Origin of the sequence: Desulfonatronum sp. SC1, from assembly GCF_003046795.1 — a bacterium.
GTDB lineage: Bacteria > Desulfobacterota > Desulfovibrionia > Desulfovibrionales > Desulfonatronaceae > Desulfonatronum.
On record NZ_PZKN01000028.1, the window covers coordinates 1 to 56,729 of the forward strand.

Consider the following 56,729-nt stretch of genomic DNA (forward strand, 5'->3'; position numbering starts at 1 on the left):
ACAATGCAGCAGATGCGCACACTCCATTCATGTCTTTGTTGGAATGCCGGGGCACGAAAAGCGACCCGCAAGCTTGAGGAACCAAGCGACGCCCAGGCCCAGATACTGAAGGCCATGGGCTACGGAGTGAGCAGTGGGGTCTTACAGGAATTGGCGACTTAACACACCGAAATCACTTGCGTTTTCAAAAAAAATGACGTTCAATCTGTTAAACTCCTGACATACAAAGACGGGGCTATAGCGGGGCCAAAGCCTTCTTAACGCAAAAAGGGGTTAAGCTTTGTAAGCTTAACCCCTTGATCTTGCTGGTCGGGATGAGAGGATTTGAACCTCCGACCCCCTGAACTCTGCCTATGAGACCTTCCTGTAAAAAATTGATATTATTATCTTCATTTTTTCCAGCACCACATCAAAACGACCATTTTGTCTCATTCACAGACATTCCCGTAGTGGCAACGAAAACGGGCGGGTGTCGCCTCGACCCACTGTTTTTTGTCGGCTCATTGGGCTGTTGCGAATGGAAGAGCCTGGAGGGATACAACAATTTGGCTAAGACCACCTCGACCTAGAAATTCTCTTCCCTGTTGAACGGGGCTTGAGTCAACGTGTCAGGCAATATCAAAAATTTCTGCGTATTTTGATAGAAATGCAGACTGAAACGGGAACAGAGCAACAACGGAATCAAGAGCAACAGCGTAAGATCAAAGATCTTGCACACGCTACGTTCTTCATGGCGACGGCGACGCATGGGTTGACCTAATTGCCAATAGCTGCAATAAACGCGAGAATTTTTTCAAGACTGCCGAAAATCGAAATGAGGCAGAAGAACATTTCTGACAGATAAGAAATTTCGTGCCAATTCTTTCTTCCATTTATCACCACCCGCCGCTGAGTTCAGCCCAACGCTCGTCCGGCTGGTTCAATCCCTTGCTGTGGAATCCTCTGCCGCCTTCTTGCAGACATGGTTCACCAGTTTCGCCCGCTTTTGCCGCTTATCCGGTGTCAGCGGGCTTTTTTTATCCCGGGCTCCGGCAGACCGGGCGTTGTTTGAAGTAATCCCTGGCCCTGCAACATTCTCTTGCCCGGCATGATACGACACAACAAAGCGAGGTGCGCACATGAAAAAATATCTTTTCCTTGTTACCACGGCACTGCTATTCCTTGCCCTGAGCACCGCGGCAATGGCCCAAATCACGATAGTACCGGCAGAAGGTGACCGCACCGAAGGCAGTTATCCTGAAGCTGTCCCGGACATGCCTACGTTTTCGCCACGCTCCGGACCGCCCGCGACTCTGACGGTAGGAAACGGCTGCACCTACGCGACGATTGCCAGCGCTATTGCTGCGGCCAACCCCGGTGACACGCTGATGCTTGAAGGCACACGCACATTTACTGAGAATATCACTATCCTAAAAGATCTGACACTTCAGGGCGGCTACAGCGGCTGCGTCAGCGGTTCCTCCGCCAGAACCACCATTAAAGCCGACGATGCAAAGAGTGTGGTAGATATACGCAACAGCGCGGTGACGTTACGCAACCTGCACATTACCGGCGGCAATGCCATCGGTGGCGGGGTGGATATTGATTCAGGGTCCGCGTTAAGCAGCCAGGCTACGTTGGACAATGTCCGCATCGCCGGCAACACGGGAAGCTGGGGAGCCGGGCTTTACGTCGGATCAAGATCCATCGTGACCCTGATCAACGGCACACGTATCGAGTACAACACTGCAACGTTTGGCGGCGGCGGCGCCCGGGTTTGGGGCAGGCTGGTGGTGAACAGTGTGTCCGGCGGCATCACCCATAACACTGCGCCCAACGGCGGCGGGGTCTCTGTACCGGGCGGCGTACTGGAAATGCGTCCGGGGCATGTCGGAAACAATCAGGCCACTGCTGCCGAGGGACGCGGCGGCGGAATCCACGTCCTTGATGGCGGTGAGATCATTCTGACTCATTCGTCCAATGTTTACCAGAACAGTGCCTCTCTCGGAGGCGGGATATTCGCTGAAAACAGCAAGGTGACATTGAACAACAGCCAGGTGCTTTATAACACAGCGACCTTTAACGGAGGTGGCATCAATTTGTCGGAGCCCAGCGTCCTCGATGTTCTGAACCATTCCGTCATTGCCGGTAACCACGCCCTTGGCAATGCCGGCCTTAACGGCAATGGAGGAGGAATCATGGCTTATGGAACGAACACCATCAACATCTCCGATACTAGGCTGCGTGAAAACATTGCCGGCGATTTTGGAAAAGGAGGAGCGATACACCAGAACAATGGGACCCTGACTATAGCCTATTCCTATCTGCATCATAACAGTGCCTATTACGGTGGCGCGATCTATCAGACAGGTGTCAGTGCTTCAGCCAATGTTTCTAATTGTTTAATACATCACAACACAGTGATCCATCCTTTAGGAGCAGGGATTCGCAGGCAGAATGGAGATTTTACAATATCCCACACGACCCTGGCCGACAATGTCGGCGGTGCCGGATTTTCCGGGGTTGCCACTTCAGCCACCAACAGCATCGCCTGGGGAAATGGTGGAAATCTAGGATTTGTCAGTTCACCAGTTCACGCCAGTTGCAACATTGATAATAGCGGAAATGCCGGGGCCAATTCTGATCCCCTCTTTGTATCCCCCGGTGCCGGCCAGGATTACCATCTGCAGGCAGGCTCTCCTGCGATTGACGCCTGCTCCTCTGGCCTCTCATCTGACCTGGACAATCTGCCGCGTCCAATTGGTAGCAGATATGACATGGGCCCCTATGAATTATATTATGAACATACCGTGGGAGCAGGGATTGCTCCCCCTGGGGGCGGCACAGTAACCGGGACAGGCTCTCACATGGCCGGCTCGACCGTTACATTGAATGCATCGGCAAATCCAGGATATGTCTTTGTCAACTGGACCGAAGGCAACCAAGTCGTTTCCTGTAGCGCCAGTTATTCTTTCAGGCTAATGTCAGACCGCACCCTGCGGGCCAATTTCAGTCAGGTGCAGAGTCAGTACACCATCACGGGGGCCGCCAGCCCCGCGAACTATGGAAGCGTAGCCGGCTCTGGCCCATACAACAACGGGGCATACGTAACCATGACAGCTCAGCCCAACCAGGGCTTTGCCCTGTCCAATTGGATCGAAACCTGGCCCGGGCTGACGGGGCACTGCGTGGTCTCAACGGATGAGCAGTATTCCTTCACGGCCATCAGAAACCGCAACCTTACGGCCAATGTCCGGCCCAAGACTCTGCCGGGGGTGCTGATGCTGCTTCTGGACGAGTAGCCCGGCAATTGAACGATTAAAATCGCTGCGGAATAAATTATCGTGCTTTATTTTTCGCCTTCTGAAACGACCCCAAAAAAAACTCCAAGCCTGCGACATGCCGTCGTGAAGGGCCGTAGTCATTATGCCTTCTCCGATGTCCACAGGGAGTTCACATAGGCCATCATGAGCGATGATTATCGCACCTCTTGCCCGTACGTGCGCAAACCCGGGGTAACAATCTATCGTTTCCGCCCTGCTAAGCTTGATGGGCTGGCAATAATATGGGGAACTTCAGCTCACTTGTACCCAACTTTTTAAGGAATACGCATGCTCCGTAGAATCATTCCCCCTCTTCTATCACTGATGCTCCTGCTGTGTGTCTCGGGGTATGCCGAAGAGGAACGCATTCGCGCGCTCTGGCCTTCGGCTACACCGCGGCAAATGACCGGGGACTCCCAAACGCTTGAAGCGACGGATAAGCCCTACATTATCAGGGTCGGGACGGTTGTTCTTGCCGTGAGTGTTTTTCTACCCCCGGCGGAAGTGAGTGGGAAACAGGCTGCTGCGGCCGCGTCCTTCCGGGATGTCGCGCTGTCCGTGGCGTTTTTTTCGGACAAGGAATACACGGTTGGCATTGATTCCGATACCCGTCACGGACCTGACGCCATGACCCTGGGCGGTCGTACGGAAGACCTGGATCTGTCCACGTTCACGATGACCGTGACCAGGGACAGTTACCTGATTACGTTCCAGGACCTGGACACGGCGACGCTGTACCGGGTGGTGGGCAATACCGGAACAGGTTTGGGCGCGGTCACGGAAATCGACCTGACCAAAACGCCGCCAATTGAATATCTGCCTCCGCTCATCCCGACTCCGTAGGGCATTTCCTCCATTCTTATGGATAGCACGACCACGGAAGAACACCGCAAGCCAGGCAGACATTGGGATCTGACCTTGCTAGAGACGAGTCTCCGTTTTGACATCAGGAGAAGGACGTCAATGAATCAACCAGTTCTTAATCATCCCGAACGAAGGCGTCGTTTCCAGAAAAAAATGAACCAGATAGAAGGAGATCTGGTTAAATTCAGTCGATATCACCCGTTAAGAGCCGGACTGGCAGGCCTGTTCCTGCTGTTCGTATTGCTCACACTTATCCCAAGCCTGGCTCGGGCCACGATCATCGACATCCTGCTGGTCTACGACACTTCAGCAACGACCTGGGTGTCCGCCAACGGCGGCATGGAGGCTTTTTCTCTTGATGCGGTCAGCCGGATGAACCAAGCCATGCAGAACAGCGATGTGGATGCGACTTTTCGCTTGGTCCATGCCATGTCCGCGAGCTATACGACGACTTCCTCCCTGTCCACTGACCTGAGCAACCTTCAACAGGGCAGTGGCAATCTGGCAGCTGTGCATACGGCCCGAAACGAGTACGGAGCGGACCTCGTGGCCATGCTTGTGGATACCGGCTCCGCTTACGGGTCTGTAGGTATCGGCTATCTGTTGACCGCCTGGTCAGGTCAGCCCAGCTCTGCCTTCACGGTCAACGCCATTCGCTCCGTGGCCCAGAGTCACACCCTGACTCACGAAGTGGGCCACAACATGGGAGCTCACCACTCCAAGCACCAGACGGCCAGTCCGGGACCAAACCAGTGGCTTGACAATCAATACTCTGCCGGTTGGTACTTCACCGGGACGAACAGTGTGAAATACCATACGATCATGGCTTATAATTTTGATGGCCACGGGAACTTTTACCAGTCGGCTCCCTTGTTTTCCACGCCATTGAAGACTTGGCAGGGCACGGTTGCCGGGCATGCTGCGGACGGGGATAATGCCCGTATCTTGCGAGAAACAAAGGACGTTATTGCTAACTACCGTCCTTCCGTGCCAACAACTACAAGTCTTTCCGTAAACTCTTCCGGCGCAACCTCTGTTTCGATTACCAGCAACCCACCCAGCTACGGCGGCACGACCAGCTACACTAAAACGAATATCACCAGCGGCACGTCTATCACCTTGACCGCGCCAGCAACCAGCGAGAGTATGAGCTTTTCATCCTGGACAGGATGCGATTCCACGAACCAGTCCGCCCGGACCTGCACGGTCAACATGACGGGCAACAAGACGGTGACGGCGAATTATAGTACTGATAATACCAGAATCATCCGCCTTACCGGCGACATGACTTTTGGCAACGTGACCGTTAATCAGAGCACCACGCGAACCCTAACAATTCACAACGACGGCAATTCATCTCTCACTGTCAATTCCATCAGTTACCCCATTGGCTTCAGCGGGGCCTGGAGCGGGTCCATTCCGGCTGGCGGCTCCAGCAACGTGACCGTGACCTTCAGTCCTGCCACGGCCCAGGTCTATTCCGGAACGATCACCGTCAATTCCGACAGGACCAGCGGAACACACACCACGGCCTGTTCTGGGACGGGAGTGCAACCGCCTGCCAACTTGGGCACATGCCTTGACAACACAAGCCTGATCTGGACAACCGGCGGCAACGCCAACTGGAGCTGTCAGTCTTCCGTAGCCCATCATGGCGGCAGCGCCGCCCAAAGCGGGTCTATTAGCCACAACCAGCAAACCTGGTTAGAAACCACTGTCACCGGGCCTGGAACACTTCGATTCCACTGGCGTGTATCTTCGGAAGCCAACTACGACTGGTTGAGTTTTTATCTTGGCAGTACACGGCAAGACCGAATCAGCGGCACGGTGAATTGGCAAGAGAAGTCCTACGATATCCCTTCGGGAACCCATACTTTGAAATGGGAGTATTCCAAGGACGGGAGCTTGGATAGTGGGACAGACGCAGGTTGGGTTGATTACGTTAGCTACAGCACATTACAGTATATTGTTTCAGCAACGACTGGGTCTGGCGGAACCGTCTCTCCAACTTCACGAAATGTAGGTAACGGCTCCACAACCACCTTCACCGTAACCCCGCAAACCGGCTATTCCCACGGCACGGTGGGCGGCACCTGCCCGGTTGGCTCCTTCAGCGGTAATACCTACACCACTGGGACGATCACTTCTAACTGCTCCGTCAGCTTCAGCTTTACGCAGTCAGAAGGCAGGCCAATAGTTTTGCCAGGAGTGCTGATGCTGTTGCTTGATGATGAGTAGATTGCATTGATGATTTGCTGAAAAAAAGAAACAGCCTGTTCGGGGCAATCCGGGAGGGCTACTATTTTGCTAGAATCATTCTCAAAAAGGAAAGTTTTTGAGAATGATAAATAGAAAAAACGTGATTGACGGTGAACAGTGGCTTGAAAGCTTCTCAAAAACCATTATCGAAACTAATTCGTCGAACCCGGCTTTAAGTCGGCTTGGCAAAGCGTCTGCCGGGAATTGGGTTTGACCAACTTCCACTTCCACGACAACCGGCACACCTTCTGCTCGAATATCCTTATGGCGGGTGGTACGCTCAAGCACGCTAAAGAGATGATCGGTCACAAGACGCTTCGCATGACGGACCGTTACTCCCATCTGGAAGCAGGCGGCGAAAACCCCATGCAAGCCGCCCTGGCGGAACACTACGGGAAGACTTCTTAAACCCTTTCAGGAAAGACTTGCCTTTTTCGGAATAGCGGACACATTGCTGACACAAACCTAAAAAAAGCTTTTTCAAACAAAAAAAGGGTTTCGGCAATCTACCGAAACCCTTTGAAATTCTGGTCGGGATGAGAGGATTTGAACCTCCGACCCCCTGAACCCCATTCAGGTGCGCTCCCAGTCTGCGCTACATCCCGTCAAAAAAGAATTCTTTACGCCATTCATCCTCCGGCTGTCAATCAGCCCTGGCGCAAAAATGCGGTTCTCTCGAAACCGAGTCGTCAGCCTTTGAGGCAGGCCAGGGGCGCGAGGCGGGCGACTTTGGCGGTCAGGCCGGCCTGGGCCGTGGCTTCGACCACCTGGTGGATGTCCTTGTAGGCCGCGGGTGCTTCCTCGGCCAGGCCCTTGAGGTGGTTGGACTGGATCAGGATGCCCTGGGAGGCCAGAGCATCCAGAACGTCCCGGCCTTTGGCCAGCTTCAGGGCCTGGGAGCGGCTCAGGGCCCGGCCCGCGCCGTGACAGGTGGAGGCGAAGGTAGCCCGGCTGGTTTCCTGGCCGACCAGGATATAGGATGCCGTGCCCATGCTCCCGCCCACCAGCACGGGTTGGCCGATGGTCCGAAACGTAGGCGGGACTTGGGGATCGCCGGGGCCAAAGGCTCGGGTGGCGCCCTTACGGTGCACGAACAAGGTTTTCGTGGCCGTCTGGACCGGATGGCGCTCCTTGCGGCAGGTGTTGTGGTTGATCTCGAACAGCGTGCGCAAGGCGGCCTGGGGAAGAATCCGGGCAAAGGCATCCCGGATCTGATGGACGATCACCTGGCGGTTGGCCATGGCGTAGTTGGCGCCGCAGGCCATGGCCGAGAAATATCGCTCGCCCTCCGGGGAGCGGATCGGGGCGGAGACCAGCTCTTTCTCCGGCACGGGGATGCCGTATTTGCGGGCCGCCTGACCCAGGACATGGATGAAGTCCGTGCCGATCTGGTGCCCCAGCCCCCGGGAGCCGCAATGCACGGAGAGCAAAACGTCGCCCGAGGCCACGCCCAGGACCCGGGCCGCATTCGGCTCCAACACCTCCTCCACGACCTGGATTTCCAGGTAGTGATTGCCGGACCCCAGGGTGCCGAGCTGACGCTTTTCGCGTTGACGGGCTACGGCGGAGACCTGGTCCGGGTCCGCGCCGGGCATGGTCCCGCCGTCTTCCAGTCGCTCCAACTCCCCCTGTTCTCCGTATCCCCGGCTCACCGCCCACCGGACCCCTTGAGTCAACACCCGGTCCACCTCGCGGGCCGTGAGGGACATATTGCCCCCCTTGCCCACCCCCGCGGGAACCAGAAGCTGCAGCGCATGCAGCAACGCCTCCAGGTGCGGCAGGATCTCTTCCCGGTGCATGCCCGTGTGCAGAACCCGGACCCCGCAAGCGATGTCGTAGCCCACTCCCCCCATGCAGATAACCCCGTCCCGGTCCGGGTCGAAAGCCGCCACTCCGCCGATGGGAAAGCCGAACCCGCTGTGGGCGTCCGGCATGGCCAGGGCCGCCTCGACGATGCCGGGCAGGGCGGCCACATTGGTCAGTTGCCGGGCCACGGCCTCGTCCATGTCCGCGACCAGGGCGCGATCTCCGACAATCCGGGCCGGAACGCGCATCGCCCCGCTTCGCGGCAGCTCCCACACCCAGGGGGAAATCCGGGTCAATGACTTGAGGTCCATCGGGTTACCTGAGTCTTGAGGAAGTACATTGCCGACAGTCTGTTCAAAAACCTGGGCCTGTCACCCCTTGCGCTTGAACAGCTTCTCCAGCTCATTAACCCCCAGACGGACGGTAATAGGGCGTCCATGAGGGCAAAAAGCGCGGTCCATGCAGTTCAGCCAGGCGTCCAGCAGGTGCAACGCTTCGGAGCGATCCAACTCCTGACCGGCGGTAATGGCGCTTTTGCAGGCCATCAGGGACCAGATCGGGTCCAGCTTGCGGGAGAGGGACCGGGCCGGGTCCGTCTCCGGATCCGATTTTTGTGCTTGGTCCGGGTCGTGGCCCAAATCAAGGTCAGCGGGTTGCTCGTTGAGCAGATCCAGAAGAAATTCCTTGGCCGCGCCGGTGGCCAAATGTTCGGGTAGACCGCGAACAAGCAATAGGCCGGGCCGGGGATTCTCCAGGCGGAACCCGATTTCCGGCAAGGTCGTCCAGAGCTGTTCCAGGGCTTCCTGCTGAGCCGGGTGCAGGGACAGTTCCAAGGGGATCAGCAGATCACGGGGCAGCGGACGGGCGGAATGGCGCAAACGCTGAAACAGAATCCGTTCGTGGGCCGCGTGCTGGTCCACCAGAAGCAATCCTTCGGCGGTGGCCAGGACCAGATAGGTGTTCAGCACCTGCCCCAGGTACTGAACGCCGGCTGAATCAGGACCGGACGGCCCAAGTGGTTGCGGGGAGTGGCCGACGGAGGAGGGCCGGATCATCGGCTCGATCGCTTCCGCGCGGTCCCGGGGCGCTTCCACCGTCCCGACCGGGCCTGAAAGAGGCAGCGAGTCCGTAGGGAAAAGCCGTTGGTATTCGCGGAGGGTGGAAAATTTGGGGCGGCTCTGCGCACTCGGGTCTTCCGAGTAGACGACATTGCTGGTCGGAGAGCCTCCTGAGGAGAAAGCGGCTCCTGGGTTACTTGGGAGACCGTTTGGGGATTGGCCGAAGGCCCGATCCACGGGGCGATCCGCGGAGACCTCGTCTTCAGGCGGTTCGGTGGCGGCAGGGGCCACGGAGAACGTCTTGGGTTCGGCACGCTCCAGGGCCTGGGCCACCGCGGCGCGGACCAGGGAGAAGATGGCCTTCTGGTCGCGGAACCGGACCTCGGACTTGGCCGGATGGACGTTGACGTCCACCTCCTCCGGCGGAATTTCCAGGAACAAGGCCGTCTGGGGGTACTCCCGGGACAGCAGCCGCCCCTGGTAGGCGTCCCGGACCGCGCGCAGCAGGAGCTTGTCCTGCACCGGACGCAGGTTGACGTACAGCAGCATCCGGTCCGCCTGACCCTGGGCCGTACCCGGCGAGCCGACCATACCGCGCAGGCGCTGTCCGTCGCGGACCAGGTCCACTTCCAGCAGCGCGTCCGTGACAGCGGGCGGCCAGATCGCGGCCAGGCGTCGCCGCAGGTCCCCGGTGGGCGGCAGGTTCAAGGCCGTTCGACCGCCCACCGTGTATTCGAAATGCACGCCGAGATGGGCCAGGGCCAGTCTGCAGAAAACGTCCTGGCAGCGCTTGCCCTCGGTGGTGGTGGTCTTGAGGAATTTCAGTCTGGCCGGGACATTGACGAACAGATCCCGGACCTCCACCCGGGTGCCCGCGGGTAAGGCGGCGGGACCGTTTCCGACGACGCGCCCGGCGTCCACATCGATGAACGTAGCCGTTTCCGCCCCTCGAGCCAGGGAGGCCAGACGCAAGCGCGAGACCGAGGCGATGCTGGGCAGGGCCTCGCCCCGAAATCCGAAGCTGTTTAGAGAGAACAGGTCTTCGCTGCTGAGAATCTTGCTGGTGGCATGCCGGGTCACGGCCAGTTCCAGTTGGTCCGGTGCGATGCCGAACCCGTCGTCCTGGACCTGGATCAGTCCCTGGCCGCCGCGGTCCACCATGACCTGAATCCGCGTCGCGCCGGCATCCAGACTGTTTTCCAGAAGTTCCTTGAGCACGCTGGCAGGACGCTCCACCACTTCGCCGGCGGCGATCTGGTTTTGCAGTTCCGGGGGCAGGATGCGGATGGAGGGGTTGTGATCAGGCATATGTCGGCGTGGCGCGTGGCTGGTCCGCGTTGTTCTTGTGGTTCATCGGATTCAAACAGAACATTCCAGGTCGCGCAGAAATTCGCGGGCCGCCCGGGCTCCGGCTTCGGCACAAGCCGGACCCTTAAAAAAATCCAGCAACCGAAAGTCACGCAACTCCGGCTGAATCAGAAAGTCGGGCGGTTCCTTTTCCAGGCGCATCAGGTTCACGGTTCGCTGCATAATGTACATGCTGTGGATCAGCACGGAAATCAGGCCGGGCTTGCGGCCCGCGGCGATGAGATCGGCCGAGCACCCTCCGGTTTCGAGAACATGGGCGTTGAGGTCCACGGCCACCACCACATCGGCCCCCATCCCGCGGCAAAGGTTGACCGGCAGAGGGTTGATCAGTCCCCCGTCCAACAGAAGCCGGTCTCCGATCTTGCCCGGAGTGAACATGCCCGGCAAGGCGATGCTGGCCCGCACCGCCGGGATGATCGGGCCGGAGGTGACGACCACTTCCTCACCGGTGACTGCGTCCGTAGCGTTGACGGCCAGTGGCGGGTCGCATTCCTCCAGATTCTCGACGCGCAGGAAGCCGGCCAGAAACTCCAGGATTTTGTCCCCGTCCATCAGCCCGCACTTCATCAAAACGGGATCGACCATGCGCAGCAGGTCCAGCCGTTGCAGCGTCAGGGCCCGGTCCACGAAGCGCGGCCAATCCCCTCCGGCATAGACCGCGCCGATAAACGCGCCGATGCTTGAGCCGGCAAGACAAGCCGGACGCAACCCGGCCCGGCTCAACTCCTGAAGAAATCCGATGTGGGCGAATCCTCGGGCCGCTCCTCCGCCCAAGACGAGCCCCAGGCCCGCGGAACGCAATTCGTCCAAGGCACGAGGGACACGAGGGACGCGTGAGTTGCGCGGGCAGGTGGAAGTGGTGTCTCCGGTCATGAAACGTTGCCTGTCGAGACGATGATAAATATTGTGCGGGATGAAGAATTTTTGTCAACGAACCCGAGAACCCAGGCCCGGTTTCCACGTTTGCTGGCTTTGGAAAGCGAAACTCTACTGATCTCGTTTTTCAACGATAGTTGGCGAAAGGCTTGTCGCCCTCCTCAGCTTTCCATTTCCACCACGTCCCCCACTCGGACGATCCCTCCAGTCAGAATCCGGATAAAAATACCTTCTTTTGGCATCACGCAATCTCCGGCCTGGTGAAAAATAGCGCATCGGGTGTGACATTCCTTGCCGATCTGGGTGACCACGCCCACGGCTTGTGAACCGATGCGCAGCTTCGTGCCCAGAGGCAGGCTGGGGAGGTCGATACCTTCAGTGGTCAGATTCTCGGCGAAGTCTCCGGGACCGACCTTGAGTCCGGCGGCCTGCATCTTTTGAATGCTTTCCATGGCCAACAGGCTGACCTGGCGATGCCACGGCCCGGCGTGGGCGTCGCCTTGCAAGCCATGTTCGGCCACGAGTTCGCCGTGATCAATGTTCTTCTTTCGTTGGCCCTTTTTGGCGCTGGTACAGACCGCGATGATTTTCCCCATGACTTGATTTCCTCCGGTGTCGTTATCGGGATTCGAAGCTCAGGCGGAAGTCGGATGGCTCTCCGTCGAGATGGAGGCCTTGTGTTCCGTCCTGTGTAATACCTGACCGTCATAGTCCAATAAAATCAATTCCACGTCCACCGATGCTCGCCCCCAGAGACTCCCCCCGAGACTCCCTTTGGGACGGCTCCAGACACGGCAGTGACCAAGAGCCCTGACCAGAACTTCCCACGTCGCGACGGCGAAACGATCCGTCCCGCGCAAAATGTCCAGGGCTTCCCTGGCCGTATTGGCTCGGACGATTTTCTCGATTGCGTCCCGTTCTACGCCCGAGTCCGCCGCCAGATCAGCCAGGCCAGGCAGATTCACGGCAAAGAGCCGGGCATGGGTTTGCGGTCGGCCTTGGGCCATTTTGACCAGCTTGCCCCAGAAGCCCCCCCAGATCACCTTGCGCATCCCGCGTCGAGCCGCCTGGCGCATGGCAAAGCCGGGATGGTCCCCGGCCTGGATGAACGCGGCCCTGGGAAGGCGCGGCAAGACGGTTTCCAGAAAGCGTTGCCCTCTCCCTCCGGTACTCAGAGCCACGGTATCCAAGCCCTCTGCCCGGGCCACGTCCAGGCATTGGATGATCGTCTCTTTCCACGCCGCATGGCTGAAGGCCTTCACCGTTCCTCGGGTTCCGAGAATGGAAATCCCGCCGACTATGCCCAGCCTGGGGTTCAGGGTCCTGGTCGCCAGTTCCTCTCCCCGAGGGACTTCCACCAGCACGTGAACCCTGACGACGCATCCAAGCTGCTCCAGGGTTTCCAGCAAAGCCCGCCGGATCTGTCGCAGCGGCCCCGGATTGATGGCCGCGCGGCCCACGGGCACGGGCAATCCAGGTCTGGTGACCGTTCCCACCCCTTTTCCTCCCCGGACCACGACCTCGGGCCGTGGCCACGGCTCCAGATGCACCCGCGCCGAAATGGCCGCGTCATGGGTGGCGTCCGGGTCGTCTCCGGCCTGCTTGCGCACCGTGACCCGGACCATACGCTCATCGGCCGGCGATGCTTCCACTTCCAGACTTTCCAGCCGGACCACCAGCCGAACATGCCCCTCTGGACAGGGAATATCGACGCGCTTCGGCCTTACGCCGCGCACCAGAAACAACACTCCGGCCTTGGCCGCGGCCGTGGCTGAAGACCCGGTGGTGAAACCGATTCGCACCTTGCCGCGTCGACTCATAGCGCGGTGCAATGTAATGGGAGATAGTTATTCTGGACGGCTGCAACCATTGCGGTCCTCAATCCGACACCCCTCGGTCACGCTCTTGGTCTCGGTTTTGGCTAAGGCCATCCCGGCCAGAGCATTCAGGGCCGCGGCGGCCAAGGCCGAACCGCCTTTGCGGCCGCGAATCAGGATGAAGGGAGCCCTTTCGAATTCCAGCAAAGCCTGTTTGGACTCCACGGCCTGGACGAACCCCACCGGCATGCCGATGACCAGGGCCGGAGTCACGGCTTCACCTTGCATCAGCTCCAGAAGGCGGAGCAGGGCCGTGGGCGCATTGCCCACCACCCAGATGGCCTCTTGGAACCGCGCTGCCGCCACGTCCACCGCGGCGGCGGCGCGGGTGGAGCCGACAAGCCGGGATCGCTCCAGGGTTTCAGGTTCGCTGATCAGGCAATGAACCTCGCACCCGAGGGGAGCGTACAGCCTTGGAGACAGACCGGCCTGAGCCATGCGGGTGTCCGTGATCACCGGGTGACCTCGAAGCAATGCTTCCAGCCCGCCCGCCACGGCCCGGGGATGAAACCGGACCAGATCCAGGAGTTCGAAATCCGCGCTGGCGTGGATCATCCGCCGGACCACCGGCCACTGGGCGTCATCAAAGGGCCTCGGAGGCGGAACCTCGGCGTCGATGATCCGCATGGACTCGTTCTCGATATCCAGCCCGGCGGCATTCAGGGGGATCGGCTCCAACTCGGTCATGATCAGATCCTTTGGTTGCGGTTGGCCGCATAGCGCTCGCAGGCCCTCGTGAACGCGGCGGCGGCCGGTGGATGGGAGCCGAAATGCAGGTGGACGTATGAGGCCGTCACATTGCCGCGTCGAAAACCGGCCAGGCTCTCACGACCCCGACGATCCGCGACCCGAAAGGCCGGTTCGCGGGCGCTTTCCGAAATCTCCTCCAGGCCGGAATAATGAAACTCATGGCCGCGCAGCACGGTCCCGGCTGGTCCGAGCACGCCCTCGTCCAGCAGTTCCACCTTTCTGTAGCCCAAGGCCTGGAACCGGGAATACATCCTGGCCCGGCCCGGAAAAAAGCCGACCATGGGGAAACGCTCCCCGTCCACACCCTCAAGTTCGGATAGCAGGTACATCATGCCCCCGCATTCGGCATAAACGGGCATCCCGTCCTGGGCGGCCGCCCAAATCGCCTCGCGCAAGGCCCGGTTAGCGGCCAGCCCGGCCGAATAGAGTTCTGGATAGCCGCCTCCCAGGTACAATCCGGCCACGCCTTCCGGCAGCCGTTCGTCCCCGAGAGGAGAAAAAAAGGCGAGCCGCGCCCCGGCCCGCTCCAGCAAACGGAAATTTTCCTGATAATAGAAGCAAAAGGCCGGATCCCTGGCCACTCCGATGGTTATCCCAGGGGCCACTCCGGAGTGGCCCCTGGATGACGACACCGACTCCGTCGCCCGGCCTGCTGAAGCGAGGCTCGCAAGGACCGGCTGCGCGCTGATTTGCCGGATCCGCTCCAAATCCAACCCTTGTTCGGCCCATGCGGCCAGGGCTCCCCTGCGTTGAGCGTCCCAGAACGAGCCCTGCTCCTGATCTTCGTTGTCAGGGGGCGATGTTCTTTCCGACATGTTCGCGGAGAATAATTCGGGCGACTTTTCCGCCGGGCACCGGCCCAAATCCCCGGCCAAATACAGCCCAAGATGTCGGGATGGCAGAATCAGATCCGATCTCCGGGGCAAAAAACCCAGGCAGGGCAGGTCGGGCACATAAGCGGCCATGGCTTCGCGGAGCAAGGCTTCATGGCTTGGCCCGCCCACCTGGGTGAAGATCACTCCGGCCAATCGCAGTTCCGGATCAAAGTCCCTAAAACCGCGCACCAGAGCCGCGGCGGAGCGGCCCTGGGACCGGGCGTCCACCACAAGAATCACGGGCAAGCCCAGCCACTTGGCCATCTGGGCCGTGGAACCGCTCTCCTCTGAACCGGATGCCCCGTCGAACAGGCCCATCACCCCTTCCATCAGGCAGATGTCCGCGTCCAGCGCGTACCGATGAAACAGCTCCAGAGCCATGTCCCGGCTCAGTATCCAGCCATCCAGATTATGAACGAAACGGCCGCTGACCGCGGCCAGATGCGTGGGATCAATGAAGTCCGGCCCGACCTTGAATCCCTGGACCCGCAGGCCTCGGTCTCGGAAAGCAGCCGCCAGCCCCAGGGTGGCCAGGGTTTTGCCGCAGCCGCTTCGGGTTCCGGCCACCACCAGCCCGAATATCCGACCATCCGACATGATGCCTCTGTCAGCCTGGCGAACGCTTCGAGTATGTTTCATGAGGCCATGATCCGTGACCGTTGGAGGTTGAAGAAATCCAGGCTGAAACCGGGACTCCCATCTTCAACTTACGATTTTCAACCTTTTCCAGCCCCTTTGTCCAGCAAGGCGAACAGCCCGGCAAAGCTGTCGTCCAGAGTTTGACGTTCGTCCACATGCTGGCGCAGATAACTCTGGATCGGTCCGATGCGCTGCAGGGCCATGTCAATTTCCTGACTGCTGCCCTTGGCATAGGCTCCGATGTTCACCATGTCCTCCACTTTCTTGAACGTGGCCAGGTGGCGGATCACCTCCCGCCCAGCCCGGAGGATTTCCGGTGGGGTGACTTCAGCGCGCAGCCGACTGACGCTCTTGAGCACGTCGATGGCCGGGTAATGGCCCTGATCGGCCAGCTCCCGGGTGAGCACGATGTGGCCGTCCAGGATGGAACGGACCGCGTCGGCCACGGGTTCGGAAAAATCGTCGCCCTCCACCAGCACGGTGTAGATCCCGGTGATGCTGCCCTGTTCGCTGTTGCCGGCCCGCTCCAGAAGCCGGGGCAGCATGGCGAACACAGTGGGTGTGTAGCCCCTGGTGGTGGGCGGCTCTCCGGCGGCCAGCCCCACTTCCCGGGCGGCCATGGCGAACCGAGTTACGGAATCCATCATCAGGATCACGTCCTGGCCCTTGTCCCGGAAATACTCGGCCACGGCCGTGGCCGCGAAGGCGGCCCGCATGCGGACCAGTGGTCCCTGTTCCGAGGTGGCCACGATCAGCACAGAGCGGGCCAAGCCCTCCGGACCTAAATCTTTTTCCATAAAGTCGAGAACTTCCCGGCCCCTCTCGCCCACCAGAGCGATCACGTTCACGTCCGCCTGGGTATACCTTGCGATCATGCCCATCATGGTGCTTTTGCCCACCCCGGAGCCGGCCATGATCCCCACCCGCTGTCCCTTGCCCAGGGTCAACAGACCGTTGATGGCCCGGACGCCGGTGTCCAGCGGGGCGTGAATCCGAGGACGCTTCAGGGGATTGAGCGGTTCGGCGTGCAAGGGGTAATACTGGGACGGTTTCAGCACGGGGCCCGAATCCAAGGGCTGACCGAAGGCGTCCAGGACCCGACCCAGCATCCGCTTGCCCACGGGGAACAAAGGGGGGGTGTTGGAATTCTGAATCAGGTTGCCGGGCCGGATGCCCCGCATTTCTCCGTAGGGCATGAACAGCACGGAACCGTTGCGAAAACCGACCACCTCGGCGGGAATGCCTTCAGGGTCGTCATCGGAAAGCAAGCGGCAGTAGGATCCCAGGGAAGCCTTCATGCCCCGGCCTTCCACCAGCAGTCCGACGACTTTGGAAACCTTGCCGAAGGTCCGGGCTGGGTCCGTCTCCCGCAGCACGTTGACGCAACTTTGCGGACACAGCCCCATCAGCCGTTTTCCTCCAGTGTCAGTTGGTCCACGATTTCCCGCAAACCGGCTTTGCGCGAGGCGATGGTGTTGTCCACCATCCCGTGGTCGCACTCCAGAATCAGCCCTCCTGGTTCGATTTGCGGATCGTCCTTGACTTTCCAGCCCGTCAGACGGCCGTCCTCCGTTCTCCCCAAGGCCAGCAGGTCTTCGATCAACCCTCGATCCCGTGGATGGACGGCAATGACCACCTTGCGCTTGGCGTCGATCATGTCCACGGCCTGATCCAGCAGGTTGGCCAGGCTTTCCCGGCGATGAACGTCCAACTCCACGGCGATGGCCTTTTCCACCATGACCTGCAAGAGCATCACCAAGTCGCTGCGGTAGGTCCGCCAGACTTCCTGGCCTTGTTCCTCTATGGAACGCACCACCGCGGCGCATTGCTCGGCCGCCTGCTCCAGAACTAGGTTCATCTTGGCTTCGCCCTGGGCTTGGCCCTCGCGGAAGCCTTCGTCGCGGGCCTTGGCTTTGATCCCTTCCGCCTCGGTCATGGCCTGGGTCAAAATCTCCTTAGCCATGCCTTGGGCCTTGCCCCGAACCCGGGTCAGATACTCTTCTTCGGCCTCCATGTTCCAGGCGGCCTGTTGACCGCCGCCCAGGGTCAACTCGGACAGCCCCACGGACCGGCGGGGGCCGAGAACAATTTTCCCTCCAGATCGAATGCCGTCAGGACTAGAGGAGGACATCGCCGCCTCCCTTGCTCGTGATGATGATCCGGCCTTCGACCTCCAGCCGGCGAACCACCTTGACCACGTTCATCTGGGCCGTCTCCACCTCGGAAAGCTTGACCGGCCCCATGATTTCCAGATCTTCCTTGATCATGGTGGCCGCACGTTCGGACAGGTTGGAGTAGAATTTTGCCTGCAGTTCCTCGCTGGCCCCCTTCAGGGCCAGGGTCAGTTCGTCGTTGCTGACCTCCTTGAGCAACTCCCGAATGCCACGGTCGTCCAGGGTTTTGATGTCCTCAAACACGAACATGAGCTGTCGGATTTCCTCGGCCAACTGGGTGGATTCCTCCTCGATGTCCGCCAGCACTTCCTCTTCCGTGGCCCGCTCCACGGCGTTGAGGATCTCGGCCACCGACGGCACTCCGCCGACCTTCCGACCTTCCCGCCCTCCCATGGCGATCAATTGTCGATCCAGCACCTTGCCCACGTCCTCCAACATGTCCGCGGGCACGGCTTCCAGGCGGGCCAAGCGAATCAGCACTTCGGCCCGGGCCCCGGCGGGCATGTTCTGGAGCAGACCGGCGGCCTGCTCCGAATCCAGATGGCCCAGAATCAAAGCCAGGGTCTGAGGATGTTCGTTGCGCAGAATCTGGGCCAATAACTTCGGGCTGATGCTTTCCAGGGCCTTGAACGGCCCCGGACCGGCGTCCAGGTCCAAGGAGTCCAGCACGTACTTGGCCGTTTCGCTGTCCAAGCCCTGGAGCATCTTGCGCACCCGGTCCGGGCTGCCGACCAGCATGTTTTCACCCAGAGCCAAAAGCTGGTTGAATTCCTCAAGCACCTCCTCGACCATCTCCTTGGGTACCGAGTCCATCTCCACCATGGCTTTACTCACACGGATGATTTCCCGGCGATCCAAGTGCTTGAACACGTCCACGGCGTACTTGTCGCCCATGGCCAACAGCAAAATGGCCGTCTTCTGGGTACCGGATATTTTATCTGCCACTTCAGGCGTTCTCCTCTTTCAGCCAGATCTTCAGAACATGAATGCTCTGTTCCATGTTCTTTCGGAATAACTCCGCGGTGGCCTGTTTCAACTCCTCCAGGCGGCGCTGGGCCAACATGGCTTCGGACTCCTGTTTGTCCGGGGATTCCAGGGCCATGGCCCCTTCTCCTTCCAGTTCGTCCATCGCTCCTTCGTCCTGTTCGGCCACGCGTGGCCTGATCATGGCCATCACCACCGGGCGGACCACCAGAAGCAGGAAGAGCAGGATCAACAGGAAATTCAGAATCGGTTTGCCGAACTGTCGACCGTAGTCCAGGATAACGTCGGCCAAGCTCGGCGTCGGAATCAGCTCCGGACCGCCAAAGGATATACTGGAAACCTCCACGCTGTCTCCCCGTGCCCCGTCGAAACCGATGGCATTGCGGACCAACTGTTCGATCCGTTGCAGTTCCTCGGCGCTGCGCGGCACGAAAACATGCCCTTGGTCGTCGCCCCCCGGCTGATACGTTCCATCGACGATAACCGCCACGCTCAATCGCTGCAACTCGCCCAGAGGCATGATGATCTGCTGTTCTTCGCGATTGATTTCAAAATTGGTCGTGGACTGGGAACGGGCGCTTTCCTGGTAGGTGCCCTGCCCGGCGAAGCCGTCCCCCTGGAACTGCGGCTCGGGAACTCCGGCTTCCAGGTTGGATTGTCCAGTGCTGGTTTCGTCGCTTTTTTGTTCGCTGCGGACCACGGCGCTGTCAGGGTCGAACATCTCCCTGACGATGGTCCGCCGACTGAAATCCAATTCCGTGTTCACCTTGGCGATGACCTGGCCATGGCCGAATAGCGGGATCAACATTTGGCTGATGCGCCGCTCCAGACTTTGCTCCAGTTGCAGCTTGTACTCCAATTGCGTGCTCGTCATCCCTTCCATGGTGTCCGAGGGCTTGGGCTGATACAGTATTTGCCCGCTTGTATCGGATACCGTGATGTAATCCGGAGTCAACCCTTCCACCGAGGATGTGACCAAATTGACAATGCTCTGGACCTGGCGGCCATCCAGCCTGGCGCCTTGCCTCATGGCCAGAATCACGGCCGCGGACGGCGGGCTCTGCTCCTCGATGAACAAACTCCGGTGTGGGATGACCAAGTGAATCCGGGCGCTTTCCACCTCCGGAAATTCAGAAATAGTCCTGGACAGTTCGCCCTGCAGGGCCCGCTGGTAGTTGATGCGCTGGATGAAGTCGGTCTGACCGAGCTTGACGTCGTCGAACAGCTCAAAACCCAACCCCGGTCCGCGTAGCGCGCCTTCCCCGGCGACACGCAGCCGCAGTTCATGAACCCGATCCACCGGGACCAGAATGGTCTGGCCGTTATCCGCCAGCCTGTACGGCTCCTTGCCGGCCTGCAAAATGTTGCTTACCCGGCTGGCGTCCTCCGGAGTCAGGCGGTCGTACAGCACGGCGTAATCCGGTCGCCCGATCCAGTACATGAGCAGGAAGAAAATCAAAACCATGGTCGCCGCCAATCCGCCGACCATAATACGTTGAGAAACGCTGGAATCGTTCCAGATCTGAAGGACCTTGGCTTTCAAATTATCCAGAAAAGGAGGCATGGCTGGCTCCGGTTTTTTTCGGGTTCAGGGGTTAAGGGGTTCAGGGGTTCAGGGTTCAGAAGTTCAGTGGTTTAAAGGTTCAGTGCCTTATACAACCATGAACCATTGAACCTCTAGAATGGCATCCGCAACACTTCTTTATAAGCTTCCATGATCTTGTTGCGCACGGCGGAGGTCATGCTCATGGACAAGCTGGCTTTCTGCATGGAAATCATCAACTCGTGCACGTTCTGATTCTCTCCGGAGGCAAAGGACTGGATCAGTCCGATGGACTCCTGACGCAGGCTGTTTACCTCGACCAGCGAGCCCTTCAATGTGTCGGTGAAAGACCGAATCTCTTCATGTGGCTTGATGGTCTCGGGCCGCGCCATTTGCGCGGCTTGATTGTAAGCCTTCATGGCGATGGGGGAAATTGACATGGCGCTCTCCGTGGATACGTATTAGCGAAATGAAGGTTATCGGCCCAGTTCCAGGGCCTTGTTGAACATGGCCTTGGCCGATGAGATCGTGGCCGCATTGGCTTCGTAGGTCCGCAAGGCGGTCATCATATTGGCCATCTCCTCGACCACGTTGATATCCGGTAAGCTGACGTAGCCCTGCCCGTCCGCGTCCGGGTGCCCGGGATCGTAGACCCGTCTCAGGGGTCGCTGGTCCGTGACCACGCCGGAAACCTTCACGCCTTTGACTTCCCGCTCCAGTTCGGAACGCATGGCCTTGGTAAAGGGGGAGTCCAGGGGCGTGGCCTGAAAGACGACGCTTTTGCGACGATACGGTCCGCCTTCCGGGGTCCGTGTCGTATTCACGTTGGCCAGATTCATGGAAATGATATTCAGGTGCGTCCGTTCGGCGCTCAGGCCCGACGCTCCGATCTCCAAGGCGGTCATGAAGTCCATTATCTGCCTCCCTCGGTAATGACGGTTTTCAGTCCCTCGAAATTCTTCTGCAGCGTGGTGATAAGGGTGTTGTAGAGCAACGTGTTTTTGGCCATGGTGGTCATTTCCTTGTCCAGGTCCACGGCGTCCTCGCCCTGCACCACCCGTGGTTTGAGGTCCTTGATGAAGTCCGCGGAAAACTTTCGGGCGTCGAACTCCGCCGGTAAATGGTCGGGGCTGGTCCGGGTCATCTTGCCCCGGGCGTCCAATCCCAAAGCCCGTTGAAGATCATCCTCGAACTCCAGGCTCCGGGCCTTGTATCCGGGGGTCTTGATGTTCGCCAGGTTCCCCGCGACGACATTTTGACGTTCCAGACGCATGTCCAGAACCTTTCCCTGAAGATGAATATGAGACCCAAACAGACTTTTCATGATTCGATTCCTCCTGTCATCTCAGGCTGTTCGCGCAATGCACAGCCTGAAAGCAAACGCCATGGACACGATTGGTTGTCATTGGGATTAGCAACTCCCGTTCCAACAGTGCACAATCCAAATCATGCCGGAGCGGCAAGGATTGCAGCAAATGGTTGGCATGAAGGATGCAACGCCTTTGAAACAAGGACGGACGTCGGAAGTTGACGTCGACACGGATCAAAACAACTCAGAGGAGAGACCATCATGACCAGCCATCTCGACTACGAAATCAACAAGGAACTCGGGGAATGCTATCTGTTCATGGGCGAACTGGACAAGGCCGAACAATATTATGAGAAGGCCGCCAACTCCAACGGAACTCATCCGGATCCTTACTTGGGTCTGGCCACTGTAGCGGTGCAGCGCGGGGACCTGGACAATGCTCTCAGCCTGTACCGTCGGGCCTCGGAAATTGAAGCCAGCGACAAGTCCCTGGCCGGCATGGCCCTGGTGGAAATGGAAACCGGCGCAACGGACAGCGCCTTTGCGCACTTCTCTCAGGCCCTGGAACACAACCCGGAAAACCTGGTGGCCCTCTACGGCCTCGTTCAGGCCGGCCATGGACTGGATCGCCTGGACGCGATCATCGCTCCCCTGGAAAACTTTCTGGAACTCAACCCGGACAAGGCCGAAATCCGGTTCACCCTGGCCGGCATCCTGGTCAAGCTGGGCCAGGTGGGCCACGCCCGAGAACAATTGGAACGAGCCCTGGAAAGCGACCCCACATATGATCCGGCCAAGGAACTCCTGATGGAACTGGCCCAGTAGACTGCCCCGCATCCCGTGGTTTCTCCTCCGTCTTGACCGCGGTCGTCCGGGCCGGGAACGGTTCCCGGTCCGGACGACTCGGCCAGAGGTATGGAAGACGTCACTGCTCCAAAAGGTCGGGCATAACCTGAAAGCTCCAGAGTCTAGGTTCCCGCCCGCGCGGGAATGACTTGAAGCGGCATGCTGTTTCAAGCTCGTCATGCCCGCGAAGGCGGGCATCCAGGTCATGCTTGCCACATTTTTTGAGCAAGTACAGGAAGACCGGCTTGAAGACGTCCACATGCAGGAACCAAGAGAGCCGTCTTGCCAAGATTTCGGGCTTGTGGCATGTCCGAAAGCAGGGAGGACGGTATGCAATTATTGCCCATCAGACAGGCTCTGCTCAGCGTCACGGACAAAACCGGCTTGGTGGAGTTCGCGACGTTTTTGCAGCGGGGCGGGGTCCAGCTCATTTCCACAGGAGGCACGCGCAAGACGCTTCTTGACGCCGGACTTCCGGTTCGTGCCGTCAGCGAGGTCACCGGGTTCCCGGAAATCCTCGACGGGCGCGTGAAAACGCTGCACCCGCACATTCACGGACCGTTGCTGGCTGACAAGGACAATCCCGAACACCTCCGAACCCTGACCCAGCGCAGCCTGTTGCCTCTGGACTTGATCTGCGTCAATCTGTACGATTTTGGACAGGCCTTGGAACAGAATCTGAACCTGAGGGACTGCGTCGAGCAGATCGACATCGGCGGCCCGACCATGCTCCGCGCGGCGGCGAAAAATTTCCACAGCGTTCTGGTGGTTCCCAGTCCGGACGACTATCCCAGGGTCATGGCCGAACTGGGTTCCCAGCACTATCACGTTAGCCTGGCTCTGCGCCGCGAAATCTCAGCCAAGGCCTTCCGTCTGACCTCCGCCTATGACGCGATGATCGCGGGCTATCTGGAAAAAGACTTCGGAGAGGTCGCGACATAGCCGCCCAGGTTCACGGCAACACCTCCGGGCTCAAGCCGAGCCAGGTCAAGGCCCTGTCCCGCCTGTACCAAAGGCGCTACCCCGCGCTGGGCGGCTACACCCTGGAACAGGCGCGGGAACTGGCTATGCTCAGCACGGACCTGGGCCGCCAAGTCGGACTGCTCATCGACCGTCAGGGTCGTCCGAAAATTATCATCGTGGGCGACGCCCACGGCATCCTCATCCCCGAACTCCCTCCCGGCCGCCACGGCCCGGGCCGACTGCGCGGTCTGCGCCTGCTGCACACCCACCTGAATCAAGACCCCCTGAACGAGGAAGATCTGATGGACCTGATCTTTCTCCGCCTGGACTCCATCGCCGCTCTGGGCTTGGACCCCACGGGCCTGCCCAGCGTGCTGTCCTGGGCCCACCTTCTGCCCGGCGAGTCGGACCAAGGGCCGTACCGCGTTTCAAAGCTCGTCGCCTGGGACCAAGTCCACGTCAATTTTTTGGAACAAACCGAAGCCATCGAAGAGGAACTGAGCAGAACCATCGCCGCTCAAAATGCCGCGCCGAACGCCGGACGAATTGGGGACCGGGCTCTGTTGGTCAGCGTGGATACGCTTCCCCGGGCCGAGCAGGAACGCAACCTCCAGGAACTGACGGAACTGGCCCGAACGGCCGGGATCACCGTGGTCGGCCTGGTGATCCAGCGAGTAACGCGCCATAATCCCAAGCACATTCTGGGCAAGGGCAAACTGGCCGAACTGGAGGTCCAGGCGCTGCGGACCAATGCCGGACTGCTGTTGTTCGACCAGGATTTAAGCCCCACCCAGATCCGCAACCTGAGCCAGCTCAGCGAACGCAAGGTTCTGGACCGGACCCAGTTGATCCTGGACATCTTCGCCCAGCACGCCAAAACCAGGGCCGGGAAGCTGCAAGTGGAGATGGCCCAGCTCCGCTACGCCATGCCCCGGCTGGTTCGCCAGGACAGGGCCATGAGCCGCTTGGCCGGGGGGATCGGAGGACGAGGACCGGGGGAAACGAAGCTGGAGCTGGATCGGCGCAAAATTCGGCAGCGGATCGCCAAAATCAAGCAGGAATTGGACACACTGCGCCGTCAAAGAGAGGCCACGCGGGTCAGGCGGCAAAAGGTGGGTCTGCCCGTTGTGGCCATGGTCGGCTACACCAACACGGGCAAGTCCAGCCTGCTGAACGTGCTGACGTCCAGCGAGGTGCTGGCTGAAAACAAGCTCTTCGCCACGCTGGATCCAACAAGTCGCCGGGTCCGTTTCCCGGAACACCGGGAAGTGATCCTCACGGACACCGTGGGCTTCATCCGCCGCCTGCCTCCGGAACTCAAGGAAGCCTTCCGGGCCACGTTGGAGGAACTGGACGAAGCGGACCTGTTTCTGCACGTGGCCGACGCGGCCCACCTGGAATTGGAACGCCAGGTCAGAGACGTACGTGCCATTTTGACGGACATGGGGCTGCACGAAATTCCGACCCTGCTGGTGCTGAACAAACTCGACCTTCTCGCCGCTGAGGATCGGCTTGAACTCGGTCGACTTCTTCCGGAAGGCGTCGGGATCTCCGTCGCGTCCGGCGAGGGGCTGGAGCACTTGGTCCAACGGATCATGGCCGCCCTGCCGGCGTCGGTCGCGTAGCTGAGTGAATTATGCCGATCTCGCCGGCGGACACAACTCGACCCTGTTTCTGCCGTTGTTCTTGGCCTGATACAGGGCCTTGTCCGCGGCGTCGATCAGGGTAGAAATGCCCGGCCCCAGACCGCATCCGACATGCAGTTCCGAGACCCCGGCACTGACGGTGATCTTGATCCCGGCCGAAAGAACTTTGCCGTCGACGTCGCGAACCAGAAAATTGTAGTTCTCGATTTTCTTGCGGATGATTTCGGCCATGTCCACAGCATCCTCGCCGGAAACGCCGGGCAGGATCAGGACGAACTCCTCCCCGCCGAACCGGGCCGGGAACAGTTCCTGGTCGCTGAGTTTGGCTTGGTGCTCCACGAACGACTTGAGCAGACCGGCCACCGTGACCAGGGCCTGGTCACCAACAAGATGGCCGTAGTCGTCGTTGAATTTCTTGAAGTGGTCGATGTCCATGAAGATCATGGATAAGGGCTTCCCGGAAGCCACGGCCGTGGTAATCGCCCGGTTCAGAAACGCGTCCAGGGCCCGACGGTTGTTCAGCTGCGTCAGCTCGTCTGTCAGTCCGATGGAGACTATGGTCTCCAGATCCTGCTGCAACAGCTCCTCGATCTTCTGAAACCCGCTTTGGATCTCCAGCACCATCTCGTCTAGGGGCTGCTCTCGCTGGATCGTCTCCAGGGTCATCACGCCCAAGTCCTGAACGTCGCTTTTCCTGTGCATCAGCATATCCTGAAATTGCTTGATCAGGAGCGCGGTATCCTGCAAGGTCTCGGTCAGTTTTTCCCGCCACTGGTCATTGATGATCCCCTCGTTGTCCCGGAGCAGCTTGCGGAAGGCTTCCTCGGAAAAATCCTTCTTGCGTAGCACCTCCATGACCAATTCCTGCGTCCGCTCCCGTTGATCCGGAGTCAGGAATTCGTAGTCCCTGATGCTGCGCATGTACATGATCAAGCCGCGCCATTTGGACTCCCGGGGGACTCCCAGCTGCTCCATGGTTTCGCAGAGATCTTCGAAACATTCTTTCATCCGGCCACCTTCCGTCCATACGATTCCAAGGGTGTTCCCAAAGACCGGCTACCTAGTTTGCTTGGCTTTACCGATCACATCCGGCAGTGGTCGTATCGCAAAGCAGGCGCATCACGCAAGAAGCACCTGGCGCACCAACGACAAAAGGCCGGACAGTGTCCGGCCTTTTGCGGTGTATCAGCTTGTACGGGCAGGGCCTAGTACATTCCGCCCATGCCACCCATTCCACCCATCCCGCCGCCGGGCATGGGCATATCCTTCTTGGGCTCGGGCTTCTCGGCCACGGCGCATTCGGTGGTCAGCAGCAGACCGGCCACGGAAGCGGCGTTCTGCAGTGCGATGCGGGTCACCTTCTTGGGATCGATGACGCCGGCGGCGATCAGGTCTTCGTATACGCCGGTGGCGGCGTTGAAGCCGAAGCCGTCCTTGCCGTCCTTGACCTTCTCCACCACGATGGAGCCTTCGAAGCCGGCATTGGCGGAGATCATCCGCAACGGCTCCTCGATGGCCCGACGGACCAGGGTCACCCCGGCTGCTTCGTCGTCATCCACGGTCTTGATGGAACCCAGGCTCTTCACGGCACGGACCAGGGCCACGCCGCCGCCGGGCACGATGCCTTCCTCAACCGCGGCACGGGTGGCGTTCAGGGCGTCCTCGACCCGAGCCTTCTTTTCCTTCATCTCGGTTTCGGTGGAAGCACCCACGTTGATCACGGCCACGCCGCCGACGATCTTGGCCAGCCGCTCTTGCAACTTCTCGCGGTCGTAATCGGAAGTGGTCTCTTCGATTTCGCTGCGGATCTGCCGAACCCGTGCCTTGATCTGCTCAGGGTCACCGGCGCCGTCGATGATCGTGGTGTTTTCCTTGTTGATCACGATGCGCTTGGCCTTGCCCAGGTCGTTCAGGGAGATGTTCTCCAGCTTGATGCCCAGGTCTTCGGAAACCATCTGCCCGCCGGTCAGGATGGCGATGTCCTGAAGCATGGCCTTGCGGCGTTCGCCGAAGCCGGGGGCTTTGACGGCGGAAACCTGCAGGGTGCCGCGCAGCTTGTTCACCACCAGGGTGGCCAGGGCTTCGCCTTCCACATCCTCGGAGATGATCAAGAGCGGCTTGGACATCTTGGCCACCTGCTCCAACACGGGCAGCATGTCCTTCATGCTGGAGACCTTCTTCTCGCAGATCAGGATCAGCGGCTCATCCAGTTCGCAGAGCATTTTTTCCGGATCGGTAACGAAATAAGGAGAGAGGTAGCCGCGGTCGAACTGCATCCCTTCCACCACTTCCAGAGTGGTCTCCAGGCCCTTGGCTTCCTCCACGGTGATCACGCCTTCCTTGCCGACCTTGTTCATGGCCTCGGCGATGATGTTGCCGATGGTCGGGTCGTTGTTGGCGGAAATGGTTCCGACCTGGGCGATTTCCTTCTGGTCGCGGGTGGGCTTGGTCTGGTTGGCCAAGTCAGCCACCACGGCCTCCACGGCCTTATCGATGCCGCGCTTGATGGCCATGGGGTTGCGTCCCGCGGCCACCAGCTTCACGCCGTCGGTGAAGATGGCCTGGGCCAGAATGGTGGCGGTGGTGGTGCCGTCGCCGGCCACGTCGCTGGTCTTGCTGGCCACTTCCTTGACCATCTGGGCGCCCATGTTCTCGAACCTGTCGGACAGTTCGATTTCCTTGGCCACGGTCACGCCGTCCTTGGTGATCACCGGGGAACCGAAGGACTTTTCGATGACCACGTTGCGGCCCTTGGGGCCCAGGGTCACCTTTACGGCATTGGCCAGGGTGTCTATGCCTTTTTTCAGTCGTTCACGCGCCTTGGCGTCAAAAAGTAGTTCTTTAGCAGGCATGGTTGTTCTCCTTGCGTCGTAAAAATCGTTGATGTCGTTGATGTTCTCGGTCGATTCGCGATGCGAAAGGCCTAGTCTTCAATGATGGCCAGGATGTCGTCCTCGCGCATCACCAGGAACTCTTCGCCGTCGACCTTCATCTCGGTGCCGGCGTACTTGTTGAAGAGCACCTTGTTTCCGGCGGCCACGGCCATTTCGGCGCGCTTGCCGTCGTCGCCCACTTTGCCGGGGCCCACGGCGATAATTTCACCCTTCATCGGCTTTTCCTTGGCCGAATCAGGAATGATAATCCCGCCCTTGGTCACTTCCTCGCCCTCGAGCCGCTTCACCAGAACACGATCATTCAATGGCTTCAGTTTCATTTTTTTCTCCTCCGAATTGGTTTAATTGTTAGCACTCGAAGACGGTGAGTGCTAACAAGGCGACTTATTCACGAGACTCCCAAGAAAAGCAAGCCCTGTTTGAAGCCAAAAATGGAGAAATTTTCATATAAGTAGCAATTTGATCTCAATAAGCAAATCATAAAAATCATATCGCCATAATTCGCATCTGAACTATGAATTACGCCATTATGAAAAAGATGTGGCAATATTTGCCGCGGACGCGTCTGGGCAGAGAAGGAGTTCTAGCGTATGGTTCGGCTCTTTCTGGCCGACTGTCTCAGTGGTTTTCCCAACCGCTCTGAACCCGCCATCTCAAATCTTGATCGGAGGACCGTCATGGATCGCAATCCCGTCGTGGCCGGTCGGTTTTATCCCGGCACGAAACAAGCCTGGGAGGCTGAAGTCCGAAGCCATCTTCCTCTTGCATCCTCGCCGAGCAAGGCCCTTCTGGCCATGTTGCCTCACGCCGGATATGCGTACTCCGGGGCCGTGGCCGGCAAGACCCTGTCAGAAGTGATTCCGACGGAAACCGTGCTCCTGCTGGGCCCGAACCATACCGGACTCGGACGCCCCCTGGCCCTGTGGCCCGACGGTCGCTGGTTGTTGCCCGGCGCGCACCTGGACGTGGACGGAAGGCTGGCCGGACACATCCTGGAGGCCGCCCCGGCGATTCAAGCCGACCACCAGGCCCATCTTCAGGAACACTCCCTGGAGGTCCTGCTGCCCTTTCTCTGGGCCGTCCAACCCCAATCGAAGATCGTCCCTCTGGCCGTGGTCGAGCCGCGTTTGGAAGTGCTGCTGGACACGGCCCAGAAACTGGCCGAGGTGCTCGCAAAGTGGCCCAAACCAGTACTGATTCTCGTCAGCTCGGACATGAGCCATTTCGTTTCCGCCCAGCGAGCCAAAGAACTGGACGGCTTGGCCCTGCAATCCGCCCTGGAGCGCGACCCGGAGAAGCTCTACGCCACGGTGCGCGATCAGCGGATATCCATGTGCGGGATGCTGCCCATGACTTTGGGGCTGGCCACGGCCAACGCACTTGGAGCGACCCAAGCCCGCCTGATCGCCTACTCCACCTCCGGCGACGTGACCGGGGATTTTTCCCAAGTGGTCGGCTATGCAGGGGTGGTGGTGGAGTAAGTCAGTGGTGCGGCTGCCGGGCTGATCCGGGCTTGCCCTCTCTTCCAGTCCGATCGTTTGTGGTGTACACGCCATGCCCATGGCTGTGCCGATTCTCGTCTCCTTCACCGGCCTGACCAAGGCCTTCACCGCTCACCCGCTGTTCACCGGCATTTCCCTCGGCCTGTTCGAAGGCGAACGCACGGGGTTGATCGGCCCCAACGGCTCCGGAAAATCCACCCTACTCAAAATCGTCGCTGGGCTGGAAGAGCCGGACCAGGGAGAGGTGCATCGGCGCAAGGACGTGCGCGTGGTCTATCTCGCCCAGGAAGAGCGCTTCACCCCGGGTAGCACGGTGGAGCAGGTTCTACTGGATGCCCTGGCCGAAAAATCGCCTGGTGAATGGTCTGGTGAATCGTCCAGAGGGTCCGTCGAGAGACAACCTGAATGTCTCCCCGAAAGCCATTCGACCCCGGAAACCTTTCAGCGCGTCTGGGAGATCTCCAGCCGTTTGCATCTGCCTGACGGTCCCACCCCGGTGGAAACCCTGTCAGGCGGCTGGCGCAAACGCCTGGCCCTGGCCCGGGCCCTGATCCAGGAACCGGACCTGCTCCTGCTGGACGAACCCACCAACCATCTGGACTTGGAAGGCATCCTCTGGCTGGAAAAACTCTTGCTTCAGGTCCATTTCGCCTTTGTTCTGGTCAGTCACGACCGGGTCTTTCTAGAAACCGTCACCAACCGAATCGTGGAGCTGAACCGCGTCTACCCCGAAGGATTTCTCCGGGTGGAGGGCAACTACAGTACGTTTCTCGACAAGCGAGAGGCTCTCGTCGCAGCCCAGGAGGCCCAGGAACAGGTTTTGGCCAACAAGGTTCGCCGGGAGATCGAATGGCTGCGCCGCGGGCCCAAGGCGCGAACCACCAAGGCCCGCGCGCGCATCGACGAGGCCCATCGTCTCCAGGACGAGTTGGCCGAGGTCAGCGCCCGCAACGCCCTGAAGCAGACCGCGGACATCACCTTCGACGCCACGGGCCGCAAGACCAAGCGATTACTGGAAGCCCGCGGTCTGGGCCTGACCTTGGGCGAACGGCCCTTGTTCGCCGACCTGGACATCCTGCTCTCCCCTGGAACCCGCCTGGGAATCATGGGACCCAACGGCGCGGGCAAAAGCAGCCTGATGCAACTGCTGCACGGCTCGCTCCAGCCGGACCAGGGCACCCTGCGTCGGGCCGACGGTCTGCGGGTGGTCTACTTCGACCAGAAGCGCGAACAGCTCGACCCCGAAACCACCCTGCGCCAGGCCCTGGCTCCCACCGGGGACACGGTGGTCTTCCAGGACCGCGCCCTGCACGTGGTCACCTGGGCCAAGCGCTTTCTGTTCCGGCCGGACCAACTCGGGCTTCCGGTGTCCTTGCTCTCCGGCGGGGAGCGGGCCAGAGTGCTCATCGCCCGGCTGATGCGCACCCCCGCGGACGTTCTGCTTCTGGACGAGCCCACCAACGACATCGACATTCCGACCCTGGAAGTGCTCGAAGAAGGGCTGCGGGATTTTCCCGGGGCCATCGTGCTGATCACCCACGACCGCTATTTATTGGATACACTCTGCGACAAGCTGCTGATCCTGGAGCCGGGCGCGAACGGACACGGCCGAGCGCGTTATTTTTCAGATTACGCCCAATGGCTGACGGCTCGTTCATCCCCTGACGTCTCCGCCGGGTCCGACGACACCCCCCCAGCGACCAAGCCGAACGCCCCCAAAACCCGGCGCCCCACCAAGCTGTCCTACGGCGAACAGCGGGAGATGGACGGCATGGCGGAACGGATTCGGGAAGCCGAGGCCCTGGAGCAGGGACTGCGCCAAGCCCTGGAAGCTCCAGAAAACGCCTCCAAAGCCGAAGTTCTGGCCGATCTGGCTTCCCGGCTGGACCAGGCCGAGGCCGACCTGCTCGGCCTTTATGAACGCCTTGACGAACTGGAAACCAAACAACGGGAATATGAACATGCCCCGACGTGACCAACTCGCAGTACCGCTGTACCGAGCCGTGCTGATCGCCATCGCGACGGCGCTGGCCCTGGCCCTGCTCCCTGGTCTCGGCCTGAGCACCGCCCAGGCCGCCCAGCCCCAGCGCTTCACCCCCTCGTCCTCCTCCGCTGCGGCCGCCTATCTGCTCATGGACGCGGACAGCGGGCAACTCCTGGTGGCTCACGACATCGACGCATCGCGAGAACCGGCCAGCCTGACGAAAATGATGACCGTCTACGTCGCCGGACAAAAGCTGCTTGAAGGGACCATTTTCATGACCGACGAGGTCCGGGTGAGCCAAAGAGCGTGGCGGATGACCGGCTCACGGATGTTCCTGGACCTGAACTCCACCGTGTCCGTGGCCGCCCTGCTGCACGGGATCATCGTCCAATCCGGCAACGACGCCAGCGTGGCCCTGGCCGAACATATCGCAGGCAATGAGGCGGAATTCGTCCACATGATGAACCGTACCGCTTGGGACCTGGGCATGACCCGGACCAACTTCGCCAACCCCACCGGCCTGCCGGCTCCCGGGGTTCAGACCACGGCCCGGGACATGGCCACCCTGTCCCTGGCCCTGCTGCGCGACCACCCCTACCTGTACAGCCTGCATTCCATCCGACACTTCGAGTATAACAACATCAACCAGACCAACCGGAACCGCCTGCTCCACCGGGACCCCACCGTGGACGGCATCAAGACCGGCTACACCCGGGCAGCGGGTTATTGCCAGACCACCTCGGCGGTGCGCGATGAAATGCGCCTCATCGCGGTGGTGCTGGGCGCGGGCTCCGTGGCCGCCCGCACCCGGCTGAACCAGGAGCTGCTGGATTACGGCTTCAGCAACTATGAAACCCATCGGCTGCATTTTCGCGGAGAGCCCCTGGGCGCGATCAAAGTTTGGAAGGCGCGTCAGAACGAGTTGGCCTACGGCTTGAACTCGGATATCGTGGTGACCATTCCCAGGGGACGACTTCCGGATCTGGATCAACGCGTCTCTCTTTCCCTGACCGAACCGGTCATCGGCCCGCTGCTCCGAGGCCAAAAGGTCGGGGCGCTGGAGATCTCCCTGGACGGCCAAATTTTGGCCAGGGAGGACGTGTTTACCATGAACGAGGCGGCCCCGGCCGGTTTCTTCAGCCAAGTCGTAGACTCCGTCCGCCTGCTTTTGCTACGCTCGAATCTGCTCTGACCACTTGACCAACCCGATCCATGGACCAGGACCACGCCTCTCATCTCCAAGTCGCCTTGGGCGAAGCCCACCGGGAAATCGCCCGTCTTCGCGAACAACTGCAAGACGACCGGCGCGAGTTGGAAACGTTGCGTGAAGCGAGGGACAACCTGCGCGCCCTGTTTCACCAGAGCCCCGACGCCATACTGATCTGTTCCTCGGCCGACCGCATCATCGACCTGAACAACAGGGCCGCGGATCTGTTCGGCGTCCCCCGCCTGGACCTTATGGCCTTGAGTCCACGCCAGGACCTGCTTCGCCCCCGCGGCCCGCTGGACAAGTTCGAGGACATCCGGGCCAAACTCCCGGACGGGGACGTCCTGAACTTCAACTGGGTGGCCAGGCGCCCTGGAGACGGCAAGCTGTTTCCAGTGGAAATCTCCCTCGCCAAGACCATCTGGAGCCACCAAGACTCCATGCTGGTCTGCCTGCGGGACATCACCCAGAACCGCCGGATCAAGAATCTGCTCCGTCGGCGCCGCAAACTGCTGGCCGTGATCCTGGACGGCACTCCCATCGCCACCTTCGTGATCGACACGGAACATCGGGTGATTTTCTGGAACAAGGCCTGCGAAATCCTGACCGGCGTATCCAGGAGCCAATGTCTGGGCAAACCGGTGGACTCTCGTATTTTCTACCCCGAGCCGTCCAGGCCGGTTCTGGCCGATCTGGTCCTGACCATGGACCGTCCAAAAATCGGCGCCCTCTATCGGGACAAAAATCTTGCTTCCAGCGCCTTCATCCCGGAAGCCTTCGAGGCCTCGGACCGGCTGACGATCCAGGGCGCATCGCGTTCCATGTACTTTCTGGCCGCCCGGTGCCGGGACGAACGTGGTGAAATCGTCGGGGCCATCGAGACCATCCAGGACATCACCGAACGGACCCAGGCCGAAGCCGAACTCCGGGCCAGCAAGCGTCTGCTCACGGAAATCACCGCGAACATCCCCGGGGTGGTCTATCAGTACCAGGCTTCCGGCAAGGACCAGGGGAGCTTCACGTTCATCAGCGAGGGTATCTGGAATTTGTTCGGCCTGCCCGCGGAAAGCACGTTGCGGGATCCGGAACTGTTTTTCGAACGCGTGCACCCCGCAGTTCGGGAGCGCTTTTCCACATCCTTGACATTCTCCGACCCCCCCGGCCCGGTGGAATTCGAGTTCTCCATGCGTCGAGACGAGGGCGAGGTGCGCTGGTTCAAGAACAGCTCCCTAGCGACCAGAAAACCGGACATGAGGGTGGTCTGGAACGGGATGCTCACGGACATCACGGAAATCAAGCGCGTCGAGTCTTTGCGGGCCGACGTGGAGCGGATGGTCCGCCACGACCTTAAGTCGCCCCTGACCGGGATCGGCGGACTGGCCAAAGTGTTACTGCGCGGCGAACTCCCCGACCGTCAGCGGGAAATCGCGTCCACCATCTACCAGAGTGCCATGAAGCTTTTGCACATGCTCGGCCACTCCATGGCTCTGTTCAAGATGGAGGAAGGCGCTTACGAACTCCAACCGGAACCCTTCGACCTGATCCGGATGCTGCGTGGCCTGCACGAAGAGTTTTTGCCGTCGGCCACCACCAAGTCCCTGGATTTTGCCTACCTGCTGGACGGCCGCCCCCTATCCTGGGACGATGAATATACCCTTTCCGGAGAGGCGATTCTGCTCGAATCCCTGTTCGCCAATCTAATCCAGAACGCCGTGGACGCCGCTCCGGAAAGCACCCGGATCACCATTGCCGTCCGTTCTCCGAAAAGCAGCTCAAAGCTTCGTCAAGATGAGCGCCAGCAGGCGCATCCGGGTTCTCTGCATGAAATCGACATCCACAACTTCGGCACCATCCCCGAAGACATCCGCGACCGTTTTTTCGACCGCTACGTGACCTACGGCAAGGAGCACGGCACCGGTATCGGAACCTACAGCGCCATGCTCATCGCCAAGATCCACGGGGGAACCATCCGCTTCACCACCTCCGAAGCCCAAGGCACCCACCTGATCGTCTCCCTGCCCCGGCAATATCCCGCCTGACGTCCTTTGGTTCACGACGGACGCACCGGTCTATGTCCGTTCACGTTTCCTGTCGCGGCTCCTGAAGCCTGACAGCAGGCGTTTCCATGGCCACGTAGGGTTGCAGCAGCAGGTCGACCTGGGTGCCCTTGCCCGGCTGGCTGCTCAGGCGCAGGTCGCCCCCCAGGTCGCTGATGATCTTCTTGGTCATGGCCAGTCCCAGGCCGGCTCCGGACCCGGTTTGCTTGGTGGTGAAGAAGGGGTTGAAGATCTTGTCCTGGATATCCAACGGAATGCCGTGACCGGTATCCTCAATGCTGATCAGGACCTGGCGGCGCTCCATGGCCGTGGTCACCGTGAGCCGCCCGCCATCGGGCATAGCCTCATGGGCGTTCTTAATCAGATTGATCAAACACTGTTTGAGCAGTTCGGCGTCGGCCCGGATATTGGGCACCTCCCCTCCGAGCCGGACGTCCAGGATCACGCCACGTTCCTGGCTGCCGATCCCGAGTACCTGCACGGTTTCGGCGACGATCAGATTGGCGTCCACTTCCGCCAGCTCCGAGGATGTGGGCCGGGCGAAGTTGATGATGCTCTTTAAAATCCTGTCCAGACGCTTGGACTCTTCCAAGATGATGCGCACCTTTTCCCGGCTGTTCTCGGTCAGTTCCTGGGAGCGCAGCAGAGAATTGGCGAATCCGCCGATGGAGAACAACGGGTTGCGGATTTCATGGGCGATGTACATGGACAACTCGCCGATGGCGGCCAGCTTCTCGGCCTGCTGCAAGCGCTTCTCCATTTCCGTGCGCAACGTGACGTCCCGACGTACTTCGATTATCCGATGCACCCGTCGGGCATCGTCAAACACCGGGTAGGCGGTCACCTGGTAGTAATGGACCCGGCCCTGCTCATCCATCCAGGTTTGCAGCGCCTCCTGTTCCCGCTGGTTCGCAAGAGTCGCAAGCACCGGCCAGTCCCGACGCGCCGGGCCGCAGGCCGCCTGGCCCGGTCCGGCGGGGACCGTGTTGCTGGATTGATGCAGCAACGCCTGCTTGTCCACGCCGTGCCGTTCGCAAACCTGCCTGTTCACGTCCAGAATACGGCCCTGATCGTCCAGAAAGAAAATCTCGTCCGGCAGTTCGTCGATGATGGTGCTCAGCAGGCTCCGGCTGCCGCGCAGGTCGGCCTGGCACTGGCCGGACACCTCGCTCATCACCAGCATGCAACACAGAAAGACCGTGCAAGCGCGATCCAGCAAGGCCACTGAGGACGGCAAGATCTGGCGCAGGGTCTGCACGGTTTCCGGGCTGCCCGTCAGATCCACCACCAGATTGATGTCCGGGTGGGCCGCCACCATGGCCTCCGTGTCCGTAAACCAGTGGATGCCCCGTTCCGTCAATTCCTGCTCCCGCGCCGCCGGAGTCTGGCCGGAGCAGGCCGCGAGGCGCATGCTGGGGAGCTGCGTTTCGCGCGCCGAGCGGTCCAGCAGTTCCAGGATCGCGGCAAATATCGACGAGAGGGCCGCGTCGTCTCGCGAAACCGACCCAGCCTCCGGGCAGACCAGTCCGACCAGAAAGTCTCCTTGGGCCGCCTCCAGGACGTGAACGGCTTCATTGTAACCTGCTGAAAGATGCATATGTTCCTCGTGGGGTTGACGGGCCATGAGTTCCGTGCCAAGCGCTGGACGCAATTTCCGGAAGTCCTCAAACCGCGAGCAACGGAACCGAATGCCAAGCCATACCCTCAATCCCATTCCGACTTCAAGCGACCCCGCGGACTTCGCCGGGCCGAGCGTCTGGTGCGTCAGCCTGGGCTGTCCCAAAAACCGCGTGGATACGGAGCGCATGCTCGGAGCACTCGGCCCCGGGCGGGTAGTGCACGACATCCACCAAGCCCGAATCGTGCTGATCAACACCTGCGGCTTCATCGCCCCGGCGGTGGAGGAGTCCACCCGCGTGATCCTGGAAACCGCGCAAGATATCGCCGACCTCCACCCCCGTCCCCTGTTGGTGGTCGCGGGATGTCTGGTTTCCAGGTTCGGCGCGGAACTGCGCGAAGCCATCCCTGAGGTGGACCTCTGGCTGAACGTGGCCGAGGAAGACCAGTTGGCTCCACGGCTGGCCGAACTCAACCTCGCTCTCCCTCAGGCAGCGTCGCCTGGCCGGGTCGTCAGCACCAAGCCGGTCTACGCATACCTGAAGATCGGCGAAGGCTGCGACCATCGCTGCCGCTTCTGCACCATCCCCACCATCCGCGGCCCCTTGAAAAGCACGCCGCCGGACCTGATCGTGGCCGAGGCCCAAGCGCTTCTGGGGCAGGGCGTCCGGGAACTGATTCTGGTGGCCCAGGATCTGACGTCCTACGGCCGGGACCTGGGCTCGCGAAACGCCCTGGAATCCCTGATCGCGCGGCTGGCCGGACTGCCCGGGCTGGACTGGCTGCGGCTGATGTATCTCTATCCCGTCGGCTTGACGCCGCGCCTGCTGCGTTTTCTGGCCGAACTCGGACCGCCCCTGCTGCCCTATTTCGACATCCCCTTGCAGCACGCCCACCCGGACATCCTCCGGGCCATGGGCCGCCCCTTCACCGGAGATCCCCGCCAAGTGGTGGACCGGGTCCGGGAGCATTTTCCGGAAGCGGCCCTGCGCACCAGCCTGATCGTCGGCTACCCCGGCGAACGGCCCCACCATTTTCAAAAGCTCTTCGATTTCGTCGCCGAAACCCGCTTTCACCACCTCGGAGTCTTTGCCTTCTGCCCGGAACCGGGGACCAAGGCCGCGACCCTGCCCGACCAGGTCGGCGCCAAGACCAAGGCCCGGCGCCGCGAAGGGCTGATGAAGCTGCAAGCCGAAATCAGCGCCGAAATCCTCGCGCAATACCAGGACCGGGAAATGGACGTGTTCGTGGAGCGCCCCAGCCCGGAGTGGCCGGGACTTCATGAAGGCCGGGTCTGGTTCCAGGCCCCGGAAGTGGACGGCATCACCTACGTCAGCGGAGAAAACATCCGCCCCGGCGAACTGGTCCGTGCTGAAATCACGGATACCAAGACCTATGATTTGGCGGCTCTGGTTTGATGAGAAAGGCGTTCAATCCCGCGCCCTGGGAAAAAACAGGCCGACCCGGGTTCCGTTGCCCGGTGAAGTCGTGATCTTCAGATCGCCGCCGTGCAGGGTCATCACCCGCTGCGCGACAGCCAATCCCATTCCGGCCCCCACCGCCTTGGTGGTGAAGAACGGGTCGCGGACAAAGGAGAGATCCTGCTCGGGGATACCCCGTCCGGCGTCGGTGACGCGCACCTCGATCATGTCCGCGGTTTCCCGGGCCTCGATGATCACGTTTCCATCCCCCGGACTCATCCCGTCAGAGGCTTCAAAGGCGTTCTCCACCACGGCGTCCAGGGCCAAAGCCGCCAGCCCCGGGTCCGCGAAAATCGCCCAATCCGGAGAAGGCGACCTGGCGATTTGAAGCACTCGTCCCGGATGCGCGGCGTTATTGCCGACTCTCCGGACCGTCTCGCGCAGCAGGTCTTGTACGCCAAGACGTTGGAATGTTCCCGGCGTGATGGAAACGTACTCCCGGACGGCGGCGGCCATCCGCTCCAGACGCTGGGCCGACTCCATCACGCTTCGCAGATACTCCGCCACCTTTTCCGGCTTGTCCGTGTGCTTCGCGGCGAGCCCCGCGAACCCGCCGATGGTCATGATCGGGTTGCGGATTTGGTGGGCAATGGACAGGGCCAGGTTGTTCAGGCTGTCGGCCCGCTGCTGCTCGGCGAGACGCTTCTCTTCCAGAGCGGCCTTTTCCCGCTGGTGCATCTGGCGAAACTCGGTCATGTCCTCAACCAGGACGACCAATCTCCAGTCGTCCCCGCCAAAACGCAGGAACGAAGAGGTGATCTTCAAGAAAAACCTTTGTCCGTCCGGCCTCGCGTACCAGACCTCCCGGCTCTGCCGAACCCGTCCCTCCTGAATCACGTCCAGGATCGCGTCGTTGAAATCGTTGTTCTCGGGATGGTCGATGAACAAAACGCTCCAGCCCTGCTCCAGCAGCGTGTCCCTGGAAAATCCGAGAATAGCGGCCAGAAGAGCGTTGACCTGAAAAACCCGTCCTTCCTTACCCACGATCATCAAACCGGCGGGCATGCTTTCCAGGACGTTTTCGACAACGCTCTCCCGGATCAACGCATTCGGATCGTTGTCCGAGACGACGCACTGCTTGCCGGATTCTTGCCAGACCTCGGAGGGAGACGTTTTCGGCTCCAAAAGGGATTTTCGAGAAGGAGGGGGCATCGGGTATTTCTCCATTCGACTCGCCCTAAGACCGGCGACTTGGGGTAAGCCCGTCAAAAGCCGCGATAAAGGTCGAAGTCGACCCTATATCGCAACCTCGGCGTTTGCCAAGACAATGCTTGGGGAACGTTAGATGAAGCATCCTCGAGCCTTCTTTGCGGAGCAGCGTCTTCATCAAAATTCCCGGGGCCATATGACGTTTCGAAAAACGACGTCTTGCCGCCCGCTTGCCCTCCAATCCCGCACGGTGTAGACAATTCCGGTTTTTGCCGTGCTCCGTAAACCGTTGCCGGCTGTATCCCTCTTTCCAGAACCAAATCGAATGCATCAAGAATCATCTTCCCCGTCATCTCCCCCTGTCGAAGCGGCCGAAACGGATCAACAGGCCCAAGCCCTTGAACTTCCGTCCTGCGTGAAACATGTCCGGGTGGACGAGAGGAACGTGTATCTCGTGGGCACGGCCCATGTTTCCAAGCAGAGCGTGGAGGACGTCCGGACCACGGTGGAAATGGTCCATCCGGACACCATCTGCGTGGAACTCTGCCCGTCCCGGCATCGGGCCCTGATAGACCGGGAAGGCTGGCGCAAGATGGACATCATGCGGGTGATCCGGGAACGTAAGACCCCGTTTCTGCTGGCCCAACTGATCCTTTCCTCGTTCTATCGCAAGCTGGGCGATCAACTGGGCATCCAACCCGGGGCGGACATGGCCGAGGGCGTGCGCCTGGCCAAGGAGACCGGCGCCCATCTGGTCCTGGCGGACCGGGAGGTGGAGATCACCCTGAAACGGACCTGGCGGCATCTTGGCTTTATTGAAAAGTTCAAAATGGTCGGGCAGCTGCTGATGGGCCTGATCTTTGCGGGCAAAATCGACGACAGCGTTGTCGAATCTCTGAAGCAGAAGGACCAGATGGAAATCCTGATGGACGCCTTCGCGGACGAATTCCCACAGGTCAAGCGGCGGCTCATCGACGAGCGAGACCTGTTCCTGGCCCAGAAGATCCGCGAGGCCCCAGGCCAAACCGTGGTCGCCGTGGTCGGGGCCGGGCACATGGCCGGTATCGAAGCGCACATCCACCAGGACACGGAACTAGCGCCTCTGACGGTTCTTCCGCCCAAGTCCAGTGTCGGCTCATTCCTGAAATGGGCCATCCCCATCGCCATCGTGGTCCTGATCGCCTGGGGCTTCCTCAAGGAAGGCCAGGCCCACGCCATGGAGTCGGCCATCATTTGGGTCGCCCTGAACAGCGTCCTGGCCGGCCTTGGCGCTGTGCTGGCCTGGGCCCATCCGTTGACCGTGCTCACGGCCATGGTCGCCTCGCCGTTCACCAGCCTGAACCCGATGATTGCCGCCGGGTTCGTGGCCGGATTCGTCCAGGCCGTAATCCGCCGACCCACCGTGGCGGACCTGGAAGACCTGCCCCAGGCCATCACCTCACTGAAAGGCTTCTGGACCAACCCCTTGTGCCGGATTCTGCTGGTGGTCGCCCTGGTCAACCTGGGCAGCTCCCTGGCGGCCTTCATCTCCGGCGGCTGGATCGCGGCCCGGACGTTTTGATCAAAGGTCGCCACCCAGGCGACCTTTCTACTATTTCGCTCCCTTCCAACCCGGCACGTATCCAGTCCGGTCCCGGACAATCATATCCCCCCACAGACATCCGCTGAACCCTTTCCCGAGGGGGTTCAAGAAGCCATTATTTCCTGCTACGTCATTTCTTACATCAAACGTCTGGCCGCTCACATTGCGCGGTACCGCCCGCAACCATGTCAACGCACGGAGGTTTCATGAAGATCAGCGCGGAGAAACAGAAGGAAATGCTCTGGACCATGCTTCTGTCCCGTCACTTTGAGGACGAACTGACGGAGCTATGCAAGATCGAGGGCAAGATTCCGGGGATGATGATCCTCAGCACCGGCCAGGAGGCCGTGGGCTCCGGGGCCTGCGCGGCCCTGGAACCGGAGGACGTGATCATCACCAACCACCGCAGCCACAATCACCTCCTGGCCAAGGGGGCCGACCCCAACACCCTGATGGCCGAAATCTACTGCAAGCGCACCGGCTGCAACAAGGGCAAGAGCGGCACGCTGCATCTGGCCGTGCCCGAGGTCAACGCGCCCTGCACCTCCACCGTGGTCGGGGCCGGGCCGCCCATTGCCGTGGGTCGGGCCTTTGCCCAGCAGTACAAGGGCGAGCAGCGGGTCACGGTCTGCTTTTTCGGCGACGGCGCGGCTGCCGAGGGCTCGGTGCACGAGGCCATGAACCTGGCCGCGCTGTGGCGGCTGCCGGTGATCTTCATCTGCGAGAACAACGTCTACGCCGGGGCCCAGCGCTATGAAGAGCACGCCCCGAACCCGAGCATGGCCGACCGGGCCTCGGCCTACGCCATGCCCGGCGAGGCGGTGGACGGCAACGACGCCCTGGCCGTGTACCAGGCCGTGCGGGAGGCCAGGGAGCGTGCATTGGCCGGGGAGGGGCCGAGCCTCATCGAGTGCAGGACCTACCGCTGCCGGGGCCATGGAGAAGCTGATCCCCAGCACTACCAGCCCAAGGAAGAGATCCGCGCCTGGAAGGAAAAATGCCCTATCCCCCGCCTGCGGGACGACCTCCTGGCCCAAGGGCTGATCACCGCCGCGGACGTTCAGGCAATGGACGACCGGGCCGAGGCTCTCGTGAAGGAAGCGGTCCGTTTTGCCGAGGACAGTCCGTACCCCAGCCCGGAGGAGGCGCTGGAGGATGTGTTCGCGTAACAGTCCGTTGACATGAAATCCGAAGAAATTTTTGCCACAAGGAAGGACGCCATGCAAAAATTAGGAATGGGACAAGCCGTGAACCAAGCCCTGCGGGAGGAAATGCACCGCGACCCCAACGTGTTCATCGCCGGGGAAGGCGTGGGCGTGAGCATTCACTTGAACCCCATGTTTCCCACCCACGGCCTGTTGGAAGAATTCGGACCGGGGCGGGTCAAGGACACCCCGGTTTCCGAAGCGGCCATTGCCGGGCTGGCCGTGGGCGCGGCCGAGGCCGGACTGCGCCCGGTGGTGGAGATCATGTTCAACCCCTTTTTCACCCTGGCCTCGGACATGATCGTCAACCACGCGGCCAAGCTGCGCTATCTGTCCGGCGGCAAATCTACTTTTCCCCTTGTGGTGCGCATGAAATCCGGCGCGGGATTCGGGGCCGGATGCCAGCATTCGCACAATCTTGAAGCCTGGGCGGCCCATTGCCCCGGCCTGAAGGTGGTCATGCCGGCCACGGCGGCGGACGCCAAGGGCCTGCTCAAGTCGGCGATCCGGGATGACAACCCGGTGATTTTCATCGAGCATATGGGTCTGTATTTCGCGCCCATGCCCGTGCCGGAAAACGACTATCTCACTCCCATCGGCCAGGCCGAGGTCAAGCGGCCGGGCACGGACGTGACCGTGGTCACCTGGTCCGGGATGCTCGGCGTGGCCATGGCTGCCGCGGAAAAGCTGGCCCAGGAAGGCGTCAGCGTGGAGATCGTGGATCTGCGCACCCTGGTCCCCCTGGACAAGGAGACCATCCTTACTTCCGTGGCCAAGACCGGTCGGCTGGTGGTCCTGCACGAGGCCACCCGCACCGGAGGCTTCGGCGGGGAGATCGCCGCCGTGGTCATGGAGGAGGGCTTCAACCTGCTCAAGGCCCCCCTGCGCCGGGTCACCGGCCCGGACATCCCGGTCCCGGCCAGCCCGCCGCTGGAGCGGTTCTACATTCCAGACGACGAACAACTGATCACGGCCATCAAGGAGATTCTGTAGCCGGTTTCCAGCCCCCCAAGCCCCCCAACCAACGGGAGGAACCATGCGCATCAACAGACGGACCTTTCTGCACTACTCGACCCTGGTCGCCTCGTCCCTGGCCCTGAGCGGCCTACCCCTCTACGCCTACAACCCCCAGGCCGGGGCCGGACCCCGGGACGGGGTACGTCGCAGCTATTGCGGGTTGTGTCATCCGCGCTGCGGCACGCTGCTGCACATGAAGGACGGCAAGGTCTTCGAAGTCAGCGGGGACCCGGACCATCCGGTGACCCGGGGGCTGATCTGCGAGCGGGGCCTGCTCATGCCGGAGCATATCCATCACCCGGACCGGATCAATTACCCGCTGAAGCGGGTCGGAGCCCGGGGCGAGGGCAAATGGGAGCGGATTTCCTGGGATCAGGCCCTGGACGAGGTGGCCGCCAAGCTGAGTCGGCTGCGGGAGGCCCACGGGCCGGAAACCCTGGGCTTCACCCACGGCACCAGCCGGACCCATCACTGGGACTGCCGCCGGTTCTACAACCTCTTCGGCTCCCCCAACGTCTGCGGGGCGAACAACATCTGCATGTGCCCGTCCTACGCCACGGAGTTCGCCACCTACGGCGGCATGGCCCGGGGCAACGCCCGGCAGGCCAAGTGCCTGGTGGTCTGGGGCAAGGCCTCGGCCAATTCCTCGCCCATCCAGGCCTGGCCGGCCACCCAGCAGGCCAAGCGCAACGGGGCGACGATCATCGTGGTCGATCCCCGGGAGATCGAGGAAGTGGCCCTGGCGGACATGTGGCTGCAGATCCGGCCGGGCACGGACCTGGCCCTGATGCTGGGCTGGATTCGGCTGATCATCGAGGAGGAATTGTACGACGCGGACTTCGTGGCCCAGTGGACCGTGGGTTTTGAAGAACTGCGGGACGCGGTGCGGGAGTACACTCCGGAAAAGGTCAGCGAAATCACTTGGCTGCCAGTGGACAAGATTACCGCCGCGGCCCGGATCTACGCCACGTCCAAGCCGGCCCAACTGCCCTATGCCTACGGCCTGGACAAGCAGGGGATCAATTCCACCCAGTGCGCCCGGGCTCGGGCCATTTTGCGGGGCGTCACCGGCAACCTGGAAATTCCGGGCGGGGAAACCTTTGGGCAGACCCCGGAAGTGGCCCGTGTGCGCGGGGAGTTCGACCTGGTGGCCGCCGAGGCCATCGGGCCGGAGCAGCGGGCCAAGCAGCTCGGCGCGGACACGTACCCCTTTTTCGGCTTCCCCGGCTGGGAGCGCAACCTGGCCAACAACCAGAAGCTGCCCAGGGGCCAGGTCAACCCGCCATCCATGTACCGGACCTGCGTGGCCCACATCCGGGACGTGTTCCAGGCGGCCATCACCAAAAAGCCCTATCCGATCACGGCCATGCTCTCCGTGGCCAGCAACCCGATGCTCTCCTTTCCGGACCCGAAAATGGTCTTCAACGCCCTGACCGCCCTGGATCTGTACGTGGTCATGGAATACTACATGACCCCCTCCGCGGCCCTGGCGGACTATGTCCTACCCTCGGCCACCACGGTGGAGCAGCCGGAGCTGTGGGTCACCGGCGGGTTCTGCATGGCCTGCCCTCCGGGCATCGAGCCGCTCTACGAACGCCGGGACACCTATCAGTTCTACCGGGGCCTGGGTCTGCGTCTGGGCCAGGAAAATGACTGGCCTTGGGAAAACCTGGAGCAGGCCTGCGATTTCCGTCTGGAGCCCACGGGCTTGACCTTCCAGGAACTGACCGCGCAATACGGCTTCTTCGGCACGCCGGAGTTCAAGCGCTACGAAACCTCGGGCTTCGGCACCCCTTCGGGCAAGGTGGAGCTGTATTCCAGCATCTTCGAGGAACTGGGCTGCGACCCCCTGCCCGCCTACAAGGAGCCCCTCTGGAGCCCGGCCGGGGATCCGGAGCTGGCCGAGCAGTTTCCGCTGGTCCTGATCACCGGCAGCCGGTTCATGCCCATGTACCATTCCGAGCAGCGCCAGATCGAGTCGGCAAGAAAGGTGAATCCGGACCCGCTGGTTCTGCTCCATCCGGAAACAGCCCAGGAGTTGGGCCTGGAGAACGATCAATGGGTGTCTGTGATCTCGCCCAAGGGCAAGATCCGGATGCGCCTGCGCACCTCCCCCCGGATCCACCCTAAAATGGCCGACGCCCAGCACGGCTGGTGGTTCCCGGAACGCAAACAAGAACTTCCGGAACTGTTCGGGGTCTACGAATCCAACGCCAACGTGCTCTGCCCGCTGGAACCGGAACATTGCAGCCCGGAAATCGGCTCCTGGCCGCATTCGGCGTTGCTGTGCAGGGTTGAGGCCGCGTGATGGATCCTGAAGGGTGAGGCGAAGCGAGCAGTTTGAGCGCTTCCGTGAAGAAGCCTCCTCCGCGGTCACTTTCTTCGACTGTCCTGGCAATCGCTCTTCTCCCTGGCCAAAATGAGTTGGAAAAGAAAAAGGGTTGCAAGCGTGATTGCTTGCAATCCTTTGATTTTAATTGGCGTCCCCAAGGGGATCTCGAACCCCTATTACCGGCGTGAAAGAGGGAATTCTCGCTCATACACTTTTATAAACACCCTCAAATACTTTGAAAATTTACTTTCACCTGGGTCATGGGGGGCACCTAGTTCACCTGGGGATGTGATCAATGATCCCCAAGGACTTGAACCGGTCCATCAATCGTTCATGGTGCGAACCCGGCCAGAAGACCCGGTTGCATTGCGGACATTCAAAGAAGGAATTGTAATATCGCCTGGTCAGAGGTTCAAGGCGGTCCAAGACTTGCTCCTTGGATCGGGCATGGAGCCCACGGTTGCAGTACACGCAACGGGTGAACGGGCGCAGACAGGTTTTCAGATCAAAGAGTTCAAGAATTTCCAGAAGTTGATCCCAAGGTTCTTGGAACCGGACAAGACGACCCCATATGATGCGGCTTCGCTTCAACAGGCGATGGTCCCGGCTCAACAGGATACGGCTTGTCCTATCTGAATCAGCCGCGATTTCGTCATCATCCTTCCCCTTGCAGTCCGCGGCATCCAGGCCGGCGACTCGCAGGAGCTTGGCCAATCGGTGAACATTTTCATCAACCAGGAAAGCCACCTGGAGAAGGGGCTTTGGTCGCAGCAAGGTGGGTTGGCGAACGTCCCAGGGTGTTTCAACGGGGAACGCGTCCATGATCCGCCCAGGTCTGAGTCGGGCGTGAAAATCGACGGGAATACCATCCAGGTGTATTCCACCAATCTCGGTATGCGGGGGACCGTGAGCTTCAATGATATCCTTGACCGAGGCGTTGCGGTCTGGATTGAACATCAGTCGCCCGCCGCGTTTGGAGGCTGGAAGCAAATCCTGGAGAGTGCCGTGAAATCTGATCTTGGCCGTGGTCATGGGACATTTTGCACGCTTTTCTAATCAAGTAGGAGGAAAACATGAAGAAAATTGCCCTGTTCGTCTTCAACGGAGATCCGATGTGTTTCATCCATGTCCTTTTGAATGCCTTGGATATGCAGGCCAAGGGGTATGAGCCGAAGGTGATCATCGAGGGAGCCGCGGTCAAGCTGATTCCCGAGTTGGTAAAAACTGACAATCCCTTGAACGGATTGTGGCAAAAGAACCTGGCTGCCGGTCTCATTGAAGGGGTTTGCAAAGCCTGCTCCACCAAGCTGGGAACTCTGGAGGCCGCCAAAGAACAAGGCTTGACACTCCTGGATGACATGTCCGGCCATCCCAGCATGGCCGGTTACCGTGACCAGGGTTTTGAAATCATCACCTTCTGAGCGGTACTGACTGATTCAGGTGGGCGCAATTTTTGGGATTCATGCCAATTCGTACCCCACACTACTCCAATGCTTTCTTGATTCCAAACGTTATTGAGGGTAGCAAGATCGCCTCATCGGCATGCCCAACCTCGCTTGGTTGATGCCTTCTCCGACCCTGGCCCAGGCAATCGACCCTCTCGCGATTGCACTCCGCCTTGGCCAGGGGGAGCCTGCTCCTCTGGAGGAACTGCGCAAGGAAATCATCGCAATCTGTGAAGAGATGCTCCGGTCCCTGGGACGAGCTGTTTGCTCATGCCGCACAGCAAAAGCCTGAACACCTCAATGACCTGGTACCGTACTGGGTGTATGACGAAGGCCTGGCCAGGATCGAACGACACATTTTCATGATCCCGTTTAGCAGGGAAATCGCGAAGCTGAAACAACTCAAAAAAGGTCTTGCCTTGTATCGCTTGGCCTTTGGACAACCGAGACAAGAGGATTTTATCGCATCGCTTGATGTAAAAGAAGATAATTATGATACAATAGTTTTGGAAAGCATGATCTCTTTGGCTCCGAGGAACTATGAAATCTTGGGTAAAGTCCAGGATGCATAATTAGATGAACAAGCATCATCTCAAGTTATTATCGTTACATTATCACAACAATCAATAGAAATGATTATCAGGTTTGTTTTTTTGCTATCTTTGCTTGCCGTTATCTTCTTCTGGAAATATCCAGAATACATACCGAATCAGCAGAGGACATTCCATAAACATCCTGCACTCTTTTCTGAAAAGCTGAATGCATCTGATATTATAAAGCTCACGAATGAATACAGAACATCATTGGGCCTCAGCCCACTTCGAGAAAATTTTCAGTTGACCCATGCCGCTGAATACAGAGCAAATGATATGATCAGCAACAGGTATTACGCTCACGTTAATCCAATTACCGGGGAAGGTCCCGGAGAAGCGATTAATGATGCAAATTACAGATACAGAACATATGCTGAAAATATTGCCATGGGAAACTGGCAATCCAATCGGCATATTGTTGACGGCTGGATAAACAGCCCTGGACATAGAGCAAATATCGTGAACCCGAATATCAGGGAAATCGGGGTCGCCATCGTCAAGGACACGACCACCCCACTTGGCCGTCCTTCCGCGTACTACGGCGTCCAGCTCTTTGCCAGCCCAATGCCTGATTGCTCGCGCCCCAGTGAAGCCGACAAAGCTTTGCTTCAAGAAATGCAAAGAAAAAATGATGATATTTGGAGAAGAGTCAATAACCAGAAAAGTGAAATTGAGCGACTGCAAGCGAGAATTCATCGCGAGAACAACAACACTATGAAAAACAGAATGGTCAATGATTTCAACAGACAAGTTAATTCATACAATAGCCTTGTAGCCGAAGCAAAAGGCATGCAAGACAGCCTAAAACTCGTTGTTCATTCCTACAACAATAAAATCAATAAATACAATGCCTGTATGCAGTCTGACAGTTTTGTTTCAAAATAGAATCTGTATGAGCCAATAAGCCGGTGGATTGAACAGCCTACTGCAAAACCCGATCCCCCCTCCCTACCATGCACCGCCGAATTATATTCCCATTGCCATTGGCCTCCTCGCCCTTGCGCTCCGGACTCGACGCCAACAGCTTCCAGGCATCTCTCTGACAGCCAAGAATCCTGGCAGTGCCAACGAAATTGGCGCAAACAGTTCGGCTTCAACCGGCTGGCGCTTTCTTCTAATACCTTGGATTCGTGCAATTTTATTCATGGCATGGATCGTGCTTAAAGAGATGCAAGACCATTACGGTCCAACCTCAACAGGAGAAATGATCATGAAGAAGCTTCTCGCGATTGCAATTATGGCGGTTCTGCTCTGTCTGTCCGGGCAGGTTATGGCCGAGACGATTACCGATGTATGTGTGGACAATAGAGATGGGGCCATAACGGACAAATGGAAAGACCTGATGTGGCAGATTGCGACGGCTGGTCCAATGAACTGGAATGACGCTATGATTTACGCCTCCGGACTTTCACTGGGTGGCCATTCGGATTGGCGGTTGCCAACCACTAATGAGTTAAAAAAGCTGTACAACTCGCCATGTAAAAGAATGATGGACGTTAAGCCAGGAGACTACTGGTCGTCCAATGGGTCTTCTGATCAAGCCTGGGCCGTGCACTTCCACGACGGTGTCGAGGGCCGCTACAATGCGAACAGCGGCTTTCACGTGCGGGCAGTGCGTTCGGCACAGTGATGGATGATTTGATTCTTCGGTGATTTGGCCCTTTGGGTGGATGGGGTTGTCGCTGGGGCAGCCTCATCTCATCGCGAATCAGGCCGTCTGTCCTTCGGGATGGGCGGCCTTTGCTTTTTCCTGGATCGTGGGCAACACAGGGGACGAGGTTTCAGATAGATTGAGCCCGTACCCACCACGGGCGGAGGGCATAAACAGGAACCGGGGCTGGACCTCCAAGCTTCATCTCCCAAGACTCCCCACATACCTCGCCCAAGTCGCCTCCCTGAATTTCTCTGGCATGTCGCCGTAAATCCAGCCGAACAGATTGCCCATATTGGCATGAGTCTTCACAACATGGACGGACCCGTAAAGCGTCCCAGCCCCGCATAAACGCCTTACGACGGCCTGGGTCCGGGGGCTTGCGCCGGTCCAGCCGGCCATCCCTCAAGACCCTGGCCGCGCCCTTGGGCAAGTCCACCGGATACAGGGCCGTCTGGATACCTTGCTCCCGACAATACCACTCCAGATCAGGATTTCCGAAAGCACAGACCGCCACACCCTGAGCTGACGTCGGGCTGAAGTCGCGCCTGAACAAAGCCACGCCTACCTGTACCTGACCGATCACCGTCCGGTTCAGCTTCCGCTTGGCCTCAAGGACATGGACATGCTGGCCCTGCACGGCGTCGGCACGGCTGTATGAGCCCTGGGCGCGGACACGGCTCTCACCGCCAGGGACCAGGAGGCCGTCAAGCCGCCGTGGTCCGCAGTTCTCGTCACCCTGGCCGACCTCGACCTCCAGGAACAGCAGGCCGGGATTGGACTCCAGGTAGAGGGCCAGGAGGCGGTCTTCGGGGGTTCTGGGTTTCCACATGGCGGTTGCTCCGGGTCAAAGTATGAGGGGCGCAGCGGGCTCCAGGCCAAGTGATCGAGAGGACAAGCCTGCGCTGGATCATTCCCCCCTCATTGCCCCACCTTCAGCACCCTGATATTCAAATCCAGCCGACAAGTCACACCACCCCAGCGGCCAGCAAACGGCATGGGGGAGTGTGATGCTTGTCAGAAGTGTTGGCAGTGCCAACAGAATTGGCGCAAACAGTACAACCTCAAATGGTTGGCACATTTCGTCAACACGTTGGAATCGTGCAATTTATTTCATGGCATGGAACGTGCTAAATGAGATGCAAGACCATTACGGTTCAACCTCTACAGGAGAAATGATCATGAAGAAGCTTCTCGCGATTGCAATTATGGCGGTTCTGCTCTGTCTGTCCGGGCAGGTTATGGCCGAGACGACTACCGATGTATGCGTGGACAACGGGGATGGAACAGTAACGGACAACGGAACCGGCCTGATGTGGCAGAAAGCAACGGCTGGTCCAATGAACTGGGATGCGGCCATGAGTTATACTTCCGGCCTTTCATTGGCTGGACATTCTGACTGGGCATTGGCTGATGCAAATACATTAGTCAGATTGTATTCTTCTGCATGCAAGTCAATGCTAGAAGGGGCAGCAGATTCTTTATATTGGTCATACACCTCTACTGGTTCCGAAGCATTGACAGTCACCTTCAACAACTCTGATACAATTTCTGTTGATAAATCCATCCGTCACCATGTTCGTGCCGCACGACAAAATAATGAGGGAAACACAAAATCGATATGCAGACCGTGGTGTACAGAATAAATAATTTGGAATGAAGCGTAAAAAAGCAGATAGCCAGTCAATTTATCTATTTATCTGTTAAAAAACCGCTTTGCATACGATACTTTTAATTCCAAAAAGCGAAAATTGCTATGAACAAAAATTTCATGAAGACATTTGGAACAATGGCAATTGCACTCACTTTCTGTCTGACAATGCTATTTATCTCTTCTACATCCCTTGCCCAGCAGTGCTTGGACAACGGGGACGGGACCGTGACGGACAAAGGTGCTGGCCTGATGTGGCAAAAGGCAACGGCTGGCCAAATGACCTGGGATGCTGCCATGAGTTATGCTTCCGGCCTATCCATGGGAGGACATTCGGATTGGAGGTTGCCAAACATAGATGAAATATTGGGACTGTACCATTCACCGTGTAAATCTATGATGGAATGTTAGCGCCTGCTTGAAAATGCATAAAATCGCCGGATTGAAAATGCTGAGAAAGAGAGGCCGCCGCCACCAGTGTTTTTTCTGATGGTCGGCGGCATGTTGAGTAGGGATGTTGTGCCTTATGCGTCGATTTGTCTTTTCATTCTGTAGCTTTTTCCTTCGATGAGCAGGACTGAGGCATGATGGAGGAGCCTGTCGAGCATGGCTGCGGTCAGGGTTGAATCGTTGTTGAAGACCTCGGGCCAGTGTTTGAAGGCCCTGTTTGTTGTGATGATGGTGGAATTCTGCTCGTAACGCATGCTGATGATCTGGAAGAGCAGGTCCGCTCCGCGCTTGTCGATGGGCAGGTATCCGAGTTCGTCGAGGATGAGCAGTGAAGGCGCGAGATATTTTTTGAGTTCGGCTTTGAGTTTGTTCGCAGCCTGTGCTGCGGAGAGGGAGTTGATAACGTCGATGGTCGAGGCAAAGAGGACGGCCTTTCCTCGCAGGCATGCGGCGTAGCCTACAGCCGTAGCGAGATGGGTTTTGCCGAGGCCGACGCCGCCGAGCACGATGACGTTGGCCTTGTCCTCCAGGAAGTTGAACCGGAAGAGGTTTTTGACGCGCGTCTGTTCGATTTTTTCCGGCCAACTCCAGTCGAACTGATCCAGGGTTTTGACCGTGGGGAACCTGGGCATTCTGATTCGGCGTTGAATGGATCGGTCGTGCCTTGCATCGGCTTCGGCCTGGACGAGGTAGGCGAGATAGGCTTGATGGTCCCAGCCGTCTTTGGCGGCCTTTTCTGCCGCCTGAATGAAGTGTTCGCGCATTTGGTCAAGCTTGAGCAGACGCAGGTTGTCGGCCAGGTTGTCGACGATTGGGGCTTTAGCTGCCATGTTTCTTCTCCTTTTGGGTGTAGAGGGAGAGGTCCGGGGCTTTGACCTCCAGGTCCAGCAGATCTTCGCCTCTGGTCAGGTGCAGTGCGCCGGGCTGGTGCAGGGATCTGGTTCGCTGCTCGATGATGTTGGCGACGTATTCGCAGGAAAAGGCCTTATACTCGAAGGCGTCGCGCATGGCCCTGGCCACGGGCTCGACTCCGTGAATTTCGCTTAATGCGACGATTTTTTTGGACGTGGTGCTTGGCGTTGAGCCGTCTGTCGCGCAGTTCGTCGAGATAGGTCTGGGCACAGGAATCCAGGCGCAAGAAGGCGGTGACTATTTTTTGGTCCCTGGCGGCCTTGCGCTGGGTCAGCAGTTCGCCGACGTGGTCCGGGTCTTCGTAATCCTGATGCTTGTCGTAGCTTCTGGAGTGACGGGCCACGAGCCGGTCTTCTTCGTAGAAGCACAGGCGGTCCGGGTAGGTCTTGAGGGTGAGCTTCATTCCGGCGAACCTTGATGGGACGGAGTACTTGTTGGCGTCCACGGCCACGCGAAACTGGGAAGAGACCCGTACGGGACTGACGATCCCGATGTCGTAGGGGTTTGCGGGCACGCCGGACAGCCTGGGCTGTTCTTCGGTCAGCATCTCCACGGGTTTGCGTTTGACCTCGCCGTGAACGCGCACGTTGGCGACCGTTGCGAGCCAGTGCCTGAGTTCCTGGTTGACGCCCCTGAAGTCGGGCAGGTTCAGACCAGCCAGGAAGCTGTTCTTGACATAGCCCACCGCGTTTTCCACCCGGCCCTTCTCATGGGGTTTTCGCACTCCGCAGGCCCGGATCTCAAAGCCGTAGTGGCGGGCGAAGTCGGCGTAGACGGGATTGAAGACCGGCTGTTGGCCGAAGCGATGGCTGATCACGGCGGACTTGAGGTTGTCGATCATGATCTTCCCCGGCACTCCGCCGAAGGCGTCAAAGGCGTTCTGGTGGCAGGCCAGGAAGTGCTCCATGGTTTGGGCCGTGGTGAATTCGGCGTAGATCATTCTGCTGTAGCACAAGACCATGACGAAGATGCTGAGTCTGCGCGTGGCCGAGCCGACCCGGATGGTCCCGCACGAGCCCCAGTCGCGCCGGGGGCAAAGTTGAGCTTGAGAAAGGCCTTGGTACGTTTGGGCCGGACCTTGCGGACGTAGTCCTTGAGGATGGAATATCCGCCGACGTACCCTTCGTTCTTGATCCGGTTCAGAATCTGGACCGCAGTATAGGGGTGGTCCTCAAGCATCCGCACGATGGCGTCCTTGTACGGATCGAGCTTGCGGACCTGTTGGCGGGAGCGCGTTGCCGATATCGCTTCTCCTCAAGCCATTTGGCCACGGTGCGCGGGTCCAGTTCGACTTCCTGACCGATCTGGGCTGGTGAAAGCCCTTTCTGCTCGTGATAGTGCCTGATCTTGGCGTAGAGTTCGTAGTCGATCATGGGTGCGCCTCCCGGAGCCTCTCGAGTATTTGCCTGACGTGGACGGAAGCCGCCGCGACGTCTCTCTCCGGATTGGTCGCTTCCTGTGCCGAACCATCCAGGGACAGCACTTGGTAGATCGGCTTGCGCCAAGCGATCAGATCCGCCCGAATCAGGTTCAACCGGGCCTGTGCCAAGGTCGCTCCGTCCATGCGCAGGCGCTGCATGAGCGTGGGGTCGGAATAATAGCTCAGACCCTCTGCGTCGGCCACGACGACCAGAAACAAGTACAAGGCCGCCGCCGCATGACTGCAGGCGTCGAGCCGCCGATCACGGACCAGCCTGTGATCCACCCAGCTGAACTGGCTGGGAACCTTGCGCAACCGGAGGGGATTTACCGGGTGTTTCGAATGCATGCTTACCTCCCTGTGGGTTGTTGAGAATATCCGAACCCAAAGTATGCATCCGGCGCACGGTCCCGGCGATGTCATCTTGTAACGCGCTTCCGGTCAGCCAAGCGATCATTCCAACGATGACGGGGTGTTGCATCCAGTCATCTTGTAACACCCTCGGAGGTGGAGGCGGAGAATCTGCTTGTTTTTGCGGATGGTTATCCGAGCAGTCATCTTGTAACACCTCTTTTTGGGGCTCAGGTGCAGGCATGGCGGCGGCTTTCTTTTTGCGCCTCCAGTCCAGAACCCTTTTTACTTGCTCCGGGCCGCGAAAATATTCCTGATTTTCAGGTTTGGACAACCAAGCCTTCTGACTGGCCGCCTTGCTCGCGGCTCGACATTCCGGGGTTTTGCAACAAAAGCGCTGTCTGGAACCGTTGCGGTAGCTGGGTGTGAACTCGATATCGCAGAATTCGCAGACGGATTTGTTCGTTCGCTTGCCGACCAAGGTCGCTCCCTCCTGGCTGGAAATGCATCAGGAGGAAGGATATGAATGCAAATGAAGAAGAGAGGAAGAAAAAGAAGAATTAGCTGAATAATATCAGGAGATTGTTTCTTTGGCTAGAAGAAGACAGGAAGAAGAGACAACATTTTCAAATCGCCGTCATTGAGACAGTTTCGGGATGGCGCTGAGAACGGCTCTCACCGCCAGGGACCAGGAGGCCGTCAAGCCGCCGTGGTCCGCAGTTCTCGTCACCCTGGCCGACCTCGACCTCCAGGAACAGCAGGCCGGGATTGGACTCCAGGTAGAGGGCCAGGAGGCGGTCTTCGGGGGTTCTGGGTTTCCACATGGCGGTTGCTCCGGGTCAAAGTATGAGGGGCGCAGCGGGCTCCAGGCCAAGTGATCGAGAGGACAAGCCTGCGCTGGATCATTCCCCCCTCATTGCCCCACCTTCAGCACCCTGATATTCAAATCCAGCCGACAAGTCACACCACCCCAGCGGCCAGCAAACGGCATGGGGGAGTGTGATGCTTGTCAGAAGTGTTGGCAGTGCCAACGGAATTGGCGCAAACAGTACAACCTCAAATGGTTGGCACATTTCGTCAACACGTTGGAATCGTGCAATTTATTTCATGGCATGGAACGTGCTAAATGAGATGCAAGACCATTACGGTTCAACCTCTACAGGAGAAATGATCATGAAGAAGCTTCTCGCGATTGCAATTATGGCGGTTCTGCTCTGTCTGTCCGGGCAGGTTATGGCCGAGACGACTACCGATGTATGCGTGGACAACGGGGATGGAACAGTAACGGACAACGGAACCGGCCTGATGTGGCAGAAAGCAACGGCTGGTCCAATGAACTGGGATGCGGCCATGAGTTATACTTCCGGCCTTTCATTGGCTGGACATTCTGACTGGGCATTGGCTGATGCAAATACATTAGTCAGATTGTATTCTTCTGCATGCAAGTCAATGCTAGAAGGGACAGCAGATTCTTTATATTGGTCATACACCTCTACTGGTTCCGAAGCATTGACAGTCACCTTCAACAACTCTGATACAATTTCTGTTGATAAATCCATCCGTCACCATGTTCGTGCCGCACGACAAAATAATGAGGGAAACACAAAAGCGAGATGCAGACCGTGGTGTGTGACGAATTAAATAATTTGGAATGTAGCGGAAAAAGCAGATAGCCAGTCAATTTAACTATTTATCTGTTAAAAAACCGCTTTGCATACGAAACTTTTAATTCCAAAAAGCGAAAATTGCTATGAACAAAAATTTCATGAAGACATTTGGAACAATGGCAATTGCACTCACTTTCTGTCTGACAATGCTATTTATCTCTTCTACATCCCTTGCCCAGCAGTGCTTGGACAACGGGGACGGGACCGTGACGGACAAAGGTGCTGGCCTGATGTGGCAGAAGGCAACGGCTGGTCCAATGAACTGGGATGCGGCCATGAGTTATGCTTCCGGCCTATCCCTGGGAGGACATTCGGGTTGGAGGTTGCCAAACATAGATGAAATATTGGGACTGTACCATTCACCGTGTAAATCTATGATGGAAGTAGTTCCTTCTTATTACTGGTCGTCTACTGCCCATGACCCCTATACAAACGCGGCGAGGCAAGTAAACTTTCACGACTGAGGCGTGACCTATGGATTCAAGCTGGCTAGCTACTACGTTCGTGCCGTGCGTACCTGACAGTGATCGTTGATTTGATTCTTCGATGATTTGGCCCTTTGATTGAAAGGGGTTGTCGCTGAGGACAGTATCATTCTGCCAAAGCAGAAGTCTGAAAGCATTCAGCTTGTGAATACCATTCAACCCAACCAAGGACTATCGCCATGCGGGAAACGTGGAGAAAGATTTTCGGGACAGCAGCCCTGGCCTTCATGCTCTGTCTGTCCGGGCTGGTCATATCCGGCGAAGCCCAGGCCCAACGGTTCACGGACAATGGGAACGGGACAGTGACGGACACGGTGACGGGGCTGATGTGGACCAAGGATGCCAATATGTTTGGCAACATGGATTGGGATTCCGCCACATCCCGATGCGCTTCGCTTGCCGTGGATAGCATCACGGGATGGAGACTGCCCTCAATGGATGAGTTCCCCGCAATTTACAAGGCAACTCGCGGCCAGCATCCTTTTGAAGGAATCCAAGGTGAATATTATTGGACCAGCACCCATTACACAGGTTATGGTGGGGGGCATTCGCGTTATTCCATGCACATGTTGACAGGAACATTATCCAGGCTAAGTCATAAAGATAATCCATTCTACGTCTGGTGTGTCCGTAATACCTGTTGATTCGCCATAGAGAACAAACACACGCCCTCTGCGCAAAGGCCGCCTGCCCTTCGGGATGGGCGGCCTTGCTGATTCTGGCGCATGGCCATCCTACAAGGCGCGAGGATGCCCTATACGGCCCCCAACCCACGGCGGGTAGGGCTCGGCATGACCCTAGGAGCGGGAGGTGATCAGCGGCGTCTGGGATCGGGAGCGGTCAGGGAGGGGATGATGAGGTCGCAGTATGAGGTTCGGAGCGAACCTCAGTCACAACGCCCGGACCCGCCTCGGTCCTGGCGGTTGCTCTTATAACCA

The 56,729-nt window shown here is 59.2% G+C and carries 53 protein-coding genes and 1 tRNA gene; 25 read left to right on the plus strand and 29 right to left on the minus strand.

The window, feature by feature from the left end; all coding sequences use genetic code 11:
- Positions 1–1,118: 1,118 nt before the first annotated feature.
- The 4 genes from C6366_RS14090 (at position 1,119) to C6366_RS14105 (ending at position 6,833) form a co-directional block, all read left to right on the plus strand.
- The gene (locus tag C6366_RS14090) at positions 1,119–3,281 is read left to right on the plus strand and encodes a choice-of-anchor Q domain-containing protein (RefSeq protein ID WP_107738980.1); all 2,163 of its coding nucleotides are present in this window, start codon (positions 1,119–1,121) and stop codon (positions 3,279–3,281) included.
- A 309-nt stretch (positions 3,282–3,590) separates the two neighbouring features.
- The gene (locus C6366_RS14095) at positions 3,591–4,145 is read left to right on the plus strand and encodes a hypothetical protein (RefSeq protein WP_107738983.1); all 555 of its coding nucleotides are present in this window, start codon (positions 3,591–3,593) and stop codon (positions 4,143–4,145) included.
- Positions 4,146–4,265: 120 nt separating this feature from the next.
- The gene (locus C6366_RS14100; protein ID WP_158269795.1) at positions 4,266–6,404 is read left to right on the plus strand and encodes a M12 family metallo-peptidase; all 2,139 of its coding nucleotides are present in this window, start codon (positions 4,266–4,268) and stop codon (positions 6,402–6,404) included.
- A 231-nt stretch (positions 6,405–6,635) separates the two neighbouring features.
- A complete protein-coding gene (locus C6366_RS14105; RefSeq protein WP_233248505.1) occupies positions 6,636–6,833 on the plus strand; it encodes a tyrosine-type recombinase/integrase in 198 nt (65 codons plus the stop codon).
- A gap of 120 nt (positions 6,834–6,953) precedes the next feature.
- Here C6366_RS14105 and C6366_RS14110 read toward each other — a convergent pair.
- The 15 genes from C6366_RS14110 to flgB all read right to left on the minus strand — a co-directional run bounded on the left by C6366_RS14110 (position 6,954) and on the right by flgB (position 21,699).
- A tRNA-Pro gene (locus C6366_RS14110) sits at positions 6,954–7,030 on the minus strand.
- A gap of 84 nt (positions 7,031–7,114) precedes the next feature.
- Complete coding sequence (locus C6366_RS14115) at positions 7,115–8,542, minus strand: RtcB family protein (RefSeq protein WP_107738989.1); 1,428 nt, start codon at positions 8,540–8,542, stop codon at positions 7,115–7,117.
- A gap of 60 nt (positions 8,543–8,602) precedes the next feature.
- The gene (gene mutL, locus C6366_RS14120; protein ID WP_107738991.1) at positions 8,603–10,597 is read right to left on the minus strand and encodes a DNA mismatch repair endonuclease MutL; all 1,995 of its coding nucleotides are present in this window, start codon (positions 10,595–10,597) and stop codon (positions 8,603–8,605) included.
- Positions 10,598–10,648: 51 nt separating this feature from the next.
- Complete coding sequence (locus C6366_RS14125; protein ID WP_107738993.1) at positions 10,649–11,530, minus strand: patatin-like phospholipase family protein; 882 nt, start codon at positions 11,528–11,530, stop codon at positions 10,649–10,651.
- Between the two features lie 164 nt (positions 11,531–11,694).
- On the minus strand, positions 11,695–12,129 hold the full coding sequence (locus C6366_RS14130) for an MOSC domain-containing protein (RefSeq protein WP_107738995.1): 435 nt from the start codon (positions 12,127–12,129) through the stop codon (positions 11,695–11,697).
- A gap of 39 nt (positions 12,130–12,168) precedes the next feature.
- A complete protein-coding gene (gene cbiD, locus C6366_RS14135) occupies positions 12,169–13,335 on the minus strand; it encodes a cobalt-precorrin-5B (C(1))-methyltransferase CbiD (RefSeq protein WP_158269796.1) in 1,167 nt (388 codons plus the stop codon).
- A gap of 45 nt (positions 13,336–13,380) precedes the next feature.
- A complete protein-coding gene (locus C6366_RS14140) occupies positions 13,381–14,097 on the minus strand; it encodes a precorrin-8X methylmutase (RefSeq protein ID WP_107738999.1) in 717 nt (238 codons plus the stop codon).
- 2 nt (positions 14,098–14,099) lie between these two features.
- Complete coding sequence (locus C6366_RS14145; RefSeq protein WP_233248506.1) at positions 14,100–15,674, minus strand: cobyrinic acid a,c-diamide synthase; 1,575 nt, start codon at positions 15,672–15,674, stop codon at positions 14,100–14,102.
- A gap of 77 nt (positions 15,675–15,751) precedes the next feature.
- A complete protein-coding gene (locus C6366_RS14150) occupies positions 15,752–17,080 on the minus strand; it encodes a FliI/YscN family ATPase (protein ID WP_107739001.1) in 1,329 nt (442 codons plus the stop codon).
- The gene (locus C6366_RS14155) at positions 17,080–17,805 is read right to left on the minus strand and encodes a FliH/SctL family protein (RefSeq protein WP_107739003.1); all 726 of its coding nucleotides are present in this window, start codon (positions 17,803–17,805) and stop codon (positions 17,080–17,082) included. Before C6366_RS14155 ends, C6366_RS14150 begins: the two co-directional genes overlap by 1 nt.
- Positions 17,792–18,793 (minus strand): flagellar motor switch protein FliG, encoded by a 1,002-nt coding sequence (fliG, locus tag C6366_RS14160; RefSeq protein ID WP_107739005.1) that lies wholly within the window; start codon positions 18,791–18,793, stop codon positions 17,792–17,794. The genes C6366_RS14155 and fliG overlap by 14 nt, the downstream gene beginning before the upstream one ends.
- A 1-nt stretch (position 18,794) precedes the next feature.
- Entirely contained in the window at positions 18,795–20,396 is a 1,602-nt protein-coding gene (fliF, locus tag C6366_RS14165) for a flagellar basal-body MS-ring/collar protein FliF (protein WP_107739007.1), read from the minus strand.
- 113 nt (positions 20,397–20,509) lie between these two features.
- Positions 20,510–20,815 (minus strand): flagellar hook-basal body complex protein FliE, encoded by a 306-nt coding sequence (fliE, locus tag C6366_RS14170; RefSeq protein ID WP_107739009.1) that lies wholly within the window; start codon positions 20,813–20,815, stop codon positions 20,510–20,512.
- Positions 20,816–20,851: 36 nt separating this feature from the next.
- Positions 20,852–21,289, minus strand: coding sequence for a flagellar basal body rod protein FlgC (gene flgC, locus C6366_RS14175; protein ID WP_107739011.1), 438 nt, complete (start codon positions 21,287–21,289; stop codon positions 20,852–20,854).
- Entirely contained in the window at positions 21,289–21,699 is a 411-nt protein-coding gene (gene flgB, locus C6366_RS14180; RefSeq protein ID WP_107739013.1) for a flagellar basal body rod protein FlgB, read from the minus strand. The genes flgC and flgB overlap by 1 nt, the downstream gene beginning before the upstream one ends.
- A 246-nt stretch (positions 21,700–21,945) precedes the next feature.
- Between flgB and C6366_RS14185 the strand changes: the two genes are divergently transcribed.
- The 3 genes from C6366_RS14185 (at position 21,946) to hflX (ending at position 25,118) form a co-directional block, all read left to right on the plus strand.
- Positions 21,946–22,509: a lipopolysaccharide assembly protein LapB gene (locus C6366_RS14185; RefSeq protein ID WP_107739015.1), complete on the plus strand. Its 564-nt coding sequence runs from the start codon at positions 21,946–21,948 to the stop codon at positions 22,507–22,509.
- Between the two features lie 351 nt (positions 22,510–22,860).
- Positions 22,861–23,472 carry an IMP cyclohydrolase gene (locus tag C6366_RS14190; protein WP_107739017.1) on the plus strand — a complete coding sequence of 204 codons (612 nt, stop codon included), beginning with the start codon at positions 22,861–22,863 and terminating at the stop codon, positions 23,470–23,472.
- 125 nt (positions 23,473–23,597) lie between these two features.
- Positions 23,598–25,118: a GTPase HflX gene (gene hflX / locus C6366_RS14195; protein ID WP_233248507.1), complete on the plus strand. Its 1,521-nt coding sequence runs from the start codon at positions 23,598–23,600 to the stop codon at positions 25,116–25,118.
- Positions 25,119–25,127: 9 nt separating this feature from the next.
- On the opposite strand, the gene C6366_RS14200 is transcribed toward hflX, so the two are convergent.
- The 3 genes from C6366_RS14200 to groES all read right to left on the minus strand — a co-directional run bounded on the left by C6366_RS14200 (position 25,128) and on the right by groES (position 28,353).
- Positions 25,128–26,147, minus strand: coding sequence for a GGDEF domain-containing protein (locus C6366_RS14200; RefSeq protein WP_107739021.1), 1,020 nt, complete (start codon positions 26,145–26,147; stop codon positions 25,128–25,130).
- A gap of 197 nt (positions 26,148–26,344) precedes the next feature.
- The gene (groL, locus tag C6366_RS14205) at positions 26,345–27,991 is read right to left on the minus strand and encodes a chaperonin GroEL (protein WP_107739022.1); all 1,647 of its coding nucleotides are present in this window, start codon (positions 27,989–27,991) and stop codon (positions 26,345–26,347) included.
- Between the two features lie 71 nt (positions 27,992–28,062).
- Entirely contained in the window at positions 28,063–28,353 is a 291-nt protein-coding gene (groES, locus tag C6366_RS14210; RefSeq protein WP_107739023.1) for a co-chaperone GroES, read from the minus strand.
- A gap of 357 nt (positions 28,354–28,710) precedes the next feature.
- Here groES and amrB point away from each other — a divergent pair, with 357 nt between their 5' ends.
- The 4 genes from amrB to C6366_RS14230 all read left to right on the plus strand — a co-directional run bounded on the left by amrB (position 28,711) and on the right by C6366_RS14230 (position 34,765).
- A complete protein-coding gene (amrB, locus tag C6366_RS14215) occupies positions 28,711–29,514 on the plus strand; it encodes an AmmeMemoRadiSam system protein B (protein ID WP_107739067.1) in 804 nt (267 codons plus the stop codon).
- A gap of 73 nt (positions 29,515–29,587) precedes the next feature.
- On the plus strand, positions 29,588–31,510 hold the full coding sequence (locus tag C6366_RS14220; protein ID WP_233248508.1) for an ABC-F family ATP-binding cassette domain-containing protein: 1,923 nt from the start codon (positions 29,588–29,590) through the stop codon (positions 31,508–31,510).
- Positions 31,497–32,711 (plus strand): D-alanyl-D-alanine carboxypeptidase family protein, encoded by a 1,215-nt coding sequence (locus C6366_RS14225; protein WP_158269797.1) that lies wholly within the window; start codon positions 31,497–31,499, stop codon positions 32,709–32,711. Before C6366_RS14220 ends, C6366_RS14225 begins: the two co-directional genes overlap by 14 nt.
- 20 nt (positions 32,712–32,731) lie before the next feature.
- The gene (locus tag C6366_RS14230; protein ID WP_107739025.1) at positions 32,732–34,765 is read left to right on the plus strand and encodes a PAS domain-containing sensor histidine kinase; all 2,034 of its coding nucleotides are present in this window, start codon (positions 32,732–32,734) and stop codon (positions 34,763–34,765) included.
- 40 nt (positions 34,766–34,805) lie between these two features.
- Here C6366_RS14230 and C6366_RS14235 read toward each other — a convergent pair whose 3' ends face one another.
- On the minus strand, positions 34,806–36,380 hold the full coding sequence (locus C6366_RS14235) for a nitrogen regulation protein NR(II) (RefSeq protein ID WP_158269798.1): 1,575 nt from the start codon (positions 36,378–36,380) through the stop codon (positions 34,806–34,808).
- Between the two features lie 91 nt (positions 36,381–36,471).
- Here C6366_RS14235 and rimO point away from each other — a divergent pair, with 91 nt between their 5' ends.
- Positions 36,472–37,818, plus strand: coding sequence for a 30S ribosomal protein S12 methylthiotransferase RimO (rimO, locus tag C6366_RS14240; protein WP_107739071.1), 1,347 nt, complete (start codon positions 36,472–36,474; stop codon positions 37,816–37,818).
- A 12-nt stretch (positions 37,819–37,830) separates the two neighbouring features.
- Here rimO and C6366_RS14245 read toward each other — a convergent pair whose 3' ends face one another.
- Positions 37,831–39,033: a nitrogen regulation protein NR(II) gene (locus C6366_RS14245; protein WP_158269799.1), complete on the minus strand. Its 1,203-nt coding sequence runs from the start codon at positions 39,031–39,033 to the stop codon at positions 37,831–37,833.
- A 322-nt stretch (positions 39,034–39,355) separates the two neighbouring features.
- Here C6366_RS14245 and C6366_RS14250 point away from each other — a divergent pair, with 322 nt between their 5' ends.
- The 4 genes from C6366_RS14250 to C6366_RS14265 all read left to right on the plus strand — a co-directional run bounded on the left by C6366_RS14250 (position 39,356) and on the right by C6366_RS14265 (position 45,142).
- Positions 39,356–40,591, plus strand: a complete 1,236-nt coding sequence (locus tag C6366_RS14250; RefSeq protein WP_107739029.1) for a TraB/GumN family protein — start codon at positions 39,356–39,358, stop codon at positions 40,589–40,591.
- A 227-nt stretch (positions 40,592–40,818) separates the two neighbouring features.
- Positions 40,819–41,781: a thiamine pyrophosphate-dependent dehydrogenase E1 component subunit alpha gene (locus C6366_RS14255; RefSeq protein WP_107739031.1), complete on the plus strand. Its 963-nt coding sequence runs from the start codon at positions 40,819–40,821 to the stop codon at positions 41,779–41,781.
- Positions 41,782–41,832: 51 nt separating this feature from the next.
- Complete coding sequence (locus C6366_RS14260) at positions 41,833–42,810, plus strand: alpha-ketoacid dehydrogenase subunit beta (protein ID WP_031386432.1); 978 nt, start codon at positions 41,833–41,835, stop codon at positions 42,808–42,810.
- A 43-nt stretch (positions 42,811–42,853) separates the two neighbouring features.
- Positions 42,854–45,142 carry a molybdopterin-dependent oxidoreductase gene (locus C6366_RS14265; protein WP_107739033.1) on the plus strand — a complete coding sequence of 763 codons (2,289 nt, stop codon included), beginning with the start codon at positions 42,854–42,856 and terminating at the stop codon, positions 45,140–45,142.
- A 300-nt stretch (positions 45,143–45,442) separates the two neighbouring features.
- On the opposite strand, the gene C6366_RS14270 is transcribed toward C6366_RS14265, so the two are convergent.
- Entirely contained in the window at positions 45,443–46,198 is a 756-nt protein-coding gene (locus C6366_RS14270) for a Mut7-C RNAse domain-containing protein (protein ID WP_107739035.1), read from the minus strand.
- Between the two features lie 41 nt (positions 46,199–46,239).
- On the opposite strand from C6366_RS14270, the gene C6366_RS14275 reads away from it, so the two are divergent.
- The 4 genes from C6366_RS14275 (at position 46,240) to C6366_RS14290 (ending at position 48,834) form a co-directional block, all read left to right on the plus strand.
- Positions 46,240–46,587: a cytoplasmic protein gene (locus C6366_RS14275; RefSeq protein WP_107739037.1), complete on the plus strand. Its 348-nt coding sequence runs from the start codon at positions 46,240–46,242 to the stop codon at positions 46,585–46,587.
- Between the two features lie 254 nt (positions 46,588–46,841).
- The gene (locus tag C6366_RS14280) at positions 46,842–47,183 is read left to right on the plus strand and encodes a hypothetical protein (protein ID WP_107739039.1); all 342 of its coding nucleotides are present in this window, start codon (positions 46,842–46,844) and stop codon (positions 47,181–47,183) included.
- A 60-nt stretch (positions 47,184–47,243) separates the two neighbouring features.
- On the plus strand, positions 47,244–48,089 hold the full coding sequence (locus C6366_RS14285; protein ID WP_107739041.1) for a CAP domain-containing protein: 846 nt from the start codon (positions 47,244–47,246) through the stop codon (positions 48,087–48,089).
- Positions 48,090–48,117: 28 nt separating this feature from the next.
- The gene (locus C6366_RS14290; protein WP_146164870.1) at positions 48,118–48,834 is read left to right on the plus strand and encodes a DUF1566 domain-containing protein; all 717 of its coding nucleotides are present in this window, start codon (positions 48,118–48,120) and stop codon (positions 48,832–48,834) included.
- A gap of 151 nt (positions 48,835–48,985) precedes the next feature.
- On the opposite strand, the gene C6366_RS14295 is transcribed toward C6366_RS14290, so the two are convergent.
- Positions 48,986–49,687, minus strand: a complete 702-nt coding sequence (locus C6366_RS14295; protein ID WP_107739045.1) for a hypothetical protein — start codon at positions 49,685–49,687, stop codon at positions 48,986–48,988.
- Between the two features lie 349 nt (positions 49,688–50,036).
- On the opposite strand from C6366_RS14295, the gene C6366_RS14300 reads away from it, so the two are divergent.
- The gene (locus tag C6366_RS14300) at positions 50,037–50,501 is read left to right on the plus strand and encodes a DUF1566 domain-containing protein (RefSeq protein ID WP_158269800.1); all 465 of its coding nucleotides are present in this window, start codon (positions 50,037–50,039) and stop codon (positions 50,499–50,501) included.
- Between the two features lie 173 nt (positions 50,502–50,674).
- Positions 50,675–50,917 (plus strand): DUF1566 domain-containing protein, encoded by a 243-nt coding sequence (locus C6366_RS20745; protein WP_368731491.1) that lies wholly within the window; start codon positions 50,675–50,677, stop codon positions 50,915–50,917.
- Between the two features lie 113 nt (positions 50,918–51,030).
- Here C6366_RS20745 and istB read toward each other — a convergent pair whose 3' ends face one another.
- From istB to C6366_RS19370, 7 genes are all read right to left on the minus strand, one after another.
- Positions 51,031–51,786, minus strand: coding sequence for an IS21-like element helper ATPase IstB (istB, locus tag C6366_RS14310; RefSeq protein ID WP_107739052.1), 756 nt, complete (start codon positions 51,784–51,786; stop codon positions 51,031–51,033).
- Entirely contained in the window at positions 51,776–51,976 is a 201-nt protein-coding gene (locus C6366_RS20315) for a hypothetical protein (protein ID WP_233248509.1), read from the minus strand. The genes istB and C6366_RS20315 overlap by 11 nt, the downstream gene beginning before the upstream one ends.
- Positions 51,942–52,871 carry an IS21 family transposase gene (istA, locus tag C6366_RS20320; RefSeq protein ID WP_306460435.1) on the minus strand — a complete coding sequence of 310 codons (930 nt, stop codon included), beginning with the start codon at positions 52,869–52,871 and terminating at the stop codon, positions 51,942–51,944. The genes C6366_RS20315 and istA overlap by 35 nt, the downstream gene beginning before the upstream one ends.
- A complete protein-coding gene (locus tag C6366_RS20325) occupies positions 52,805–53,053 on the minus strand; it encodes a hypothetical protein (protein ID WP_233248510.1) in 249 nt (82 codons plus the stop codon). Before C6366_RS20325 ends, istA begins: the two co-directional genes overlap by 67 nt.
- 184 nt (positions 53,054–53,237) lie before the next feature.
- Positions 53,238–53,513: a hypothetical protein gene (locus C6366_RS14320; protein WP_199221521.1), complete on the minus strand. Its 276-nt coding sequence runs from the start codon at positions 53,511–53,513 to the stop codon at positions 53,238–53,240.
- Positions 53,514–53,550: 37 nt separating this feature from the next.
- Positions 53,551–54,120, minus strand: a complete 570-nt coding sequence (locus C6366_RS20115; RefSeq protein ID WP_146164871.1) for a hypothetical protein — start codon at positions 54,118–54,120, stop codon at positions 53,551–53,553.
- 145 nt (positions 54,121–54,265) lie between these two features.
- Positions 54,266–54,463, minus strand: coding sequence for a hypothetical protein (locus C6366_RS19370; RefSeq protein WP_146164872.1), 198 nt, complete (start codon positions 54,461–54,463; stop codon positions 54,266–54,268).
- Between the two features lie 349 nt (positions 54,464–54,812).
- On the opposite strand from C6366_RS19370, the gene C6366_RS14330 reads away from it, so the two are divergent.
- The 3 genes from C6366_RS14330 (at position 54,813) to C6366_RS14340 (ending at position 56,435) form a co-directional block, all read left to right on the plus strand.
- Positions 54,813–55,280, plus strand: a complete 468-nt coding sequence (locus C6366_RS14330; RefSeq protein WP_158269801.1) for a DUF1566 domain-containing protein — start codon at positions 54,813–54,815, stop codon at positions 55,278–55,280.
- Between the two features lie 172 nt (positions 55,281–55,452).
- Positions 55,453–55,770 (plus strand): DUF1566 domain-containing protein, encoded by a 318-nt coding sequence (locus C6366_RS20750; RefSeq protein ID WP_368731492.1) that lies wholly within the window; start codon positions 55,453–55,455, stop codon positions 55,768–55,770.
- A 200-nt stretch (positions 55,771–55,970) separates the two neighbouring features.
- On the plus strand, positions 55,971–56,435 hold the full coding sequence (locus C6366_RS14340; RefSeq protein WP_107739063.1) for a DUF1566 domain-containing protein: 465 nt from the start codon (positions 55,971–55,973) through the stop codon (positions 56,433–56,435).
- The last annotated feature ends 294 nt before the right edge of the window (positions 56,436–56,729 follow it).

What these genes read in the sequence shown, in the direction of transcription:
- C6366_RS14220 (WP_233248508.1), top strand. Translation starts at nt 29,588, where the DNA reads ATGCCCATGGCTGTGCCGATTCTCGTCTCCTTCACCGGCCTGACCAAG.
- C6366_RS14330 (WP_158269801.1), top strand. Translation starts at nt 54,813, where the DNA reads ATGAAGAAGCTTCTCGCGATTGCAATTATGGCGGTTCTGCTCTGTCTG.
- C6366_RS14150 (WP_107739001.1), bottom strand. Translation starts at nt 17,080, where the DNA reads ATGGGGCTGTGTCCGCAAAGTTGCGTCAACGTGCTGCGGGAGACGGAC.
- C6366_RS14200 (WP_107739021.1), bottom strand. Translation starts at nt 26,147, where the DNA reads ATGAAAGAATGTTTCGAAGATCTCTGCGAAACCATGGAGCAGCTGGGA.
- C6366_RS20745 (WP_368731491.1), top strand. Translation starts at nt 50,675, where the DNA reads ATGCTATTTATCTCTTCTACATCCCTTGCCCAGCAGTGCTTGGACAAC.
- C6366_RS14295 (WP_107739045.1), bottom strand. Translation starts at nt 49,687, where the DNA reads ATGTGGAAACCCAGAACCCCCGAAGACCGCCTCCTGGCCCTCTACCTG.
- C6366_RS14100 (WP_158269795.1), top strand. Translation starts at nt 4,266, where the DNA reads ATGAATCAACCAGTTCTTAATCATCCCGAACGAAGGCGTCGTTTCCAG.
- istB (WP_107739052.1), bottom strand. Translation starts at nt 51,786, where the DNA reads ATGGCAGCTAAAGCCCCAATCGTCGACAACCTGGCCGACAACCTGCGT.
- C6366_RS14300 (WP_158269800.1), top strand. Translation starts at nt 50,037, where the DNA reads ATGAAGAAGCTTCTCGCGATTGCAATTATGGCGGTTCTGCTCTGTCTG.
- C6366_RS14270 (WP_107739035.1), bottom strand. Translation starts at nt 46,198, where the DNA reads ATGACCACGGCCAAGATCAGATTTCACGGCACTCTCCAGGATTTGCTT.
- groL (WP_107739022.1), bottom strand. Translation starts at nt 27,991, where the DNA reads ATGCCTGCTAAAGAACTACTTTTTGACGCCAAGGCGCGTGAACGACTG.
- C6366_RS14260 (WP_031386432.1), top strand. Translation starts at nt 41,833, where the DNA reads ATGCAAAAATTAGGAATGGGACAAGCCGTGAACCAAGCCCTGCGGGAG.
- C6366_RS14230 (WP_107739025.1), top strand. Translation starts at nt 32,732, where the DNA reads ATGGACCAGGACCACGCCTCTCATCTCCAAGTCGCCTTGGGCGAAGCC.
- C6366_RS14095 (WP_107738983.1), top strand. Translation starts at nt 3,591, where the DNA reads ATGCTCCGTAGAATCATTCCCCCTCTTCTATCACTGATGCTCCTGCTG.
- C6366_RS14125 (WP_107738993.1), bottom strand. Translation starts at nt 11,530, where the DNA reads ATGACCGGAGACACCACTTCCACCTGCCCGCGCAACTCACGCGTCCCT.
- C6366_RS14265 (WP_107739033.1), top strand. Translation starts at nt 42,854, where the DNA reads ATGCGCATCAACAGACGGACCTTTCTGCACTACTCGACCCTGGTCGCC.
- C6366_RS14225 (WP_158269797.1), top strand. Translation starts at nt 31,497, where the DNA reads ATGCCCCGACGTGACCAACTCGCAGTACCGCTGTACCGAGCCGTGCTG.
- C6366_RS14145 (WP_233248506.1), bottom strand. Translation starts at nt 15,674, where the DNA reads ATGAAACATACTCGAAGCGTTCGCCAGGCTGACAGAGGCATCATGTCG.
- mutL (WP_107738991.1), bottom strand. Translation starts at nt 10,597, where the DNA reads ATGCCTGATCACAACCCCTCCATCCGCATCCTGCCCCCGGAACTGCAA.
- C6366_RS20750 (WP_368731492.1), top strand. Translation starts at nt 55,453, where the DNA reads ATGCTATTTATCTCTTCTACATCCCTTGCCCAGCAGTGCTTGGACAAC.
- C6366_RS14130 (WP_107738995.1), bottom strand. Translation starts at nt 12,129, where the DNA reads ATGGGGAAAATCATCGCGGTCTGTACCAGCGCCAAAAAGGGCCAACGA.
- C6366_RS14250 (WP_107739029.1), top strand. Translation starts at nt 39,356, where the DNA reads ATGCATCAAGAATCATCTTCCCCGTCATCTCCCCCTGTCGAAGCGGCC.
- flgC (WP_107739011.1), bottom strand. Translation starts at nt 21,289, where the DNA reads ATGGACTTCATGACCGCCTTGGAGATCGGAGCGTCGGGCCTGAGCGCC.
- C6366_RS14090 (WP_107738980.1), top strand. Translation starts at nt 1,119, where the DNA reads ATGAAAAAATATCTTTTCCTTGTTACCACGGCACTGCTATTCCTTGCC.
- flgB (WP_107739013.1), bottom strand. Translation starts at nt 21,699, where the DNA reads ATGAAAAGTCTGTTTGGGTCTCATATTCATCTTCAGGGAAAGGTTCTG.
- C6366_RS14190 (WP_107739017.1), top strand. Translation starts at nt 22,861, where the DNA reads ATGCAATTATTGCCCATCAGACAGGCTCTGCTCAGCGTCACGGACAAA.
- C6366_RS14155 (WP_107739003.1), bottom strand. Translation starts at nt 17,805, where the DNA reads ATGTCCTCCTCTAGTCCTGACGGCATTCGATCTGGAGGGAAAATTGTT.
- C6366_RS14115 (WP_107738989.1), bottom strand. Translation starts at nt 8,542, where the DNA reads ATGGACCTCAAGTCATTGACCCGGATTTCCCCCTGGGTGTGGGAGCTG.
- C6366_RS14285 (WP_107739041.1), top strand. Translation starts at nt 47,244, where the DNA reads ATGATTATCAGGTTTGTTTTTTTGCTATCTTTGCTTGCCGTTATCTTC.
- C6366_RS19370 (WP_146164872.1), bottom strand. Translation starts at nt 54,463, where the DNA reads ATGTGGAAACCCAGAACCCCCGAAGACCGCCTCCTGGCCCTCTACCTG.
- C6366_RS14340 (WP_107739063.1), top strand. Translation starts at nt 55,971, where the DNA reads ATGCGGGAAACGTGGAGAAAGATTTTCGGGACAGCAGCCCTGGCCTTC.
- amrB (WP_107739067.1), top strand. Translation starts at nt 28,711, where the DNA reads ATGGATCGCAATCCCGTCGTGGCCGGTCGGTTTTATCCCGGCACGAAA.
- hflX (WP_233248507.1), top strand. Translation starts at nt 23,598, where the DNA reads ATGCTCAGCACGGACCTGGGCCGCCAAGTCGGACTGCTCATCGACCGT.
- C6366_RS14275 (WP_107739037.1), top strand. Translation starts at nt 46,240, where the DNA reads ATGAAGAAAATTGCCCTGTTCGTCTTCAACGGAGATCCGATGTGTTTC.
- groES (WP_107739023.1), bottom strand. Translation starts at nt 28,353, where the DNA reads ATGAAACTGAAGCCATTGAATGATCGTGTTCTGGTGAAGCGGCTCGAG.
- rimO (WP_107739071.1), top strand. Translation starts at nt 36,472, where the DNA reads ATGCCAAGCCATACCCTCAATCCCATTCCGACTTCAAGCGACCCCGCG.
- C6366_RS14185 (WP_107739015.1), top strand. Translation starts at nt 21,946, where the DNA reads ATGACCAGCCATCTCGACTACGAAATCAACAAGGAACTCGGGGAATGC.
- fliF (WP_107739007.1), bottom strand. Translation starts at nt 20,396, where the DNA reads ATGCCTCCTTTTCTGGATAATTTGAAAGCCAAGGTCCTTCAGATCTGG.
- C6366_RS14140 (WP_107738999.1), bottom strand. Translation starts at nt 14,097, where the DNA reads ATGACCGAGTTGGAGCCGATCCCCCTGAATGCCGCCGGGCTGGATATC.
- C6366_RS14235 (WP_158269798.1), bottom strand. Translation starts at nt 36,380, where the DNA reads ATGCATCTTTCAGCAGGTTACAATGAAGCCGTTCACGTCCTGGAGGCG.
- C6366_RS14245 (WP_158269799.1), bottom strand. Translation starts at nt 39,033, where the DNA reads ATGCCCCCTCCTTCTCGAAAATCCCTTTTGGAGCCGAAAACGTCTCCC.
- C6366_RS14255 (WP_107739031.1), top strand. Translation starts at nt 40,819, where the DNA reads ATGAAGATCAGCGCGGAGAAACAGAAGGAAATGCTCTGGACCATGCTT.
- fliE (WP_107739009.1), bottom strand. Translation starts at nt 20,815, where the DNA reads ATGTCAATTTCCCCCATCGCCATGAAGGCTTACAATCAAGCCGCGCAA.